This is a genomic window from Sporosarcina sp. AD_1 (genome assembly GCF_057373025.1).
The window spans coordinates 1-57,671 of sequence record NZ_JBPVIR010000010.1; the positions used below are offsets into that span (position 1 = coordinate 1).

Here is a 57,671-nt window from a genome sequence, read left to right on the forward strand (position 1 = left end):
CCCGGAAAGCGACGCCAGAAGCGTAAATCAACTTTACTAGGAATCTAAATGTAAGTAGCGGTGGTATATTATTTTTATACGCCACAACAAATTAATATGCTTTTGTCTACGCTCTGAACGCACAGTTTTTCGACTGTGCGTCCTTTCACTTGCTCCATTTCTTCATCTATAATCGCTCCGTTTGTTGTTCATGCTAAAGAATAATCCTTAGCCGTTCACAAATATCCCTGCGGGGAATTTCGGTCGTCTTCCAACGTGTAATTTACACTTACTTCTGGTTTTGCATCTATGTTTTCCCGATGAATATGACTATTTCTTTTATGTCTCCAATCAAACAACAGACCAAAAATGATAAGCGATAGAATAGGCATCAGGAATATCAACATTCTACAATACACCTCCTGCTTTATTTTTCCTTATAGTTATTAGTATGTTCTTAATGGATAATAATTTCATTTCCAGTCAATTAGTAATTTCAGCTCATGTGCAGCTATTACCGGTTTCCCTGTCACTTCATTCCTTAGCAAGATACATTTCCTCCGGTTTTTCAGAGAAATCGGAGATGATTCCGTCGACCCCGTATTTTTGGGCCTTCCAAATTAAGCGACGGTCCTTTTTCGACCAGACGAGCACTTTTCCACCATGCTCATGCACGAGATCGACCATCCGTTTGTTTGTAAAGGATACATTGAAATTAATATAGTTGGCAAAAGCAGTATATTCCTCAATTCTCTGCTGGGACATGAATGAATCGGTAGGACGAATCAGTATTGCTATTTCTACGTCAGGAAGAAGGTTATGTATTTTTTTCATTGAGTCCACATCAAAGGATTGAATAATAATTCCGCTTAAATCGTCATACCGCTCAAGTACCTGTGCTACTTTTTCTTCAATTCCCGGATAGGTGTCCGGGTTTTTGATTTCGATAACCAGTCCAACTTCACTGTAAAACTCATCGACCAGTTCTTGCAATGTCATAATTGGCTCTCCAGCAAAGTCTTCCCCGAATAACTTCCCCGCATTTAGCGTTCTCAGCTCAGCCAGTGTCATATCCCGGACATAGCCCTTGCCGTCCGTTGTGCGGTCGACTTTGTCGTCATGCATAACGATCAATTCATCGTCCTTTGAGAGGTGAACATCACACTCCAAATAATCGGCCTGCAGATCCACCCCTTTTTGAAAGGCGGCTCTTGTGTTTTCAGGCGCATACGCAGAAGCTCCTCTGTGCGCCACGCTAATCATCTCTTTTGGCGCAATCCTAATTTTCGTCTGGTTATTATATCCGACAAGCACGAATAGACAAGCGATGGCTAGTACCGTAACAAACAGGGCTCTCTCTTTTCCCATTCCCCTCAACCTCTTTTTCTTTTCGAAATATCCGAATTATCTTTTTATTAGTATATCATAATTCCTTAGTATTGGATACCCCTTGGATGAAAAGAACTACAAAAAAAGAACAAGTGAATAAGATTTTCACCTGTCCTTTTTTACTTTATGAAACGGCTCACTTTTCAAATGCCAATGTTTCTGATTCTGTTTCTGTCAGCAGGTTTCCTGACTGGCTTTGCAATACTTTTTTTAATCCTAATTGCAAGGTCCCGAACGTTTGGACATCTGAAAAATCGAGGCCTAATTGGATGGCAGTCTGTACAATTTCCGGCCGCATTCCTGAAATGGTCGATTGGATACCGAGCAATCTCAACACTTGCGTGATCTGGTGAATCTGCTGTGCCACAAGCGTGTCAATTGTTGTGACGCCAGACAAATCAATGAACAGATGGGCCACTCCTGTTTGAGCGCATCGTTGAGGAACAATATCAAATAAGGCTTGCGCACGCGGCGCATCGATTTCTCCAATCAATGGCAGTACACCGATTGTCGGGGTGATCGGGATGACAGGAGCGCTCAGTTCTACGATCAATAATTCCTGAGCAGACAATCGGCTATTGACAAGACGGTAATAGATTTCAGCAAAACGAGTAATTAATTCATCAAAAGCCTCATTGATTAACGAGCACCATTTGAGTGCGTGCTGAGGCTTCACTTCCTCTACATGTAAATCGATGAATTGCTCAACAAATCGCCAATAGATAATCTTTACTTTCCTCAATGCATCCATTACTTCGTAAATGGAGGTATTGGTGCTAGCGCGGCTTTCCGCAACTTCCCTCGCCCATTCTTCCTTTTTCTGCTCGAATTGCTCCGAGTCATCCAGCAACTTGCTTGCCACCGTCAAATTGGTTAAGCGGTTTTGTTTCCGCAATAACGTTTCGGCTGCTTCTCCTGCCTTCGCAGAATAAATTGAGCCTACTTGTGTTTCTCTTAACGCCAGCCATTGATCCGAAATGGCATTGCTTTGGTCCACTAAATAGTCGTGCAACTTTTTATCCAATTTGTCCATCCGTACGACACCCTCTATTTCTATGTAGTTTGTACTTGGAATTACTTTTCAGTATACCACTTACCTTTAGTATGGGCATGCTTCACCTCTCGCCGGTTTACTTTTCGCTTGCATGGGGAAAAGTAATATAAATAGTACCAAAGGAGCGGTTAAAATGAAAATCGGAAAACTAATCAAGACCGCCATCAAATGGGCACCCGTTGTTTACCCGGTCGTCAGGAAAATCATGAAAGAAAAAAAACAGGCGGATCGCCAAAGAAAGGGCTATGCGCCTAGATAAAAAATGCGGCTGATGAGATTTTTTTCATCAGCCGCTTACTATTTAATTCAACACTTTAACTTTCACTTTTTTGACGCCCCACTCCATTGCATTCTCATAAGATGGAATAAATACATCAATTTTATGGCCTTTGATTGCTCCGCCTGTATCCCCGGCAATCGCTTCTCCATACCCTTCTACCCAAACTTTTGTTCCCAGTGGAATAATACTTGGATCTACCGCGATAACTTTTTGGTCTGGATTGGATCGTAAATCGATACCGTAGGCTGTTGTTCCGGAACAGCCCGTGCAATAGGCTGTATACGCCGTTGCGGTCACGATCAATTCTGTTCCTCCACCTGCCGGCTCACTTCCCGCTGAAGTAACGGCTGCCGATTTTGCTTTGGCTGCCTGTCCACTATTCGATGGAGAAAATGAAGCAGCAACCGACTTAGGTTTGTTCGTTACAGCTTTCTCAGGTGTATCGTCATCTATATTGCCGCTATCAATGATAAGTTCCTCTCCCGGATGGATTACATCGCTTGTCAAATTGTTCGTACTGATCAAAACATCTAATGGAATATTGTGATTTAAGGCAATGCGGTATAAATTATCTCCTTGGACGACCGTGTAGGTTATCGGGCCTGTGTCTAGCACATAAGACGGGAAAAACAGTGCAAAGTCAGGCAGCAGTCCGTCATAAATTGGTATTGGAAAGTTACTTGTACTTAACTCTTCAGTACCTAATGGCACAAAGTCATCCTGTACCTCTGCCGCTTCTGCAGTGGCAGCTGCTGAAATAATTGCCACGCATGCAATCGCATTCATTATTAACCTTTTCAGATTCATAAAAATCCTCCTTTTTTACACTCCCTGATTCATTTCTAAATGAATCGAACTCCTTTATGGCGCCGTTTACCGGCTATCATGTAGAGTCGGGATGAGCAGCCGTATAACTAACCGGCTTTTATTTCCACCTAGTATTGCCCTTGAAATTTGTAAAATAAACATATAGTCGTAAAATATTGAAATCACACTCTAATTGATTCTCGTATTACGTACTATGGAAATTTCAAGGAAACTATATGGAAGACTTCATTTTCGACTCTTTTATCGAATGCATAGTTAGGTATTTCCTGAGTGACCCGCTTTTTATACATGCAAAAAGCACTTCAGCCTGTATAGGTGAAATGCTTAGGAGTTTCATACAAAAATATGTCCTGCTGGGGATGCATACGATGAGTGGAGAATCGGCTTTGCTTTCTTTGATTCTTTTACTGTTTATATTTCGAGAAAAGCTCGAGAATGATCCCTTGCAAAGTCTTTCCTTCTATAGAATTTCCTTTCGGCTTTCATTGCAGTTTATATGTTTATTCACAAAAAAATAAAGGTATCCTATTTATAAGCACGGACCATTTTCTAATGGGTAATTATTAACAACTTACAATTTTTGAAACGGTATTGACTAGGTAAAAATATCCTTTATAATTAAATAAATTTCATAATTTATCGTTCGGGACCCTCTGGAACACGAGGGTCCTCAATTATGAAATGTAGCAGTGATCTATAATAGAGAGGCGTGATGTTAGGGTTGGAAAATAAGCTGACGTTATACGGCTTTAACAACCTCACCAAAACACTTAGCTTCAACATCTATGATGTGAGCTATGCAAAAAGTGAGCGAGAGCAGAAAGATTATATCGCCTATATTGATGAACAGTATAATTCTGAACGGCTGACCAATATTTTGCGCAATGTCACAGACATTATCGGCGCCCATGTGTTGAATATCAGTAAGCAGGATTATGATCCACAAGGAGCCAGCGTAACGATCCTCATTTCAGAGGAGTCCATGCCAGTCGGGTTAATCGATAAATCATGCAATCAAGGACATGCCGATATCATTGCAACACGTGATTCGGTCGTTGGCCATCTTGATAAAAGCCATTTGACGGTGCATACGTATCCGGAATACCATCCGGATAATTCAATCGCGACATTCCGTGTTGATATTGAAGTATCCACTTGTGGCGAAATATCCCCGCTAACAGCCCTTGATTACTTAATCGGCAGTTTTGATTCAGATATCATCACTACTGATTACAGAGTTCGCGGGTTTACGCGGAATGAATATGGCAAGAAATTTTTCATCGATCACAAAATGACCTCAATACAAGATTACATTGATAAAGAGACGTTGCAAAAATATGACGCGATTGATGTGAATGTGTATCAATCCAACATTTTTCATACAAAGCTGCTTATTAAGGAGATCGAACTGCAAAACTACTTGTTCAATCGGGACGTATATGAAATTCCTCCAAAGGAACGTCTACAGATTACGAACAACCTGCGCAGGGAAATGATTGAAATCTTCAGTGGAACGAATATATATGATGAGTGAAGGGGTGGGACAAAAATGACACAGCTTTCTCAACATAATGCACCCATTGCCGAAGCATTGACAAAATATAAAGCGATGCGCGTCGTCCCTTTCGATGTTCCCGGGCACAAACGTGGACGCGGAAATGAAGAATTGGCGGCTTTCCTCGGCGAGCAATGCCTGAGTGTGGATGTTAATTCCATGAAACCACTCGACAATCTTATTCATCCCGTGTCCGTTATTCGGGAAGCAGAACAACTGGCAGCTGAAGCTTTCGGCTCAAAACATGCTTTCTTTATGGTGAACGGGACAACATCAGCGGTACAGGCAATGGTCATGACGGCCTGCAAAGCAGGGGAAAAGATCATTTTGCCGCGCAATGTGCATCGCAGTGCAATTAATGCGCTCATCTTAAGCGGGGCCATACCTGTCTATGTGAATCCAGGCGTTCAACAAGAACTTGGAATTCCATTAGGTATGGCTCTCGATGACGTTCGGCGGACAATGGAAGAAAACCCAGACGCCAAAGCGATTTTGATTAACAATCCTACCTATTACGGAATTTGTTCCAATCTACAAGCCATTACGGATTTGGCACATGAGTACGGTATGCTCGTCCTTGTCGACGAAGCACATGGCACCCATTTTTATTTCAATGAAGAACTTCCTGCATCAGCCATGTCAGTCGGTGCCGACATGGCTGCTGTCAGCATGCACAAATCAGGTGGTTCCCTTACGCAAAGCTCTTTCCTCTTGATCAATAATGATGTGAGCGAGGGCTATACACGCCAAATTATTAATTTGACTCAAACGACGAGCGGATCGTATCTGCTCCTATCCTCCTTGGATATCTCCAGGAAGAATCTAGCGCTGCACGGCAAGGAAATTTTCGATAAAGTGATTGGCATGGCTCAATACACTCGCGAGGAAATCAATCAAATTGGCGGTTATTACGCCTACTCCAAAGAGTTATTAAATGGAGATACGATTTTTGATTTTGATATTACAAAACTCTCCGTACATACGCGCGAAATCGGGCTGGAGGGCATTGAAATCTACGATATTCTCAGGGACGAATATGACATCCAGATCGAGTTCGGAGATATTGGGAATCTCCTAGCCTATATTTCTGTAGGAGACCGGCATCGTGACATTGAACGGCTCGTGGCGGCACTAGGGGAAATCAAACGCCGATACGGAAAAGAGAGCGGCCAGATGTTCCAGCATGAATATATCAATCCGATTGTCGAATTGACTCCACAGCAGGCGTTTTATTCGGAAAAGAGGAATTTGCCGCTAGCCGAAAGTGCCGGACATATTTCGAGTGAATTTGTCATGAGTTATCCTCCGGGTATCCCGATCCTCGCGCCAGGTGAACGCATCACGGAGGAAGTGCTCGGCTATATCGAGTACTGCCGTGAAAAGGGCTGCTTCTTATCAGGGACCGAGGACAGCCAAGTCAAGCGAATCAACGTTGTAAAGGAGTCGGAGCGATGAATTTATGGTATACGGAAAATCACTCACCAAATGTACTCTTTTCTATTCGGGTCGATGAACACCTTTATTCCGGAAAGAGCGAATTCCAGAAAATTGATATTTTGCAGACTCCAGAGTTTGGACGGATATTAACTCTCGATGGACTCGTCATGGTGACCGAGAAAGACGAATTTATTTATCACGATATGATCACTCACGTAGCGATGGCGACAAACCCGAAAATTAAAAAAGTGCTCGTCATCGGTGCGGGGGACGGCGGTACAGTCCGTGAACTGACAAAATATACATCTCTTGAACAGATTGATATGGTAGAGATCGATGAGATGGTCGTTGATGTGTGCAAAGAGTATTTGCCGCAGACCGCATCTAAATTGGACGATCCCCGGGTCAACCTTTATTTCGAAGACGGCCTGAAGTTCGTCCGCAACAAAGAAGATGAGTACGATCTGATCATTGTGGATTCAACCGATCCATTTGGACCAGGAGAAGGTTTGTTCACAAAGGAGTTTTACGGCAATTGCTATAAAGCGCTGAAAGAGGATGGCATCCTAGTTAATCAGCATGAAAGCCCCTTCTATGAGGAAGACCGACTAGGCATGCAGCGCGCCCATCAGCGGATCGTCGGATTCTTCCCTGTATGTAAAGTGTATCAAGTGCATATTCCAACCTATCCTTCTGGCCATTGGCTTTTCGGTTTTGCTTCCAAAAAGTATGACCCGGTCAAGGACTTGGATGCAGATGCATGGAACGCGCTCGGCTTGCAGACGAAGTATTACAACACGGACATTCATGTGGGCTCATTCGCGCTGCCAAACTATGTGAAGGAGCAATTAAAAGATGTTGAATAAAAATATAGAAACATTCATCGGCTGTGACAATGACTATCAGGAAGCGGACCTCGTCCTATTCGGAGCTCCATTCGATTCGACGACATCGTTCCGTCCTGGCACCCGGTTTGCCAGCAAAGCGATGCGCGGTGAATCGTTCGGCATTGAGACGTACAGCCCGTACCAGGACAAGGACCTTGAGGATATTTCCGTCTTTGACGGTGGCGATCTGGAATTGATCTTTGGCAATACGGAAAAAGTGCTCGGGCAGATCGAAGAATATACAAGCAAGATCGTAACGGACGGGAAAATTCCTGTCATGATCGGCGGAGAGCATTTAGTTACGCTTGGAGCAGTCCGCGCGGTCGCGAAGCAGTATCCTGATTTGCACGTCGTCCAGTTCGATGCGCATGCGGATTTGCGTGAAGACTATTTAGGCGAGCCTCTCTCCCATGCAACCGTGATCCATCGTGTATGGGACATACTCGGAGATAACCGGATCTTCCAATTCGGCATCCGCTCCGGGGACCGCAGTGAATTCGCTTGGGGCAAGGACCGGGTCTTCACGAATAAATTCAATCTAGACGGACTGGAAGAAGTCGTTGAGCAGCTGAAAGGGAAACCTGTCTACTTGACGATTGACCTGGATGTGCTGGATCCTTCTGTATTCCCTGGAACTGGCACGCCTGAAGCAGGCGGCATCAGCTTCATGGATCTATTGAATGGAATTTTGACAGCAAGCGGCCTGAATATCGTCGCTTGTGATGTCAATGAACTTTCACCAGTGTATGATCAAAGTGGTGTTTCAACTGCCGTGGCATGTAAAGTGCTTCGGGAGTTACTGTTAGCAATTAATACAAATCAATCTAATTAAAGGGGTGTTTTACATGGGTAAAGCGTTAATTATTGGTGCAGGTGGCGTAGCGAGCGTTGTGGCACATAAATGTTGTCAAGTTCCAGATGTATTCGAGGAAATTTGCATTGCAAGCCGGACAAAGTCGAAGTGTGATGCATTGAAAGAGAAATTGGACGGCGGACGTACAAAAATCCAAACGGCACAAGTCGATGCGGATAATGTTCCAGAATTGGTTGCATTGATCAATGAATTCAAGCCAGAAATCGTCATTAACGTAGCATTGCCATACCAAGATTTGACGATAATGGATGCATGTCTTGAAACTGGCGTCCACTATCTTGATACAGCAAACTATGAGCCGCTCGATACGGCAAAATTTGAATACAAATGGCAATGGGCGTACAAAGAAAAGTTCGAACAAGCCGGCTTGACTGCTATTCTTGGCTGTGGCTTTGACCCAGGCGTAACTGGCGTCTTCTCAGCATACGCTCAAAAACATTACTTCGATGAAATCCATACGATCGATATCGTGGACGCTAACGCAGGCGACCATGGCTATCCATTCGCAACAAACTTCAATCCGGAAATCAACATCCGTGAAATTACAGCGAACGGCCGTTATTATGAAGACGGTGAATTCAAAGAAACACCGCCTCTATCCGAGAAGCGCGTATATGATCTTCCAGAGATCGGTCCAAAGGATGTCTACCTTCTATATCATGAAGAACTTGAGTCTCTCGCGAAAAACATTAAAGGCATTAAGAAAATCCGTTTCTGGATGACGTTCTCAGAGAAATATTTAACACACTTGAAAGTGCTTGAAAATGTCGGTATGACATCGATCGAGCCAATTCAATTCGAAGGACAAGAAATCGTGCCGCTTCAATTCCTGAAAGCTGTTCTTCCGGATCCAGCTTCCCTTGGACCACGTACAAAAGGAAAAACGAACATCGGATGTATTTTCCAAGGAACAAAAGACGGAGAAGAAAAAACGTACTACGTTTACAACGTATCCGATCACCAAGAATGCTACCGTGAAGTCGGTTCACAGGCCATTTCATATACGACAGGCGTGCCTGCAATGATCGGTGCTATGTTATTGATGAAAAACGAATGGAAAAAACCTGGCGTTTATAACGTAGAAGAATTCAATCCAGATCCATTCATGGAAGCGTTGAACGAATACGGCCTTCCATGGCAGGAAGATTTCAAACCGGTACTAATCGACTGATTGGAGGATATGACGCAATGAAATTAAATTTCAACCCTGCTGACGTTCCCTCCCCTTCCTATGTTGTGGATGAGGCTTTGTTAATTAGAAATCTGGAAGTAATGAAGCGCGTCATCGACGAGACAGGCTGTAAAATTCTGCTTGCGCAAAAAGGCTTCTCGATGTTCTCCGTCTATCCGCTCATCGGCCAGTATTTGGACGGTGTGACGTCAAGCGGCGTTCTCGAAGCCAGACTCGGTTATGAGGAGATGGGGAAAGAGGTTCATACGTATGCCCCTGCGTTTTCGGACGCAGATTTCGATCAAATCTTACAATACTCCGATCACATCGTCTTTAATTCTTTCCGCCAATGGGAGAAATTCAAAGACCGGGTGCAAGAGTATCCGAAGAAAATCGAATGCGGCATCCGCATCAATCCGGAGTACTCTGAAATTGAAGTGGATATGTACAATCCTTGCTTTGCCTACTCCCGTTTCGGTGTAACAAAGCAGCACTTCAAGGAAGACCAGCTCGAAGGGATTGACGGATTGCATTTCCATACGATGTGTGAACAAAACTCCGACACACTGGAACGCACTGTCAAAGTCGTCGAGGAAAAATTCGGCGAATATTTGAAAGGGCTCAAGTGGCTGAACTTCGGAGGCGGCCATCATATTACGAGACCGGATTATGACGTGGATCGTTTGATTCGCACAATTAATTACGTCAAAGAGAAATACGGTGTGCAAGTGTACTTGGAGCCGGGAGAAGCGGTTGCATTGAATACCGGTTTCCTTGTCTCAACTGTTTTGGACACACTCGATAATGGCATGCCGATCGCTATTTTGGACACATCTGCTTCTACCCATATGCCGGATGTGCTGGAAATGCCATACCGTCCTGAAATAGCAGGTGCCGGCAAACCGAACGAAAAAGCACACACATACCGCCTTGGCGGGCCGACTTGCCTCGCAGGCGATGTGATTGGAGACTATTCCTTTGATGAACCTTTAAAGCCGGGAGATAAACTTGTCTTTGGCGACATGGCTCATTATACGATGGTCAAGAACAATACGTTCAACGGTATTAACCTGCCGTCCATCGTCTTACATTCGGTACAAGACGGCATCAAAGTCATCAAGCAGTTCGGCTACGAGGATTTCAAAAACCGTCTTTCTTGATGCAACCAGCTGGCTACAGTCTCGAGGATAATAAAAGTGCATGGCATCCACAACGGGCGCCATGCACTTTTTTCTTATTTCGCCTTTTCTTTTATCCGGACCTTCGCCACTTTCTCATCTCCCTCAGATTCGACCAGGCTTCCGGTCATCTTCTCCCCATTCTCTCCATAGATTTCAAGCGGAGTGGCAAATGATGTGTTGCCAATATTCGTTTCCACTGTGATTTCATATTCATCTAAATTCTTAACACGGGAGTCGCTTTCCGGATTTTCAAACACGATTCGGAAGGAACCGTCAGGGTTTACATCCGTCTCGGCAATAAAAGCCGACGTGATATACCCTGGCAGCAGTGCTCTTCCCCGCAGCCTCGTACCTTCCAGGAGGTTGCTAACCCCGTCAATATAAACATAGTGCTCATCTTTCTTTACGCTGGTCGGCTCGATTCGAATCTCTGTGGAACCATAGTCCTCAGGCTTTTCCCAAACTGGCGGGGCAATAGACGCTTCCACCTTTTCACCGTCATCCTGGAATAATTCAACTTGTGCGGAAGCTTTCTGATACTCCACCCTGTTTGCATCATCGTCATTCCAGTCATACAGGCGGATGAGTGGGCCTGTCATCTTTTCTCCTGTCTCGCCGTAGTGATCCATGATTTCCGTATTTTGAGTTGGCGGTTCAAAGCTCACTTCGACAGTAATAAGACCTGTCGTCTTCTCAGGCAGCTCTGTTTCGTATAAAAAGCTGCCATCCGCTTCTACAAGTGCCGTCCGATTGCCGCCAATTAAAATGCCTTCCAACCAATTCATATTTACATAGAGCTTAGAACCTTCCAATAGATTCGTTTGCCCCTTTACCGTCAGCTGGTTGCCATCCAGCACGACGTCACCGGTAAGCTCAATTTCCATATCTCCCACATTGTCAGGCTTCTGAATTAACTCGACACCGCTCTCCTCTGCATCTTGTTCTTCTCCATCATCCGTTTTTCCCTCTTCATGGGCAGCAGATGACGAATCTTGTTCCGTATCCGCTTTCCCGTCGGCGCCTCCTGTATCTCCCTTAGAACAGCCGGTTGCAATAAAGAAGACTGACATGAGAATCACTGCTGCTAATCTACCATTCACTATTCTCTCACCTTTCCCTTTCCGTTGTTTTCTATTTCCTCCACTATACGACAACTTCTAGGCTCAAGGTTCAAAAAGCAGCTAATGGCCGGTAAAAATGTGCCTTTTTTACCCAATTCCATTAGGGAAGTCCCATTAATCTGCGCCCTTCTTTTTTCATGCTTGAAACTGAGAGTAACTGAATAAATGCGCCTTCCCTCATTACTTCACCAGTATTGTCTCCAAACAAAAAAAGTGTCCGAAGACACTTTTTCTGTCATTTATTCTTTTCCCGCATAAGCCGTTATTTCTTTATAATACTTATTCATGGAAGACGGAGAGACACCGAACCATTCCGCCATTTCCTTAACCGTCATCTCGAGCGGGTCGAAGTAGCCGAAATCATTGCCAAAACGTACAGCACCGGCTGCAATCGCGACATCCTTCCGGGCATTCGGCTGTTGCTCGACCAAATAATCCTCTACCAGATCAAGCAGCTTTTCGGATTGGCGTTCATGCTCATCGAGGAAGTCCATGAAATGTGTGATGACACCCACTTCAAAATTGCTGAACTCCTCTCCTTCGTAGCCATTGGCAGCAAGCTTTTCCCAACAGTCGACAGCGTTGTCTTTAAAAAACTGTTCCGTTGTTTTAGAAGGGTCCTCTTTATATTGAGTTGCAATTTGATCAAACACTTGCCCGTGATCCGTCGGGAAGAAAATTAAACTCGATACCGCCAAGTATTGGTTCTCTACACCCGTTCCGTCCGGTAGGATAAAGCAGTACAAGTGGACACCCACAGGTACAGGTTTATCGCTTTCCCGGCGCAGCCTGATTCGCTCCCCATCTAAAATCATATCCACTGTCAAATAACTCTCATCTACTTCCGCGACCTGACCAATGAACACTCTTGGCTGCTGCCATTGCGATAGCACGCGCTGGACTGATGGACGCAGCTGTTTCTTCTGCTGCTTATGTAAATAGGATTGCCAAATATCTGGCCGATGATGGAAGAAAAATTCATCAAGTACAATGGCCTCGATCATCTCTTCCTGCAATTGGCCGTTTATTCTTGCCTTCCATGAGTTGGCCAGTTCCAAATAGGCCGGTACATCTTTGCGGTGCGGGTATTCGTCATAGAAATTTTGTAAAACCCGCTCTAATTCCTCTGCTTGTACCTCTTCCACCGAGATTGTTTCTTTTGATTCACAGCATTTTTTATATTTTTTCCCACTGCCGCATGGGCATGGTTCATTACGTCCTACCACTTTCTCACACATCCTTTGAAAAATACGAACTCTTTCAGTTTACCATTATAAAAAAAACTAGGCACTGAAACAATATGGAATTGTTTCAGTGCCTTTTCATTTTTATGTCGTCATATGTCAAAGTTCCGTTAAAACGGTCCCCAATTCATCATGACTCCGATTGCGAGGAAGATGATGCCGAGTACTGTCCAAATCAGAAGAAGCGGCAATACAAAGCGAATCCATTTAGTCCAAGCGATTCCGGCAATCGCTAAATTCGCCATCAATATGCCGGATGTCGGTGTGATAACGTTCGTGAATCCATCCCCCATCTTATATGCCTGCACCGCCACCTGCCGTGGTATTTCCATCAAATCGGCCAATGGGGTCATGATTGGCATGACGATGACGGCTTGTCCGCTTCCTGATGATACGAGAATATTAAATAATTCATTGGCAATAAACATCACAATGGCTCCGCTGACACTTGTAAACGGGGTCATTACACTGGCCATGCCTTGAACAATCGTGTCGAGAATTTTGCCATTCTCCAAAATAACGACAATGGAACGCGCCATTCCGATAATCATCGCGCCATAAACGAGCCCTTTTGCCCCTTCAAAGAATTCTTTGACAAGACGATTTGGCGTCAACTTGGCGATGACTGCAGTTCCGACCGCTATGATGATGAAAATAGCCGCCATTTGGTTCAAGCTCCATCCATATTTGAACACGCCAAATACGTAGAAGGCAATTCCTAACACAAGCCAGAGCAAGACCAACTTATGTACACCGGTAATTTGTACTTCCTTGTTCAGCTCTTCCCTTTCTTCCGTTTTCGGGAACGGGTTGCTGCCTAGTACACTCTTCATCGGGTCCTTTTTAATTTTCTTAACATACCACGCCACATAAAGTATGGTGGAAAGCAAGATAGCAATGTAGATGATGATTCGATAGCCGATTCCCGAGAATAGCGGAAGCTGTGCAATCTGCTGGGCGGTTCCAGTTGTCAGCGGATCTAAAAATGCCGTATTGAAGCCCGCATAGGCACCTAAATAGATAATCGAAACACCGACTACCGCATCCAGTTTCATCGACCGTGCCAATATAATTCCGATTGGAATAAAAGCGATAACCGCATTGACTATAATTCCAAGTGTTCCGAAGATCGAAAACAGCACCATGACGATAGTAATTAACACGATTTCCTTGTTCTTTGTCTTTTCAATCGTCTTTAAGATAAGCGCATCGATTGCCCCAGTCGATTCGATAACCGCAAATGATCCCCCAATAATGAGTACTAGGAAAATTAACGGTGCAGAGGCGATCATTCCATCTTGAATAGCTAGGAACACATCCATCGGACTTGCTGATGAGGATTCAATCTGCTCATAGCTATCCGACACAACGATCGTGACGCCATCTACCTCTTCCCTTTGGAATTCACCCGCCGGAATGATATACGTCAGGATCGCCATCAATACTAAAATCATAAATAAAATGACATATGCATCGGGTATTCCTAACTTCCATTTTTTCTTCTCCACTCTACCACTCCATTCTAAATTGTTCTACTATTCCGTTGACTAATCTAAGAATAAATCATATAATTTATTTTGACAACAATAAATTATATGATTTATTCTAAAGAAGGATTGGTATAGTCATGACGTACTACTCAAAAACAAAAAAAGAATATGAACAGCTGACCCCGGGACTTAAGAAAGTAGCTGAGGTTTTGCTTCACAATCCAATCCTCTTCGCAACCCATCCGGCCAAGAAGATTGCCCAAGTGCTGGATGTAAGTGAAACGATGGTTGTCCGTTTTTCTAAAGCCATTGGATACGACGGATTTGGTTCGCTACAGGCAGATGTTCAGCGCAGCCTCTTGACGATCGGGCCGCCGGAAGAAAAAAACGCAGATAAACATCCTTTTAGTGTAGTAATGGAAAGCGACAGCAAAAATATCGTTCAAATTGCGGATAGTCTGGAATGGGATGTCGCGGAGAACATTGTGGAATGTCTGGTCGGCGCAGAAACCATTAAAGTGATTGGATACTATCAATCCTTTGCCTACGCACATTGGTTTACCGTCCTGCTGAACACGCTTCTCGGAAATACATCCTTATATCGCCCTGAAACGGATATCGGCATCACCAAACAAGGAAGCGCTCACTGTGTCGTCATCTTCTCTTATTACCGTTATGCGCTCGGGACGATCCGTTTGGCGGAAGAGGCCCGGCAAAATGGGAATGAAGTAATTTTGATAACAGATTCGCTTTCATCTCCAGTTGTAGAATTTGCAGACCATACACTTGTCATCCCAATTGCGCAAAAATCCGTTTTGGAAAAAGGGCCCGCCACCTTTTCTGTGCTAAATAGCCTATTGCTACATATCGCAAATCGAATCGGCAAGCTGGATCTCATTAATCCGACAAACAATTATTATATAAAGTGATCTTAGGAGGTTATTCATTTGGTTAATCAATTCAAGGAACAAGTACTGGACACATTCAATCACTTGCACACGAATCCAGAACTGAGCTGGGAAGAAGTAAATACAACAGCCTACATCAAGAAACAGCTGAAGGAAGCTGGCTGTACTGTCACCGCTTTTGACGATTGCACCGGGGTTTTTGGGGATATCGGAAATTTCTCAGGAGATGTGCCGATTATTGCCGTACGCGCCGATATGGATGCATTATGGCAGGAAGTGGACGGTGAAATGAAAGCGAACCATTCTTGCGGCCATGATGCCCATATGACGATGGTGCTTGGTGTGTTATGGAATATCAAAGAACAGCCGGATATGCTAGAGCGGATCGGCATCCGTTTCATCTTCCAGCCGGCCGAAGAAGTTGGCAGCGGGGCGTTGAAGCTTGTCGAAAAAGGGGTTGTCGACAATGTCGATTTCTATTACGGCATCCATCTTCGTCCGTATCAAGAGACAGAGAACGGAAAAGCGGCTCCAGCAATCATTCATGGGGCGACAGGTTCCATCGAATTCGAAATTCGAGGAGATGATGCCCATGGCGCACGTCCTCATCTCACCCATAACGCAGTGGAAATCGGTACCTATATCGTCAATGCGATTCATACCATCCACCTCGATCCGAATGTGGCCCATTCTGCGAAAGTGACCCGCTTCCTTGCAGGCGGACGCAATACAAATATTATACCAGGGAACGCTTCGTTGGCAGTCGATCTTCGCGCACAGCAAAATGACGCCATGGAGCAGCTTGTCAAACGAGTACATGCCATTTTGGATTCCGCTCGCAGTTTATTCAATGTGACGATCAATATTACTGAAGATAGTGGAATTGCAGCGGCCGAAGTCCATCCCGAGGCTGAAGAGATGGCCAGAAAAGCGATCGTAGCGGTATTAGGTGAAGAAAACACAACACCGCCCATCATCACGCCAGGCGGAGACGACTTTCATTTTTACACAATTAAGAAACCGCATTTGAAAGCGACGATGGTCGGACTTGGCTGCGGCCTCCAGCCTGGGCTCCACCATCCGAACATGACATTCGATCGGGACGCCATGTTCAATGGCATTGAAGTACTTACAAAGATTCTTGAATTGCATGCGAAAGGGGAAAATGAAGAATGAAATCTGTAACAATCAAAGAAGTCATACTCCATCATATCAACGTATCACTGATCGCACCGTTTACGACGAGCTTTGGCACAATGCAACATAAGGATGTCTGCCTAGTGGAAGTTATCGATGAGTCGGGATTGTCCGGCTGGGGAGAAACTGTAACAAGCGACGAGCCGTATTACAATGAGGAAACAACTTTCACTACGGTTTATATGCTAAAGGAATTCTTGATTCCCCGCGTTATCCATAGGGAGATCAAACATGCTGAGGACGTTCACGATATGCTGCAATTCGTACGCCGCAACAATATTGCGAAAGCCGCAATCGAAACTGCTATTTGGGATGTCTTTGCCAAAAAGAACGGCCAATCGATCGCAGAACTGTTAGGTGGTCGGAAGCACGAAATCGAAGTCGGAAAAAGCATTGGCATCCAAAAGGATCCTGCGACGCTTGTCGAAAAGGTTCGGGAATATGTCGAAGAAGGCTTCAGGAAAATAAAAGTTAAGATCAAACCCGGTGCTGACATTGATTATATTGCCGCGGTACGAGAAGCATTTCCCGATATCCCGTTAATGGCGGACGCAAATTCCGCTTACACATTGGCAGATATCGAACATTTAAAACAGCTTGACCGTTTCCAGCTCATGATGATCGAACAGCCGCTGGCGCACGACGATATTATCGACCATGCCACTCTACAAAAAGAAATGCAAACGCCGATCTGCCTGGATGAAAGCATCCATACATTGGAGGATGCTAGAAAAGCAATCGAACTGGGCAGCTGCAAAATCATTAACATTAAGATCGGCCGGGTCGGCGGGCTGACTGAATCGAAACGGATCCATGATCTCTGTGAGGCGAATCAAATTCCTGTTTGGTGCGGCGGCATGCTTGAAACCGGCGTTGGCCGGGCACACAACATCCAGATGACGACATTGGCTAACTTTACGATACCAGGCGATACTGCCCCTTCCTCCCACTACTGGGAAGAAGATATCGTAACACCGGAAATCACAATGGACCACGGAATCATAAATGTCCCTTCCGGCACCGGCATCGGTTATGAGATTGATCGGGAGAAACTTGCCAACGTTTTATTGCGGACTGAGAAGGTAACTTCTGCCGATAGCTCCCACCCTATTCCTTCTTAATGTATCACCTGTATCGGACATCCATTTTCCGGTACAGGTGTTTTTAGTAGCACACGCCCTCTTTCTAACTAGTCTTTTCTTCTCCTTCCACCTTTACTTTCCAAGGAATTAAAACCCATTTTAATCAATAAAAATCGTTTTTTCCTCTATTGCCTCTTTCTCTAACAGGTATTAGTATTCATTTAAAAATGAAATGTTCAAAATAGTCTAAAGTCCCGGTTTTAATATATATATTAAGTTTCCTTATTTATCAACGTTTTGTCACACTTGCGCAACAATCCACATTTGCCTGACATAGAGTAAAACTACTGTAATTTATTTATGAACTTAGTAATATACTATCAATTTGGATTTTTTAGATAATAATATATAGATTACGACCTTTTTTTCATGTACTGTAAGAGTAGACAACGAGATAAACAGACGTCGACACCAAAGAGGACCTGCAATGAAAATGGAGGGGGGAAATGGTGTTTTTCTTTTTGTTCTTTTGCGGGTTCTAAAAAAATCAAGGGAGGAATGAAATTGAGGAAACGGGGTCAAATACGGTTTTTCAGCATCGTCGCAACTGTCATTATGGTCTTCTCGCTACTTACGCCTAGTTTTGCGAACGCCGAGCTGAATAAATTGAGTGAATCACTTCGCGGATCTAGCGGGCTCTCTAAAGAAAAAGTGAGTCAACACTTGCTAGATGACTTCAAGAAAGATGAAATGGTCACGTTCTTAATTAAGTTCAAGGAAAAGGCGGATACAGAGAAAGTGGCTGCCGAAGCAAAAGCGCAAGCCAAACAATCTAATCTATCCGCAAAGCAAACGGTTATGATGGCGCGTTCAGCGGTCGTATCCGAATTGCGTGCAACTTCTCTCGAATCCCAGCAAAACGTCCAGCAGTATCTTGAACAGCAAGCGAAAGAAGGAAAGGCAAAGGATATCACTTCGTATTACATCGTCAACGGCATGGCCGTAACAGCGACGAAAGAAGTGGCAGAAGCGCTAGCCACATTCGAAGAAGTTGAGAAAGTTCTTCCGAATGAAATGCGCCAGCTCCATACGACAAAAGTCGAAGATGCAGCTGCACCTACAGCTGAAATTGCAAACGTCGAATGGAATATCGAAAGAGTCAACGCTCCTCAAGTATGGAATATGGGCATTGACGGAACTGGAACAGTTGTAGCAAGCATCGACACAGGCGTCCAGTGGGATCACCCTGCATTGAAATCAAAATATCGCGGATACAATGCAGCTACTGGAGCAGTAGACCATAATTACAACTGGTTTGATGCGACAGCTGGCAGGACAACACCGTACGATGACATTGAACACGGGACGCACGTAACCGGCACAATGGTCGGCAGCGAGCCGAACGGCAGCAACCAAATCGGCGTAGCACCTGGAGCAAAATGGATTGCTGTTAAAGCATTCACTCCAGCTGGTGGTTCAGACCGTGATCTTTTGGCTGCAGCTCAATGGATTCTAGCACCAACTGATGCGAACGGCAATCCTCGTGTCGATTTAGCTCCTGATGTTGTTAACAACTCTTGGGGCGGCGGCCGAGGTCTAGACGAGTGGTATCGTGACGTTGTTATTAACTGGCGTGCAGCTCAGATCTTCCCTGAATTCTCTGCCGGCAATACGACACTTTCAAACCCTGGGGGCCCTGGCTCAGTCGCAGCGCCATCCAACTACCCAGAATCATTTGCAACTGGCGCAACAGATATTAACGACAAAGTGGCGTCATTCTCACTACGTGGCCCATCGCCATATAATCACATTAAGCCGGACATCTCTGCACCTGGCGTAAATATCCGTTCCTCCATCCCTGGCGGCGGCTATGAAGGCGGATGGAATGGCACATCGATGGCAGGTCCTGCCGTTTCAGGTGTAGCAGCATTGCTCCGTTCAGCAAATGCCAATATTACAGTTGATGAAATGGAACAAATTTTACTTTCTACTGCAAGACCATTAACAGACAGCACATATCCGACGACACCAAACCATGGTTATGGATATGGACTCGTGGATGCCTACGCGGCAGTTTCCTCCATTGCCAGCGGTCTTGGCAAATTGGAAGGACAAGTAACAAAACAAGGGGAAGATTCGCAACCACCTACTTTCGAACACACTGCCCCTGCAGAGACTTACGAAGGAATGGATTTAGATCTTACCATCTCTGTTAAAGATAACATCAGCGTCTCTTCTGTTACTTTGAATTACAAAGATACAAATGGCCAATGGCAATCGATGGAAGCTACACGTAAGTCAGGAGATTATTTAGATGGAACTTACGGAGTCAAGATTACAGGTGACAAGATTTCCGGCCAGTCGTTCACGTATAAGTGGACAGTTAACGACTTCGGCAATAATGTCGTCACAAGCCCTGAATATACAGTCCTTGTAAAACCGGGCATCACAGTCGGCTATTTCGAAAACTTCGAACAAACACCTATCGGCTGGACGTCATTCGGAAACAATAACAGCTGGCAGTGGGGTGTTCCGACATCCGGTCCTGGACGTGCGTCCTCCGGAGAGAAAGTATATGCGACAAATCTTGCTGGCAACTATGACAGCAATATGAACGCAACACTCGTAATGCCGCCGGTTGATTTGCCAGAGGGCAATTCATTCTTGCAATTCAAGCACTGGCATAATTTCGAACAGTCCTCCTCAGGAAGAGCGTGGGATTATGGACATGTATTCATCTCCACAGACAGAGAAAATTGGACACAGCTTTTGATGGTGCAAGGAGCATCCAATGGCTGGATCGACGCGGAAGTAAACCTATCTGAGTATAGCGGGCAACGCGTATATCTTGGTTTCAATGCATTCTCTGACGGCAGTGTCGTACGTGAAGGTTGGTATATCGATGATGTAGCGCTTAGCAGCACATCTGCAGCTGGCAAAGGTACATTGCAGCCAATCAAAAACAAACTGGGCTCCAATGATGCTTCCGGATTGGAAAACATCAAAAACAGCGGCCTGAAGAAGCCGGACGGATTGATTGAAAAAGGCAAGGATGCAATGGAAACACCTGTTGATCCTAAGACAATCAAACCAGCAATGCCAAAAGAAGAAGCAGCTCCTCCAGTTGAAGGAGGAAACATCGGGCCGGTACTTCTGCCTCTTGGCGCTCAAGTGAGCATCCTTGAGACAGACAGATCTGTCTATACAAACCCTGCAAATGGATCGTACTCGATAACTTTAGGAGCCGGCACATTCACTGCTAAAGCAGAAGCGTACGGCTATCAGTCCAAAGTACAATCCGTCACGATCAATGCAGATGAAACGACTACTGCAAACTTCACTTTGGAAGAAATGCCACAAGCTACTATTACTGGTACAGTGACAGATTCTTCTTCTGGTGAACCGATTGCAGGGGCAACGATGTTGCTAGTAGAAGATGCAAACATTTCACCAGTTGAAACGGATGCATCCGGTCAGTATTCGATCACAGCCTATGAAGGCGATTACACATTAAAAATAATCGCACGCGGCTATCACCCGCAAGAAGCATCCGTTACGATTGGCGGCCAATCGACGTATGATTTTGCATTGGAGCCTTTCTTCACATATCCGGGCGACGTAATCGGATATGATGATGGAACTGCGGAAAATGCACGTGCATTCTATGATGCCGGCAATGGTTGGGGTGTTAAAATGTCACTCCCTGAAGGCAGTGATTCCGGTATCGTTTCAGAAGGTCATTTCAGATTCTGGACGACAGACTGGCCATCTCCAGGCGGAACTGGCTTTGCCGTGGAAGTTTGGGATGCATCAGGCGCGGATGGAACGCCTGGCAAGAAGCTTGCCGGCCCATTTGATGCTCAGGCGAAACGGAATGGCGAATGGACGGTAGTAGACCTCTCCGAACACAATATTGTCGTCAATGGAGATTTCTACATGGTGTACATCCAAACAGCCGCTAACCCGTATGCACCTGGTCTGGCTACGGATGAAGATGGCCCGAATGCAGGAAGAAGCTACCAATTTGTGAACGCTTGGACACCTGCACCAAAGGATGAAGGAAACTATATGATTCGGGCGCGTGTCAATTATGAAGTATTCGCACCCGTCATTACGTCTCCGGAATCCGGCTCAGTGACGAATGAAAAGAATGTGAATGTTGAAGGTAAAGCAACACCAACAACGTCCATCACACTGACGAACAACGGTGAAGAAGTGGATACGGTCGTTGTCGGAGAGAACGGCACATTCTCGATTCCTACTGTTCTGACAGAAGGAGAAAACACTTTTAAAGCAGTATCCAAGCTGGACGGACGCACAACAGGCGAATCAGAAACGGTTACTGTTATCCTTGATACAGTCAAACCGGAATTGACGATTACTAATCCGAAAGACGGAGATACGACAAATCGTGAGACAGTAACAGTTGAGGGTACTGTAGCAGATGACAACCTGAAGTCTGTGACGGTCAATGGCCAAGCGGCTACTGTTTCCGAAAACGGAACGTTCTCTAAACGTCTCCTGCTTGATGCGGGTATGAATGAAATCGTAGTAGTCGCAACAGATGCAGCTGGTAACCAAGAAACAAAATCAGTCCGCATCAAAGCGAAATATGATGGACCTCAAATTACAAACCTCGTTCCGACTGAGGATGTTTACTTGACGACAGGTAAAACAGTCAAATTCGAATTTGACAGCGAACCTGGTCTAGCAGCGACATTTATGATTCATATGCCGCTGACTGATGTAGGCAGCGACATCTCCAATGCCACTGAATTGCCAATGCGCGAAGTAACGCCAGGCCACTATGTCGGCTACTGGACAGCACCACTTGGCGTCGTTGCGAAAGGTGGACAAATTGAGGTGAAGGTTATCGACTCCTTCGGAAACGAAACACGGCAAACAGCAAAAGGCAAAATCTTCGTCAATGCCGGACAAACGAACGGAGCAACTGACGAAGAAGCAACTGAAGAACCAGCAGAAGCAGCTGGAGAAGTGACACCTGAATCATAAAAGAATACCGCCAAACCGAACATTCGGTTTGGCGGTAGTTTGTTTTGCTGGTTGTTTCTAATTCAGGGGGTTTTCAACAAGTCCCTGACATACTTGGCAGCTTCCGATTCTTCATCCACGAACTCTGTATACCAGCCATTTTCTGAACGCCCGGCAATTGTGATCAATTGACCAGCGATGGAACGGGCTTGAAGAACAGCATTTTGTAAATCTTCTCTCTGCATCTTATTGAGCTTCCCATTTTCCTTCAGTTCCTCAAGCAAGTAAATAACCGTTTCGAGCGTTCCTGACAGAAGTGAAATGTCACTTCGGTAGAGACCATGAAAATACTGATTGGATCGGCGTAAACCATCAATATATGCATCCAATAATGCCTCACCGCTTTTTTCCTGCAACCGTTTTTCCCATTGGTCGATGTCGACATCGTAAAAAGGTTTGAGAGAATCGATTGTCTCCTCCACCGATTCCCGATTCAAACCGCCAATCCGGTCTTTGTAAGCCCTGTTTTCACGGTGAAGATCGACATTCCAATTAAGTAGAAGAATGATGGCCACACTAAAGACCAGCACGATATTCTTTTTATTCACTTCCTGCGTTCACCTCGCTATTTTGGACACTATTATAAAAAGACCGTAGCCAATCATGACACCGACTGTATTCAAAATAACATCATCAATATCGGAACTGCGGCCAATGAAGAATTGGAATCCTTCAATTAAACAAGTCACACCGAAACCGACAAGGAAAACCTTCCACCAAGCGTGAAACTTCCGCCAAAGCATGGGTACAAACAATCCGATCGGTGAAAAAATGAGCATATTCCCTACTATATTCACTAAAGAAACGCTTTCCCAATCACTGACGTGCTCATTCGATTGAATAAACATGGAAACCGTCCGAAACGGAACGAGATTGACTCTGGCTATTTCACTTGTTGTGATGAAATGGAAATACCATGTATCTGTACTAGAATCAAATCCCCCATCCCATTTTGGTATGACTGTCTGGGATGCCAGCCCCACTATGTATAAACAAAAGAGGGCAACCGCTAACTCCCTTAGAACAGTAGTATGCTTTTTCCCTCTTTTTAAAAATAAAATCCTGGCAAGCACATAAAACGGCAATGCTGCGGCCATATAAAGAGCCATATTTTCAACATACATTCGAATAAGCCCCATGTCTCTACCTCCCTGCCCTGCACGTCATATGGACATAAGTATTACAGCCATCCCTTATCTCTGCAAATGGCAATGGCTTCCACTTTATTCTTAGCTTCCACCTTCTGCAAAATTTCGGACATATAGTTCCGGACAGTACCTGCTGAAAGGTATAATTCAGCTCCGATTTCCTTTGCTGTTTTCCCGTTTGCCGCCAATTGCAACACTTCTCTTTCCCGCTCACTCAACGGATTATCTTCGTGATAGGAGTTCATTATCAACTCAGCAGCAAATTCCCGTTTACCATCCATTACATTTCGAATGGCAGACGCCAGATCATGAATCGAACCATCTTTCAGCAAATAGCCGTGGACTTTCGCCTTTACAGCACGTTCAAAATAACCGGGGCGGGCAAATGTCGTCAATATGATGACTTTTGTCGAAGCACCCATTTCATTTAACCGGGCAGCCACTTCGAGACCACTCATGATTGGCATCTCAATATCGAGAAGGCAGACGTCCGGTTGCAGGCGATTAATCATTTCCAACGCCTTTTCCCCATTCTCCGCTTCTCCAACCACCTTAAAATCTACCTCAAAATCGAGAAGGGTACCAAGTGCGCCTCGCAATATTCGCTGGTCTTCCGCAATAATAATTTGAATCATTATACAATGGCCTCCTCAGACTTCACTACGAGTGGTATATCAATTAATAAACATGTGCCATTTTCGGATTCAATGGCCAGATTCCCTTCAATTAAGGAAAGGCGCTCCTCCATCCCTTTTAGCCCATTGCCGCGTTCTGCCGGAACCATTCCAATTCCATCATCGCAAATACGCATTGCACATACACCTTGGCCCATAGATAATTGAACCGTGCAATTGGCCGCATTGCTATGCTTAACGATATTAGTCGAGGCTTCACGTAAACAAAGCCCGGCAATATGATGTTGAAGCGGTGAAAGTTCGGACAATCCCTTATCCATTTGAACCTGCAACTTAACGCCACCTGCTGTTAATATTTGCTCGGCATGCGCAAGTTCTTCTTCAACCGTACTATAACGCATGTCGGATACGAGCTCTCTTACTTGCGACAAGGCAGATCGGGATGCTGTTTCGATCTCTTGTGCAGCAACCCCTACTTTGTCTGGATGAGATGCAACCCGCTGAATTACCTGGCTTTGCAATGTGATCAACGATAATGTATGGCCTAGTGTATCATGCAAGTCTCTCGCAATCCGGACCCGCTCCTCTTGTTTGATCAGTGTTTTGATTTGTTCATTCGCGACGTCCAGCCGTTGCTCTAAATCCATCCGTTCATTCATATGGCGGATGCCGAAAGGAGACATAATCATAACGACGAGAAACGGAAGAAGAAACAGGATATTGGATAATCCATTTTGGTAATAAATCCAGCCGAGGCACAGGACAAGTACGACAATGAAAAGATTTACGGCCGACTTAAAATGTATATTGTTCGTAAACCAGCCTATAAAATTCGATGTGAAAAATCCAAGCAATAGATTATAAGGACTGTAGAATACAGTCAACGCTACGATAACCGCCATCTGAACAACAAGCCACCAGGCGACATTAGTGTCTTCCTTTGAATTATAAATAGACCAGTAAGAAACGAGGAAAAGCAGCAATAAGCCGTAGCCCATTACTGCCATTGACTGCTTTTCACTGTGGATGACATGAAAAAGCGGCATGAACAAATATACTAAAAAAATATAAGGCGTCACGCCAAAACGTTTAGGGAATAATTCGAAACTCTTCATCTCATACCACTTCCTGTTTCTTTCTGCTATATACTGATAATACCATGAATAGCAGAAGGTACATAACTAATATCAGAACATTCTTTACCTCAGGGACATCTCCACGGATGATAGCCCATGCTCCATTGCCATAATGAAAAGCCGGCAGCCACATGCCGATGGATTGTACCATTTTCGGCAAGATCTCCATGGGCATCCACAGCCCACCTGTTATCGCTAACAATAGGTAGAAAATATTGCTGACACCAGAGGCGGTATCTACTTTTTTCATGGTCCCGACAAGCAATCCCATCGCTAAAAACGGAGCCGATCCAAGTAAAATCCACAAACCGCATAAAACCCATTCGCCCATTGGCATTGTGACACCATTGATTAGAAAGCCTGAAAGAAATATAATGCCTATGGAGAAAATATGGACTGCCGATTGCCCGACCATTTTTGCTATAAAATAACTCGATGCAGGTAATGGTGTAACGCGCAACATTGTCGTCCAGCCTTCGCTTTTTTCTTGTACCATCCGGATGCCAAGCGTCATGATCGCACTGCCCATCACACTAAATGCAGCGATGGACATAAGAAAAAGGGCGTTCCACTCCGCTTGATTTTCCATCCCTTGATTGACCACTTTCGTAAAAATAACATAAAAGACAATCGGCATAAGAAGCGACCAAAAGATGAAGTAAGGATTACGGAAAATTCGTATCACTTCTATTTTACATTCTCTTAGCAGCATGCTCATTTCAAGACACCTCCTGTTCGACTGTCAGCTGCTCGAACGCGTCTTCCAGTCTTCCTTTTTCAATTTCGATATCTTCCAATCTCAAATTCAGCTCAAACAGATCGCGCAACACTATATCTGGGTTCTCCGTCATTACAGTAAAACGACCTTTATCCTCCATTACAGCCAACACATCTTGCAGACTCATCAACATTTCTTTTTTCGTCGTTTCATTCACTTTAAAGGAGATCGATTGACGCAGCAGGCTCTGTTTCAGCTCCATCGGCGAGCCGTCTGCAATGACTTTCCCATGATTGAACAAAATGATACGCGTTGCGATATCGTCCGCTTCCTGCAAATAATGTGTTGAGAAGAGAATCGTCTTGCCCTGCGCCGCCAATTCCTTTACAGTTAACCAAAACTGCTTACGCGCCGTACTATCCATCCCGACAGTCGGTTCGTCAAAAAAGAGGAGATCAGGATTGCCGGCCAATGCCAAGGCAAATCCGACACGGCGCTTTTGGCCGCCGGATAGCTTTTCTGTCCGCTTATTCAATTCTTCAGATGTCATTCCAGTCAGTTCAACTAGCTTTTCCATAGATAGCGGGTTCGGATAATAACTTTGGAATAAAGCGAGCAATTCTTTCACCTTCAATGCATCCATCAGACTCACTTGCTGCAGCATGACACCAATCCGTTCATGTACGGCGCGTGAATCTGGATCTGCTTGAAATAGTTTTGCTTCTCCTGATGTTGGCTTCAGCAGGCCAAGCATCATTAGCATTGTCGTGCTCTTTCCGGCACCATTTGGGCCGAGAATCGCAACAATCTCCCCCCGCTGAACAGTAAATGAAACATTATCAACAGCCTTTCTTCCTTTAAACTCCTTAGTCAAATATTCAATTTGGATAACCGGTTGCATTTTTACAACAACTCCTTTATTTATAGAATAGAAAATTTACTGCCTGCTGGTTAGTACACTCTGTCACCGTTTCAGATGACATTTGTCACCCCTTTCCATTGCCACCCGCGCGGAAGTGTGTATAATCAGTAGTAATTGCATATCTAAAATGTTTTCTAGGGTTCCGCAACGATAGTTGGCCTGGACCGAGAGTAAACTCACAGCAGCCGCTGTGCCACGGAAGGATAAAAGCCTGGGAGATACTGTTTATATTCAGTCATCTCCCAGGCTTTTTATTATTTTTTGAGGAGGAATAAAATATGAATTCGAATTGGCTGCAAGTGATCCTAGCCGCTATTTTCGAGGTGGGCTGGGTCATCGGATTAAAGCATGCGGACAGTCTGTTGGCTTGGACTGGGACGATTATTGCGATTGTGGTTAGTTTTTATATCTTGATAAAATCGAGCGAAAAGCTGCCAGTAGGAACGGTGTATGCCGTTTTTGTCGGGCTAGGCACGGCTGGAACTGTATTGGCCGATACCCTCTTATTTGGAGAAGCAATGTCAATTGGCAAAGCGTTGCTTATCGGTCTATTGCTGGCCGGTGTAATCGGCTTGAAATTGGTGACTAATGAAACAGAAAAGGAAGGAGAGGAATTATGATGGCTTGGATTTCCCTTGTCTTCGCAGGTTTGTTTGAAACGGTTGGCGTCCTGATGATTAATAAATTCCATAAAGATCGCAGTGCTATGTCCCTCCTATATATGATGGCAGGCTTCGCAAGCAGTTTTCTGTTACTCGCATATGCGATGACTGCACTTCCAATGGGAACTGCATACGCTATCTGGACTGGGATCGGCGCGTCAGGAGGCGCTCTGCTTGGAATGGTTTTTTATGACGAGCCAAAAGATTGGAAGAGGATTCTATGCATTGCACTCATTTTAAGCTCGGCAGTCGGGTTAAAATTTATTTCCTAGCAGTTAAAGGTCGTCTACAAAATTCGACATTTTCATGAAATAGGGCTAAAATTACCAAACAATTTATGCTATTCTAAACTTGTGAGTATTCGGAGATTGCTAACGTAGTATTTTAAAAATCTCTTCGGAACACTCTACATATAGAGAATAAGGGGGAAGATTGAATGAGAAAGAATAGGATTTTCGCACTTGTTGCTGCTTTTGCACTCGTTTTTGCACTAGCAGGCTGCGGAAAAAAAGACGAGAAAACGGAAGCAGCTGAGGGTGGTTCGAACGCCAAAGTGGATATTGGCATGTTAAAATTGACGAGCTCCGCTCCCCTTTTTATTGCGATTGAAAAAGGGTTCTTTGAAGAAGAGGGAATTACACCAAATGTAAAATGGTTCGAAGCAGCTCAGCCGATTGCCGTTGCGACAGCTAGCGGAGATATTCAAGTCGGTGCTACAGGCATTACAGCCGGTTTATATAATATGGTGGCTGGTGGAGAAAAACTACAAATCGTGGCGGATAAAGGAAGAGAGCACGAAGGCTATAGCTCGACCGCTCTGTTGGTTCCTGCTGATTCATCTATAGCCTCCGTCGAAGAGCTGAAAGGCAAAAAGATTGGAATTACCCAAACGGGTTCCACTTATCATTATATGGCTGGAAAACTTCTTGAAGAGCATGGCCTTTCGACAGTTGACGTCGAACTTGTTCCTTTGAATAGCATTCCTGGTCTTATGGAAACATTGCAAAGCAAAAATGTAGATGCTGTTTTACTGAACGAACCAAATGTTTCTCGTGTTGTGAAAGAAGGCTACGGCAGAGTAGTTGCGCAAATCGGGGATGAGTTCGATTATCAAACATCGGGGATCTTCTTCTCTCAAAAGTTCGCTGATAACGAAGACGTCGCCGTCCGTTTCATGAAGGCGTATGCTAAAGCGACTCAATACTATTTTGATGCTGCCTTGCAAAAAGAAAACGGCGAGGTTGTGCCGGGCGAGAACTATGATGAAGTCATTGACATTATCGCAAAATATACGGATCAAGAACCTGATTTGATTAAACAAGGGCTTCCTTACATGGATCGGGATGGCAAATTGTTGTCGTCTGATATCCAGACTCAAGTCGATTGGTATGTTAAAGAGAAATTGATTGATAGTTCAATTGATACTTCTTCCATCGTCAATACGGAATTGCTTGAAAAAGCGTTACAACAGCTAGGGAAGTGAGACTTGCATGAGAATCGTCATTGACAATGTCGGGAAAAAGTTCAAGAAATCCAAGAAGGAAGAGACAACGGCACTCGAAGATATTAATTTCACTATCCATGAAAAGGAGTTTGTCGTTCTCGTCGGCCCAAGCGGCTGTGGCAAATCGACGTTGCTGAATATTGTCGGCGGGTTACTTTCACCAAGTTCCGGCAGCATTTACTTCGAAGACATGGAAGATGAAAAGCGGGAGCCGACCGTCTCGATCGTATTCCAGGAAATTGCCCTCTTCCCTTGGCGCACTGTGTACCAAAACGTCATCTATGGACTCGAAGAAAAAAAGATGAATAAACAGGAACAGTTGGAAAAAGGCAATTACTATATCGATATGGTCGGTTTGTCCGAGTTCAAAGATGCGTATCCAAAGCAGCTGTCCGGCGGGATGAAGCAACGGGTCGGCATAGGACGGGCTCTCGCCGTGGAACCCGACCTGCTTTTGATGGACGAGCCGTTTTCTGCATTGGATGCGCAAACCAGAACATTAATGCAGGAAGAATTGTTGACCATCTGGAACCGAACGCAGCTTAGCACATTGTATGTGACGCATAATATCGAAGAAGCGGTTTACTTGGCTGACCGGGTCATTGTCCTCTCCCGTCATCCCGGGCGCATCAAAGAGATCATCCCGATCGACTTGCCAAAGATGGGCAGAGGGGATGCAAAGTACCGGGCCCAGTTTGACGAATACGCAGAACAGATTTGGCAATTAATCCGCCAAGATGCAGTCGATGCGTTGAAGGAGTGATAATGGAATGACAAAGAAAATGATTACAAACCGGGTGGCCTTTCTGGATAAGAAAGTTCCATTGTACGCTTCGATTTTAGGAATTGCCGGCGTTCTCATCGTATGGGAGATCATTTGCAGCCTGCAGATCGTTTCTCCCCTCTTCCTTCCGGCCCCGTCATCGATTGTGACAACCGGGTGGGATATGCTACTAAGCGGCGAAATAGTGAAGAATCTTATACCGAGCCTCTATCGAATTGGAGTCGGGTACCTGATCGGATCAGTCGTTGGCATTATTGTCGGTTTGCTCCTTGGCTTCTCTAAATGGGCGGATGCCATCGGAACACCAATTGTCTATTCCATCTATCCGATACCGAAAATCGCTCTTCTTCCATTGTTTGTCCTATGGCTCGGCATCGGGGAATTATCAAAAGTGACCATCATTTCACTGGGCGTCTTTTTCCCTGTCGTTATTAATACATATTCCGGCGTGAAAAATGTTGACCCCATTCTAATCAAAGCGGCCGTCACCTTCGGGTCCAATCACTTGAACGTTATCCGAAAAGTGATTTTGCCCGGCTCCCTGCCCATGATTTTTGCGGGCTTGAAATTGGCTGCCGGAACATCGCTCCTATTGCTCGTTGCTGCGGAAATGATTGCCGCCCAAAGCGGGATTGGATCCATGGTGTTACATTATGGGAACTTGATGATCACGACGAAACTGATGGTCGGCGTTCTTGTCCTGTCATTGCTCGGCCTCGCCTTCAACCGTTTTCTGCAATGGGTGGAAAACCGCCTGTTGCCCTGGAAATGAGTGAAGTTTTGTCTCCTGATAAAATAGATGTCCAATAGAGTATGAAACTGCCGGCTTATGGCCAGCATAAGAAGACTATCTTATTTCTATGTTTCGGAGGTTGCGATGAGCAGATTAATTCATTTTGAAATTCATGTAGACAATATGGAAAGAGCTAAAACATTTTACGAGAACGTATTTGGATGGACGTTTCAGGATTGGAGCGACTATGCAGGCATGCCGTACTTCGGTGCAGTTACAGGCGATGAAAGTGAACTCGGGATCAACGGCGCTTTAATGCAGCGAAAAGGGCCAGCCCCAACAGCAAACCAACCGCTAAACGGCTTCGCCTGCACAATGGGCGTGGAGGATTACGATACAACAGAAGCAAAAATCCTGCAGAATGGCGGAACGGTCGCCATGCCTAAATACGCGCTGCCGCAAATGGCTTGGCAAGGATATTATTTAGACACAGAAGGTAATCTATTTGGCATTCATCAGCCAGATGTAAATGCTCGTTAAGCAGAGATGAAATTAAAAGTAGTGGAGATAATCTCCGCTGCTTTTTTATTTTTTTCCTGATAAGCAAGTTATTTATACTGCCAGAATAATGGGACAACCTGTTTCAGAATTTGGTAAAGCTATGTTACACTAAAAATATATGAAACTGGTATTCAAATCCAAATCATAAGGAGTTCTGCATGTATATTGTCAATTCAACCTTTATCGTACCAGAGGAGAAAGCAGAGGAAGTCATCGGCATTTATCAAAATCGATCTAAAGTAGTCGATCAGACGGATGGATTCCTCTCTTTTCAATTGTTGCAAAACCAGAAGCGTGCTGGTGAACTGGTAGTGCATATGGAGTGGGCAACCAGAGAGCAATATTTGAATTGGGTTCGCAGTGAGCAATTTAAACAAATACACGAACTTGAGAGGAAATATCCTGATCAGGAACTTGCCTCCATCATCCCAAAAGTGAACCAGTATAAGGTGGTGGCTGAATAATGGAACTGCATGTGAAAGAACCGATCGTGGAAGCGGTTGTTAAGGAAATATACGAAGCGTACCCTTCTCTTTGGAATAGATTTGGAGAAAACGGCCATCAACGGACAATTGAAGATAATCATCATCATCTGGATCATTTGGAAACCGCGTTTCAAATGGATGACAGCCGTTTTTTCATTGATTACACAGTATGGCTAAATGAAATATTGACAAGCCGAAATGTGGGGACAGAATTGATTATCGATAATTTCCAGAGGCTGCAGAAGCATATACCTGGAAAGCTGGACTCCATTAGAGAACGATCCTATTTACAGTACTTAGAGCTCGCGCTCAACTCGTTACAGAACCCAAAGTAAAAGGAGAGGATCGAATGAGCGATCATTCCATCAAATTGGCAAATCTGCTTCTTAGTGGAGAAGAACAGTTGGCCATAACACATATCCACACTGTTCTGACAGAAAATGATCGGCTCACTCTATACGAAGACCTTTTGACGCCCGCCATGACATACATCGGAAAGTTGTGGGAGCGCAATGAAATCACGGTTGCCGATGAACATCTGGCAACCGCCATTTGTGATTTTATTATCTCGGATTTCGAATTCAGGTCGTCCTCAAAAGAACAAGAAAACAGAAAAAAAGTGATGCTTTTCGGAGTGGAAGGAGAAGAGCATTATATTGGTCTCAAAATGGCTTCCGCCGTCTTTCAGGAGTTCGGTTGGAGTGTGCGATATTTAGGTCCCAATCTTCCCCTTCGGCATGCAGAAACCGCAGCGAACGCCTGGCAGCCCGATGTCATTGCCATGTCTGCGGCACTTTCCTATCGGCTGCCGACGTTGAAAAAATCCGTTCAAGTGCTTTCCCAAACAGCCGGCCAGCCGACCGTACTGATTGGTGGCCGGATGGCTCCCCATGTCCATTTCGAAGAGGAAGCAGCCTCAGGGCAAGTAATTATCATGTCGAATCTAAGGGAGCTTCATCGGTGGCTCGCATTCGCACAAAAAGGAGTGGGAACCATCAATGCCTTTTCTTAAGACCGGCTTAGCCATCCCCATCTATGCCATTAACGCAGAATTGGAGATCATCAAAGCGAACGAAACAGCAAGGCTAGTTTTAGCAAGCGCCCAAACCATTCTCGATGTTATTGAAGAAGAGAGCCGTCCAAAGGCGGTCATGAACCTCCTTCGCTTCGAACCCATTAAAGCGTTAGAAATCAATGTCCTCTCCAGTTCGGGCAGCATTGTTCTGGCAGACCTGTATGTAGCCTGGTCTGAAGGAGAAATTGGAGAGGTACTCATTATTGAGAAAGACAAAGCTGTTGAAAAAGTAAGCGAACAGCTGATCAGCCTACGAACCCGCCTGAACGATACCAATTTTGAACTTCTTGAAGCCAAGGAAAATGCGGAAGAGCTGTTGCATGAGAATATTAAGCTGTCCTCTCCATTTATTGAAGTGACCGATTCTATCGCCTTAATTCCCATTTACGGCGGGCTTGACCAGACAAAAACCGAATTGATCGCCGCCAAGTTATCCCAGCGTGCCTATCTTTCCGAGGTGGAGACACTGATTTTGGATTTCACGGCGGTCGGGCATATTGATCAAAGTGGCTTGCAGGGGCTTGAATCCTTGTTGAAGGTATTGCAGTTGTTAGGCTTTAACATAGTAATCGCTGGACTTCATCCACAGCATGTAAAAGAGTGGAACGATATGGAGTTCACTTTGGAAATTCGTTTTATGAAATCGTTAAAGTCGGCGATGGATAAACTTCTGGCTGTTCAGCACCCATGAATACATATCAAGGTTCATTTTTCTTGATGACTGCCCTCTGCTGCTTTGATTCGCAGATCATGACTTGCATTCAAAAAGACGACTAAGAATGATGTTCTCTTAGTCGCCTTTCTTTTCTAATGCAGTTGTCTCAATTAGGAATCAAGCTGGCAGAACCATCTTGCAATTGAATGTGTTACAGTGCCATTCTCTTCTCAATAAAATCCTTCAAAACATGAACAGCTCTTACACAATCGTTTAAATCAGTCCATTCCTCAGGATTATGGCTAATCCCTTTTTTGCTGCGCACAAAAATCATCGCTGCCGGAACTTCCCGTCCTACCACCATGGCATCATGCCCCGCGCCGCTCACCAATTCCATCGGCTCCACATCAAAACTGGCAATCGACTCTTCGATGCATGATGTAAGCTGTGGATCAATTAACAGCGGATCGACTGCCAGCATTTCTTCATAAGACACGCTGACATTGAATTGCTTCCCTGCCAACTTGGCCGTTTCGATGATCGCCTCCACAAGCTGCTTCCGTTCTTCCAGCAAAATATCACGAACATCTACCGTCAACTCGACTTTCTGCGCAATAACATTAATGCCATTTGGATAGACATTTAGTTTACCTACCGTGGCGACAGCGGTTTCACTAAAACGCCGCGGCAAGTCTGCCAGTTGATGAACAAATGCTCCAGCTGCCACAACGGGATCCCTCCGGTCATCCATTGGTGTATTCCCCGCGTGTCCTGCTTCACCGTCAAAGGTGAAGTTCATCCATACCGGCCCAGCAATCCCCTTGACGATACCGACAGGCAAATGGTTCTGTTCCAATCTCTTTCCTTGTTCAATATGTACTTCCACAAACAACTCGATTTCACGAATATCACGTTTCGCTTGCCATACTTGTTCCAATGAGCTGCCGTATTCCTCCATCACTGTTTCAAAGGATTTGCCCTCGGCATCCTTTAAACGAGCAGTATCCTCCGGAATTAATTTCCCCACCATAGCGTGGCTTCCTGTCAAGCCCGTACCAAATCTCGATCCTTCTTCATCCGAGAAAATGACTACCTCAAATGACTTAGCTGGACGGTACCCCGATGACTTCCATGCCTCCACTACCTCTAATGCAGCAATAACGCCAAGCGGCCCGTCAAAATTCCCTCCGTTCGGCACACTGTCGACGTGAGAACCGGATACTATGACCCGCTGATCATCGTTTCCTTTTAAGCGTCCGAAAATATTACCGACTCCGTCTTCCCTGACATCCAAGCCAGCCTCTTTCATCCACCCCATCACGAGATGTTTCGCGTCCTTCTCCGCTTTGGAAAATCCGGGCCGGTCCACTCCTTTGTCTTTTGTCTGGCCAATCTTTGATAGCTCGTTTAAACGGTGTGCGAGCCGTTTTCCATCTATTCCACCAGACGATAAAGTTTCATCATAATCCACCATCAAACGGTCATAAAGAAATTCATTCATTGTCTCAGCCTCACTTTTCTTTTTTGTCATGATCTGTTCCTCAAAGGAGGAGCGTTTCCACTTATCAAACGCATAATAAATGAACATCGGCAATACGGATAGAATGGCAAAAAGAATGGCCAGCTCCAAAAAGAGAGAATTGACCTGATAAACAGGTGTTTTCAGCTCCATCAAATCTTTAATCGGGTCAGCTCCCAACGAAAGGAGAATAAGAGCAAACACGAGTTCAAATCCCCATGTCCGGAGCACGATGATTTTTTCTGGAAACTCCACTTGCAGCCAATTCTCAAACGGAAGTTTTTTCGCCGAATAGGACGACATCCACTTATGCAAGCCAAACCCCACGATACTGATGACTCCGAGTGGCAGTAATTTCAGAAATGGATAACTGAGCACTTGGCTAACGAGGAGAATCATTGCTCCAACCAGTACAAGCCCCCAAATGAGGACGCTCCCTTTGCGTTTCCATTCTAGGTTTCGCCCCGCGGCTGGCTTTCCCGCAGTTTGCTTTATCGTCATACTTTCCGATCCAGCTTCACTTCAAATTCAGGATGCGTGACATAATCCATATATCTGACATTCCCGTCAAACGCCAGATACGTCTGGAACCGGGTTCGATAAGCCGGCCCCGTAATATAGTCGAGGACGTTCTCCTTTCGCACCCATCGGCAATCGGAAGTCTCTTCGGAAGTGCATAGCTCGCCGCCAAGCGGATTGCATGCAAAATCCATCATTACCTTCGTTGGCACATCTGTCACGCCGTCATACCATTTATGTATGCCCGTATTCGAATAAACCCCAATAAGCTTCGCTACTTCAATATCGATGCCGCTCTCTTCCTTCACTTCCCGGCGGACGGCATCCATCACATTTTCCCCCACTTCAACTTGTCCTCCGGGGAAAACCCAGCCTCCATGTTGCGTTTTGACGAGCAAGATATTGCCCTCTTTGTCTTCTACAATTCCTCCAGCAGCTACGATATGAGTCGGCATTGCCATATCCCCATCCCCTTTCTTTTCATCTTTCAAGGCATTCTTTTGGTATCCAACCGACGCTCCCGTCTTTCTTTTTAACGAGAGTAAAGCCATCACATGTTTCATTCACAATCGAAACGCGTTCCCCCTGTCCCACGCTGAGGAATGTCGTGCTTACATCGCTTTTGCACATGCCATTTACGATGTATTCATTTTTTACCCATTGTTGGATGCCTGACTTTTTATTTACACACAAGGTAAAATACGATTCTCTTTGGAGTTCTTGCACTTCATAATTCGGATAGGTGACAGTTCCACAGTTACCCGCACGATCTTGATGGTCTTGCATAATCTCCGCAGTTGGAAGATCATCCACAAAGACATGAGAAACATCGTCGCCCTTCCAAATTAGCGCATTCAACTGTCCATCCCGCTTAATGCCATTCCCTCCATCAAGCGCAATCACTTTCTTGGAGACATCGATGACTGGAGAATTGGAACTGATCGTATTCGCCCTATAATTAACGACCGGCCAATGCCCGACAATGACAGTCTTATCCGCCATATGTCCCTTTTCATAGAAAGATGGCATGTATAAGGCATTCGCCAAGCTCGTATTTTGCCAATCGGGCCGATTTTCCACTCCCGCATGGATGAGTATGAACTCATCTGTCTCAAACGCAACCGGCAAGTTTTCCAGCCAATCGAGCGTTTCGCCGAAGTTGTCCTGATAGAACTCCCCGAGCTCTTCCAATGTGGAAAAGTGGTCCAGTTGTTTACCATGCTTTACAAGCATTTCATTCAAAATGGAATAGGGCTGTTTGGCCATATAGTTTCTAATGCCCTCTACCTTGTCGAATACATAGCGGTGAACGATGTCGCAATTTCCTTTCGTAATGAAGACATGCTCCGATGCTGCAGACAGCTCTCGCGCGTAGGCGACAGTGTCGAGACTGTCAGGCCCCTTCTCGCAAAGATCGCCGTTGATGAACAAGTAATCCTCCGGTGTATAGTTCACTTTCTCAAGCAGTCTTTTGAATAAAGGCAAGTTTGCGTGGATGTCTGAAATAATGATGATCCTTCTGTTTTTATCCAATTCTAATGTTCTTATATCAATCAATATGTTCTTTCCCCTTTTTTTCTATTTACCAACAATTCTACCACATCTAAATGTTCATTTTCTTGCCTAAAAAAACAAGAGGAAGTATAGATCTTCCCCTTGTTCCATACCTATTTTGACTTCAAAATAAAAAGATGGCATTACTATCAACATAATAATCATCCCATGTTTAAAAAGGTAAAGGTATTTCGTAAGTTTTCTCCTCTTCGTCATTTATCAGACCGCGGGCGAAGGCTTCTTCCCATGTGACACCATATGGAACTCCTTCTCCTGTAAAGCCTGCAATAAAGAAGAAATTTTCGTCTTGCCCAAACTCTTCTCCATAGTTCATAAATCCACTTTCTTCTCTTTTCACTATTCTTTTTTTTCTCATACTAAAATCACCTATTAATTATTGATTTCAAATAATTCCACTCGGCTACTCAATGTGCGATGTTCAAACCATTTCCTCTTATTTTATCACATCCATAATTTAGGATGACTACTACACTGCAGTAAGGTACACTTAAACCAAGAGGAGCGATCACATATGGGCATCCGGAATTTGAAGCACCTTCTGTAATTCGAACCAACTTACAGGAGGAATGAAAATGACAACAAACACATGGGTACTCCCCTTTTATCAAAAACAGTTTGAATGGCTCAACTCTAGTTTAGAGGATCAAATGAAGGAAGATATTGAACGGCAAGTCGACGAATTGCAAGAGCAGGTTGGAAAGCCGTTTGATACAATGCTCGAAATCGGAGCGGGAAACGGCATCTTCGCAAAGGGACTTGCCCGGCGAGGAGTGAAAATGACAACGCTGGAGCTTGTGCCGGAATTGGTTGCATTTGCAAAAAGCCGCTCTCCCGAAACAATTGCTATCCACCAAGGTGACTTTTACACATATGAATTTGAGGAACGATTTGATGTCACTGGCTACTTGGATGGATTCGGGGTTGGGACTGACGAGGAACAGCTCTTCCTCCTGAAACGAATGGCAGGCTGGATGAAAGAGGATGGTTGTGCTTTGATTGATATTTACCAGCCTACGCATTGGCAAAAGGCGGCCGGCCAGGAAATGAAGTTGGATCGCGCCAACCGAAGATACGAGTATGATGAGGAAAACCGTCGCATGCTCGATACGTGGTGGTCTATCGACAATCCGTCTGAGCCTGTCACTCAGTCTTTGCGATGCTATACGATTGAAGAGATCAGCAGCTTGTGCAGTGAAGCCGGCCTGCACATCACGGGTATTTTCCCTGGCGGCAGGATGGATTACGATGAGTGGGTCTACCATCCGGTAGCGCCTCTTTCTGAATGTTTAGCGTATCGGATTAAAGTGAAGAAAGCTTAACTGGAATTGTTGACTTGATTTCATAATTAAACAATAGGGGTGAGGATGTGAATAAAACACTGATAAAACAGATTCCTATTATAAGTAATTGCAAAGAAGTTTTTGAAATTAAAAAGGGGTTTTCCTCAGATAAAAAATTTCTTGCACACATGGAAGATGGTAAAAATAAACTACTACTTCGAATGTTTGATTTAGAAGAGTTGGAACTAAAGAAGACCGAATACTCTATTTTGGAAAGGTTGCAGGAGTATAACGTTACTTGTTCAAAACCGATTTCAATAGGTGTGGTTGGTAATCGAGGGTATTTGATTACAACTTACTTAGAGGGAAAGGATGCTGAGGATGAAATCGTAAAATACTCAGATCAAGAACAATATACCATTGGCCTCGAGGCGGGAAAAGAATTAAGAAAAATGCACCAGTTGTCTGCCCCAAGTCGTATTCCTTCATGGTATGCAAGGAAAGTTGAGAAGCATAAGAAATATTTAGCTGCTTACTTGGCAGGTGAGGTAAAGGTTAATCATGACCGTAACATAATGAGTTTTATTGATGAGAATATCCATCTTATGAAACATCGTCCGAACTTTTTTCAACATGATGATTTCCACCTTGGAAACATCATTGTGAGTAATAAGAAATTCGCTGGAATTATCGACTTTGGCAGCTATGATTGGGGCGATCCTATTCACGAATTTCTAAAGATAGGAATTTTCAGCCGAGGAGTAAGCATTCCTTTTTCAATAGGACAAATCAGAGGCTATTTTAATAATAAAGAACCAGATGAAGATTTCTGGAGGTTGTATTCACTTTACCTGGCAATGTGCGTTTTCTCAACTGTTGTATGGACTACAAATACAATTCCAAACCAGATGAATGAGATGTTAGATAAAGTTTATTTGTATTTAGAAGATCATGATTACTTTAGCAGAATAAAACCTAAGTGGTATCAATAAAAAGGATGAGGGACTAAGCATTGCGCTTTTCCCTCATCCTTTTTTTATCATTTATCCCGGCTTTTCGGCGCTACGTAAAATGCAGCTGCAATTGATAAGGCGACTACAATGAACGGCGCATAGAAAATAATGAATTGATTCATATCCGCTTCACCTCACACATGTTCATCCTGCTTCCCTGCTACATAGTCCTTATCAAATAAGAACAGCTTCATGACAAGATAGAGAGATGGAACTAATAAGCAAAGGCCTGCAATGAATGCAACGACGAGTGAAATGGCCATTGCTTGGTTTGTAATGCTGTCGTAGATAGTCAGATGTGGATACAGCAAATATGGGTAATGTGAAATACCATAGGCAAAGAACGCCAGCGCAAATTGCAAGATCAGCAGCCAGACCGCGAGCCCGTATTTACGCTTTCTCCACAACAGCCAGACCGTTACGAGGAAAAGCCCTGCCGATATGGCAAACAGCCACCAAAAATCTACCATCCGTTCATAGTGCTGCGTTGTATTCCGCTTTAATTCCACGATGATGCCCACCGCACTGATCATGAGCGGACCCCCCCAAATCAAGGCGTATTTCCGCATAAGGTCGGATGCTCGGGAATCGTTCGCTTTCCTTGCATACCAAGTTAGAAACACGGCGGAAATATAGAGGACCGCCATGACGCTCAAAACGACAATCGCCCAAGTGAGCGGACTCTTGAACAATGCGTCATAATCCAACACTGGCTGTCCTTCCATCATCGAGACGAAACCGCCTTCGGAAATGGTGAAGACGACCGACAAGGAAGCTGGAATCAACAAGCCGGCGATGCCATACGCAAGAGCATACCCTTTGTGATATCCCTTTTTCGATCCGTACGATTCAAAGGCATAGTAGCTGCCTCTGATCGACAAGAGGATCAACGAAATGCTTACCGGAATGAGCAGCACTGTCCCGTAATAAAACGCTGTTTTCGGAAAAAACCCGACGACTCCGACAAAGAAGAACACTAGAAACACATTGGTAATTTCCCAAACAGGTGAAAGGTATCGCTTGATAACATTGGTCAAAATATGATTCTTGCCTGTCAACAAGCTATATGCATTGAAGAAACCAGCTCCAAAATCGATCGAAGCGACAATGACATAGCCGAACAAGAACAGCCATAGCACCGTAATGCCCAATATCTCTAATGTCATGAACGTCCACCTTCTTCTGTCACATGTCTTTCCGCGATCTCACGTTCAATCGGATTATGGCGGAACATCCGAATTAATACGACGACGCTGCCAATTGCCAGGACGATGTACAGTGCTGCGAATGCAATGAGCATCAAATCCACACTTCCGCTCGTTGTCGCCCCTTCCGCTGTTTTCATATAGCCGCGTAAAATCCAAGGCTGTCTTCCAACTTCCGCAAGCCACCAGCCGGCTTCAATGGCAAGCAATGCGAGCGGGCCGCCTGCTACGATCGTTCTTGTAAACCATTTGCTCGAAATCCATTTCCAGCCCCGCCACTTTCCGATCACATAGACGAGCGCAACGAACAGCAGGAACATGCCGATCGCCACCATCAGGTCAAACAGATAGTGAATATAAAGAGGCGGCACTTCATCCGCAGGAAATTGGTCGAGTCCAATCACTTCAGCTGTTGGATTGTTATGTGCCAGGATGCTCAGTGCATATGGGATTTTAAATGCATACTTCACTTCTTCCCCATCTGTCACACCGAACAAAATGAGCGGCGCACCTTTTTCTGTTTCAAAATGCCACTCCGCAGCTGCGAGTTTTTCCGGTTGGTACTCCGCAAGATATTTACCTGAGAAATCACCTACGACTGCTGCAGCAACGGCAAAGATAAGCCCTAGTTTCATGAGCATATGAAGCGCTTTTTTATGGTACACATGCTTGGAACCACGCAGCATGCGGTATGCCGCGATGGAAGCGAGTGCGAATGCGGATGTCATATATGCAGTGACCAGAACATGCGCTACTTTCGTAGGCATCGCAGGATTCAACATGGCAAGGAACGGCTGGATATTAACCAGCTCTCCATTCACCACTTCAAAGCCTTGCGGAGCATTCATGAATGCATTGACAATCGTTATAAACACGGCGGACATGGACGCGCCAATCGCCACAGGCACAAGCAACAGCATATGGCGTTTTTGATTCTTGAAACGGTCCCATGTATACAAATAAATGCCCAGGAAAATCGCCTCGAAGAAGAACGCGAACGTTTCCATGAACAACGGCAAAGCGATTACTTGTCCCGCCAGTTCCATGAAATTCGGCCAGAGCAAGGACAGCTGTAAGCCGATCGCTGTTCCCGTAACTACCCCGACCGCTACCGTGATCACAAATCCGCGCGCCCAGCGCCGTGCTAATAAAATATAATGTTCATCATTCTTTTTATAGCCGACCCATTGGGCAATCATGATCATCAGGGGCACCCCGACGCCTATCGTTGCGTAGAGGATATGAAAAGATAATGTTAACTCGGTTAATACCCGACTCCAGAAAACAGCAGAATCGTTGACCATCTTTCCTTCATCTCCTTAGCTTCCAAATATCCTGCCGATGATAGATACCAGCATAATGACGGCAACCGTAAAGCTGAGAATCATGAGCCGTCTTTCTTGTTTTCGATACATGGTGATTCCCCTCCCGGACTTACAAAATATCAAGCCAGATTTTGACCGCAGTCGCTAAGATTAGCACAGCTAGAATTCCTTGCAGAACCTTCGTGTTCACTTTCCCGCCCGCCTTCGCTCCAAGCGGGGCTGCAAGAAGACTTGCGATAATCATAATGATGGCAGGGAAATAATCCACTTGACCGGTAGCCAGCTTTCCTGCCGTCGCACCGATTGAGGATATAAAGGTGATCGCGAGGCTTGTCGCAATGGTCATCCGTGTTGGAATGCCGAGGACAACGAGCATGATTGGCACAAGCAGAAATCCTCCTGCCGCTCCCACAATGCCAGAACCGATCCCGACAATGAATGCTAAGACCGCAGCCAGTGTTTTATTGAACGTCACCTGATCCATCGGAATATCATCAATTTTCTTCTTCGGCACGAACATCATGACCGCGGCAATCAAAGCGAGAACACCGTAGACGATATTAACGCCGCTTTCCGAAAGAAATTGGGAGCCATAGCTTCCGACTAGGGAGCCGAGTAAAATGGAGCCCCCCATGTAGATGATTAGAGATTTATTCAAATAACCGCCTTTGCGATACGCCCACACACCCGCAATGGATGCGAAGAATACTTGAACCGCGCTAATTCCGGATACTTCATGTGCCGTAAAGGCGGCTAACCCAAACAACGGCGGAATATACAGCAGCATAGGGTATTTAATAATCGATCCACCGATCCCGAGCATGCCCGAAACAAACGATCCGATGAATCCGATCAAGAAAATGACAATAATAAATGTGAAATCCATGGCTTTCAGCTCCTTACCAGTTCTAACTTTCTATCTCTATCCTTAGTATAGAACGGGTATGGACTGCCCCATATAGGGGTTTTCCACTAAAGAAACGGTCGCTGGGCAAAAAAAACCAACCGTATCCTCTGCGAGGAATGGTTGGTTCTTGTGGTTAGACATATTTATTCGCGAGTCCGTATTGGATCAGCTCCGACTTGTCTTTCAGTTCCAGTTTCTGCATGATGTTCGCTTTGTGATTTTCGACTGTTTTGCTGCTGATGAACAGCTTTTTGCCGATCTGGACATTTGTAAAACCAAGGATGGTCAAGCGGACAATCTCCTGCTCCCGGACAGTTAAGAGCTCCCCTTTTTCCTTGCCTTTCTGTTTAAAGAGCTTCTCGAGCTGCTCCTCCGGCAAGCCGACGCTGTAATACCGTTGGCCGTTATGGACCGACTTGATGGCATCATAGAGCTCGTTTCCTTGGCTATTTTTCAGCAGATAGCCGTGCGCATTCACTTCAATCCCTTTTTGGATATAGACGATCTCATTATGCATCGTCAGCAGGATGACTTTGACGTGGCTGACTTGCTTCATGATTTCCTGTGTGGCGGTGAATCCATCGAGTCCGTTTGGGATGGAGATGTCCATGAGCACCACATCCGGCTGTGTCTGGACAGCCAATTGGATCGCTTCCTCGCCATCACCAGCTTCACCGACGACTTGTATGTCCCGGTAGTTTTCCAATAGCAGGATGATTCCTTTGCGGATTAGCACATGATCATCTACGACGAGCACTTTAATCATAGAGGAACCCCTCCTTCCATTTCGGAATTTGAATATCGATGCGTGTCCCTTCGCCCGGGGCGGAAATGATGGAATATGTGCCGTCTAATTGATCGACTCGCTCCTGCATATGCTTTAAGCCAAGGCCTTCCTTTTTCATTGATTCCATATCAAAACCAATTCCGTCGTCTTTAATGTGCAAGACTAGGTTGTCATCCAATTTGTCCAATTGAATGATGACATGGCTGGCTGACGCGTACTTGATGACGTTATGCAATGCCTCTTGCACAACACGGTAAAGATTGATTTCAACAGAAGGATGGCAACGCTCCGTGAAATTTGTTTTAAACCGAATGTCGAGTTCCGGATGAAGCTTCTGAACGGAATCAATGAGCGTTTTCAATGTTGGCCCAATGCCAAGCTGGTCGATGCTATGCGGCCTTAATTGATAGGAATACATCTTAATGTCGTTCATCACCTTCTGCAGTTCCATTCGCACTTCCTCTATATACGTATTGAGCTTAGGATTATTGACATAGGACTCGATCGCTTGCAGAGCAACAGAAATGGAATAGAGGGATTGCCCTACCCCGTCATGCAACTCCTGAGCGAGCCGCTTATGTTCCGATTCCTTCGCTTCAATTAATTTCTTAATCATCATTTTGGAGAAGCGGGCTTCCTCCTCTTTCAATTGCAGTGTTTGGTCCCGCAGCACAAGCAAATATTCCTTTCGGTCGTTTTTTGGATCTGTGTACATAAGGGCTGTACTCATTTCAACATCAATTTTCTTACCGTGATAAGTCGGCATTTTAGAAAGGAAATACGGTACTTCATTATTCTCAATTAAATAGCATCGATTTTCCCCATGGCCCGTTGTGCGATGCTCGCAAAAAGAGCAGAACGGAACAGAGTCCGTCAGATCCCAGCCCGTCAATCGCTTCGCCGAAGGATTCATCATGAGAATTTGCCGGCGATCATCCATAATGATGATCCCATCCTGTATATTTCTGAATATCTGTTCTAAGTATTCGCTTCCTAAGTTCATATGATCCATCATGACCGTCCGGCCCCTTCCTCCGTATGCTTGTCTTCCTTCATCTTAGCATATCCATCTGCAATGGTTGTAGGATGGATACCTGTAAGAAGCGACTCGGATGCAGTCAAAAACGTGGAGCCGAGTAAGATTTACATGGGCATTCAGTCAGCGAATAACTTGTAACTCCATAGCCTTTTCTGCGCAAATAACGGATGCTCAAATTTCGATTCAGCGAATTGTCCGCAATAATATGGACCTGTTTGCCGGGAATCATTTTAAGATTTCGCTTCAAATAGGCAAATGGGATATTCACAGCTCGTTCAAAAGGCTCGTGATCCGCTAGCTGATAATCCCGCACGTCAATAATGGCTGTCTGTTCCGGCGGCTCATCAACACACGAAGCACCCGATATAGGGGCAATCCGTTCATATAGTCTCCATGCGAAAATACTCGCGAGCACGGCAACTACAAATCCCATTCACAGTTCCTCCTCTCTGTGCTGAAAAGCCGCCAAGGCAATGAGTGACCTTGGCGGCTATAATTTATCATGTTGATTAGTTAACTTCCCTGCACCATCTTGCGTAACCGCCAGCCATATTGACGACATTTTTTATGCCATTCGCCTGAAGAACGCTCGCTGCAATCGCAGACCGGCCTCCTGCTTGGCAATGGACAATAATTTTTTTGTCATCTTTCACTTCATCCAACCGCTTGCGAAGAGTTCCGAGCATGAGATGCTGCGCCTGCTCAATATTCCCGGCGTCAAATTCTGTTTTATTCCGGACATCGATCACATACACATCTTCGTTCTCCATCATCTCTTTTGCTTCAAGCGGAGAAATGTTTTCATATGACTCAAGCTCAGAAGCTTCTTTCAATACTTCTACATCCGCATACCCAACCACATTGTCGATACCGACGGAACGGAGTGCAATCAACATCTCTTCCAAATTAGCAGGGTCCACGAGCAAGTAAAGCGGCTGTTCATAATTCACCAGCCAACCGGACCAGTTTGCGAATGAATTATTGAATGGAATATTGATGGAACCTTCAACATGGCCAGCCGCAAATTCGTCCGCTTTCCGCGTGTCTAACACTTGATGGCCGGCTGCGATGACAGTTTTCACGTCTGCCAGCGAATTCAATTGCTTCACTTCCGGCAGATTTTTAATCAATTCGATGCCCACTTTGTTTACATGCTTCATGACTGCGAAATAGTAAGGTGGCTCGGGCTGGCCGTCCAGCAAGGCAGCAATAAAATCTGCTTCGTTATCGAATTTCATGGCCCAGTTAAATTGTTTTTCATAACCGACTGTTGACGATGGCACCGCGCCCAGCGCTTTACCACATGCACTACCTGCACCATGGGCCGGCCATACTTGCAAATAATCTGGGAGCGCTTTGAATTTTTTTAGGGACTGATACATCGCTTTCGCTCCAGACTCCGACGTTCCTTGAATGCCAGCAGCTTTCTCGAGCAAGTCCGGACGGCCGATATCACCGACAAACACGAAATCGCCTGAGAAAATACCCATCGGCTCATCTGCAACTCCGCCACGGTCCGTGAGCAAGAATGAAATGCTTTCCGGCGTATGGCCTGGTGTATGCATCGTTTTGAAAACGAGATTACCTATTTTGAATTCATCGCCATCCTTCAAAAGCTGATGCGGAACATGCTCGATGTTCTGGTACTTCCAATCTGCATCGCCTTCGTCCGAAATATAAAGCGTCGTTCCGAAACGATCGGCAAGTTCGCGGGATCCTGAAACGAAGTCCGCATGGATGTGTGTTTCCAACGCGCCGACAATTTTCATGTTTTCTTTCTCGGCCAATTCAATATACGGTGCAATGTTCCGCATTGGATCCACGACAACCGCTTCACCTTTGGCTTGGCAGCCGACGAAATAAGATGCATGAGCTAATTTCTCATCATAAAAGTAACGTAGTAACATATGTTCAATCCCCTATCCATTATTTTTTTGTGTACGTTCATTCAAAACTTCCATTGTTGCTTGCACATAGCAAAGACCCTTTTGCACCATCGGGTCCTTCAACCATTTAACAAGCGAGAATAACTTGACGTTCTGTGGGTTGCATTCCATTCGATTTTGCACTTCCTCGAAGAGGGTAAGGCCATCTTTCCCTTTTCGCACCCAAGGCTCCGCATGCTCTTTCACATTGGAAATCAAATACTCGACAGATTGCTTATCCTGAATGACAGCTGTCACAAATTCCATGATGTCTTCGAGCTGTTCCATCAGCTTGACGAGCTTTGGCAATTTTTCTAGCAAAGCGACCATTGCAATGATCGTTTCCATATCTAAATTGTAGGTCGATAACAGCTGATCATATTTTTGAATCGCGGTTTGATCCTCGAAAACTGCTTTGCCAAACTGGACGGCATTCCCGATGGAGTCGATGCTTTTTTCGAATTCCGGCAGCTTATTCAAAAGTGATGTGAGCGATTGCTGGACCTCTGGCCGTTCCAATTCCGTCATCAATTGAAGCAAGTCTCCGCCTTCCTGCGCATGTTCATTCTTCATCTTCGTCCTCCTCCTTCCTCGATGAATCGTTTACATCGTCCCTTTCAGCATGCCGTCCCAGTACATAATTGGCAGTAAATCCTTTTTCATTACATACATGCTTGTCCGTTCCACGGCCTGGTTGAACGGCATGGATTCCACTGGCTGTTTATCATAATTGAATTCTGCCAAAATCAGCTTGTTATAGCCTGTGACAATTGGACAGGAGGAATAGCCGTCATACGTTGCTGGCATAGGTTGCTGGCGCATGAGTGCGATCAAATTCTCGGCAACGACCGGTGCCTGCTTGCGGATGGCCGCGCCTGTTTTTGATGTCGGCAAATTCGCATTGTCTCCTAGGGCAAATACATTGGCAAAGCGAACATGCTGCAGCGTATAAGGATGAACATCGACCCAGCCATTGGCATCCGCCAACGCGCTCGTACGGATGAAGGCAGGCGCCTGCATATATGGTGTTACATGTATCATGTCATAAGGAATCTCTTCCATTTCATGTGTATCGAGATGCTCAAATACCGCGATTTTTTCATCCGCTTTGATTTCAATCAGGTTTCGGCGGAAACGGGCATCGATCTGCTTGCGTTCCACGACCTTCTCCAAAGCGAGACGATATTTTTCCACGTCAAAGATAGCAGGATTGGCTGAGCCAAAAATCACTTTCGTTTTGTCACGCATGCCCGAACGCTGGAAATGATCCTCTGCCAAGTACATGATTTTTTGTGGCGCACCACCGCATTTCACTGGAGAAGCCGGATGCGTGAACAGAGCAGTACCACCCTTGAACGATCGGATCGTTTCCCATGTATAGTCGACATGCTCGAAGGAATAGTTGCTGCACACATTCTTCGTGCCAAGTGCCTCCGACAATCCTTTGATCGCATTCCAGTTAATTTCAATGCCGCTCGCCACAACGAGGTAGTCATACGTTAAGGTAGTCCCCTCTGCCGTCATTAACGCATTGTCCACCGGGCTGAAGGATGCGACAGCATCTTGGATCCATACGGCTCCTTGCGGAATCAAGCTTCCCATTGACCTCTCCGAATCCTCTTTCTTCGCTGCGCCTCCGCCGACCAATGTCCAAAGCGGTTGATAATAATGTTTCTCTGCCGGATCGATGATTGCCACTTCGCCCATCAATGCTTGCGATTGACGCAGTAACCGGGCAGCAACCGAAATCCCTGCGGATCCTCCACCTACGATGACGACTCTGTATGAAGTCTTCATGTGAACGCCTCCTTGTTTCATGGTTGTTACTTTATCTATGTACATTGTAGAGTAGCCGGAAAAATCAAAGTATAGGGGTTTCCCCCTAAAAGGGAATGCAGCACAAAAAGCGTGCAGACAAAGTAATCAACACTTTATCTGCACGCTGAGTGCGTAATATGATAGGGATTTACCTTAATCCTACTGCACATCCTGCAGCTAGAATGAAAAGGAAGAGCGCACTCATGACAACATCATTTTTGCCAACCTGGACGACTCTATAAAACGCCAGACGCTTCTCTCCCGTAAAACCTCTCGCTTCCATCGCAAACGCCGAACGCTCCGCTTTCCGGACGGCGCCCGCCAGCATTGGCAACAGGATGCGTCTCAAATTCCAAAGGCGGACTATAGCATTCTTATCTCGGACAGCTCCACGCAACCGATGAGCCTGTTGAATATAGACGAATTCGTCTTTCATAACAGGTAGGAATTGATAGCCGACTAATATACTATAAGCGATTTTAGGAGACAGCTTTAATTGCTGCATGAGACTTAAAATGAACTTTGTTGGATCCGTTGTGAATGCAAAAAGCAGGGATAAACCGGCAAATGCCAACACCCGGAAGCTAAGCGATAACGCATGGTCCAGCTGTGTTCTCGTGATGTCGTACTGAAACACCGACCAGACGACATCGCCAGTCCGGTCCTCTGCAAAAACAATCGTTGTCCAAAAGTATCCAAATGACATGATTAAAAAGGGAATCATGAACAACAGCCATTTCTTCCAATCGATCGAACTGAAGCAAAGCTGCAACAGGATGACCCCGCCCCAGCAAATCAACGGAGTCCACGGATTAAAGAAAAACGCCAATGTCAGCATGCAAACAGTGATGACAAGGAATTTCACAGAAGGATTCATCTTATGCAAAGCTTGCTTCATATTCTGCCACTCCCTTCGGAGCCATCAAACGGTGGTCTTTCAGCAATTCCGGTTTTCTCCAAACATCTTCTGCATGAAACGCACCTGTCAATCTCCCATCTCTCATTAACAGAATACGGTCCGCAATCGCATAAGCAAACTTCATATCATGAGTGACAATGAGAAACGCCGTGCCTTCCTTGGCTCTTTCGTCAATCAAGCGTGACAGCTCCTGCAACGAAACGGCATCTTGGCCGGAGGTAGGTTCGTCCATTAAAATGACATCCCGCCCGTCGCTAAGCATAGCCGCAATGGCAACACGCCGTTTCTGCCCGTGGCTCACAGCGAACGGGTGGGAACCGGCAACCTGCTCCAGTTGCATCGCCTCCATTATTTCACGTGACCTCTCTCCTCCTCCGTAAGCGATCTCCTCTTCCACTGTTGTAGTAATGAAAAGAAACTCCGGAGATTGTGGAACATATCCTAATGCCTTCGGAGCGACCGTCCCTTTCGCTGGAATCAAACCGGCGAGCGCTTTCAGCATCGTTGACTTCCCGCTCCCATTAGCACCTGCCAGTACAGCTATTTCTCCCTTTTGAAGTGTAAAAGAAGCTTGCTGGAGAAAGGTAGACGTGCACAGTTTCTCTACCCGCAAAGCACATTCCTTTCGAATAGAAGGTGTACGCTTTTTTATTTCGCTTAGTTGCTGCTGTCCTTGCAGCACGATTTCCCGATTAAAAAATCGTTCCCATAAATCCAAGCGATGCTCAATTGCCACAACAGTAAATCCGCGTTCCTGCTGCAATCGGTCAAGCAAACAGACAAAGGACTGGGCAGAGATCGGATCCAAATGAGAGAGTGGTTCATCGAGCAACAGGATTTCAGGTTCCATGATCAAAGCACAAGCGAGCGCAATCTGTTGCTTTTCCCCGCCTGATAATTGCTGGATAACCGCATGACGAAAATCAGTCAGCCCGGTTAATCGCAAAACGTCTTCTATTTTCCCATCCATTTCAGATCGCGGCGTCCGCAAGTTTTCGAGAGTGAACGCCAGCTCCTCTTCGACTGTGCGCATGCAAAATTGGGAGTCAGGGTCTTGGAAGACCGTCGCAATTCGGCGATTTACCTCGCCCGGGACATATTCATGGGCGTCCTTTCCGAATATCAAGACACGGCCTTTCAATTTCCCATCGCAGTTTTCCGGATACAGCCGGTTGATTACATAGAGGATCGTTGATTTACCGCAACCGCTCGGTCCCGTGAGGACAACCCGCTCCCCTGCCTGAATGGAAAACGAAAGGTCTTCGACTAACCACGCCGTTTCATCCGGATACCGAAAAGAGACCGATTGAAACGCAATGACATCATGCACGCGCGTCACCCTTCACAGCCCGTGCAATCGGATAGCCCCGAAGCGACCCAGTCGCCAGCAAACCATCCACGACAAACTTCCCGCCGACACCGGCAATGAGCGCCCCACTCGCAATTCGGATACCGAGCATTAAAAGAATATAACCCGGTTGGAATACTGAAAACCCGCCGAGCAGATAGCCATAAGCGAAACTGAAAATGGAGGAACCAACCCCCGCCAACATAAGAACAGGCAGCGTAAAACGTTTATAGCCAGTTGCCGCAAAAGCAGCTTCCGCCCCTAGCCCTTGAATGAGTCCGGATAAAATTAAACGCGGCCCGACTGCATTCCCAAGGAGCACCTCGATTGCAGCTGCAATGGTTTCCGAAATGACAGCGGCTCCAGGTTTCCGGATAATATACATACAAATGATCGACACGATGAACCAAATACCGAAAATCCATTCATACGCAATCGGCCCGATAAAGCCAGACCAAATATTACCGACATGCAAAAACAATAAATAGACGATACCAAACACGACAGAAAACAAAGCCATCAAAACGACTTCTTTCAGCTTCCACTTCGCAAGCATATTAGCGTCCTCCTTCATGGGAAGGACTGTTGATGCTCATGGACACCGTCATGACAAGATGGCGATGCTGGTCAGATCGCGCATTTGTAAAGGCTTCTTCATAGAACGCGAACACCTCATGAATATCGCCATGGATGCCGCTTGCGTAATGCATCGACTCATTAAAGACACCCTGCTCCTTCGCACGGTCCACTTCGCGATAAATTATATCCATATAAGAAGGATTATTCATCGGATACAAAGCAAACTGGGAGGACACATACTGTTTCGTGTCATCCGTATTCAATAATTCATCGTCAACCTCTAAATAGGCATCTCCCGCACTATCGCCCGGACAGCCTGCAGAAAACGTGCCGGATAGGGCAACGTGCTTTCCACTCTTTGCCGCGAGCAGTGTCAGTGCCTTCGCCACATTGAAAACATGCGCCTGCTTCCCGCGGATCACCGTGGACACATCATCCGTATGCATCCAAACAGCCGACGTATCCGTCTCCTCCAGCGCCCCCTTAATAATCGAAACAAAATCATCTGCCATCGGATACAGCGAAAACCGGAATCCGACAATTGGACTCGTACCACATAGCATGGTCAAAACCCCCTCTGAATTTTTCATAAAAAAAGAGACTACATCCGAGGAGATGTAGCCACTTGTCCATTTGCAAACAAAGGGAAAGTCACTACACTTCCCCACGCAGGCATTATCCTGATCGGGTCATAAGGGATCGGAGCCACGCTCACATCTCAGCCAAAAACGGCACCCCTAGTGCAGAAACGGTATGTAGTTCAATTTTATGATTGCCATCAGTATAGTACATGGGGGAGTGATTGTAAACAGGGCGGATTGTTGAGGTGCTCGTTGTTGAATTAATGGAGAGCGCCTGGAAAATGACAATTTGGGTCGGCTAGTTGTTGATATTTAGAGAGGTGAGACTGGACGCCGGCAGTTGGGCTTGATAGATAGGAAGGGTCTTAGGATTTGTTTTAGTTTACTGGCGTTCATTTTGATTTTCTGGCGTTCAGCCGGGTTATCTGGCGTTCATTTTGATTTTCTGGCGTTCAGCCGGATTATCTGGCGTTCATTTTGATTTTCTGGCGTTCAGACGGAGTTATTGGCGTTCATTTTGATTTATTGGCGTTCAGCTGGAGTTATTGGCGTTCATTTTGATTTTCTGGCGTTCAGCTGGAGTTATTGGCGTTCATTTTGATTTATTGGCGTTCATCTGGAGTTATTGGCGTTCATTTTGATTTATTGGCGTTCAGCCGGAGTTATTGGCGTTCATTTTGATTTTCTGGCGTTCAGACGGAGATATTGGCGTTCATTTTGATTTATTGGCGTTCAGACGGAGTTATTGGCGTTCAGCTGGAATTATTGGCGTTCGTTTTGATTTATTAGCGTTAAGCCGGATTATCTGGCGTCAGCCCGGTACCCCGCCCAATAAAATTAAAAAACACCAGCCATCCTCCCGGCCGGTGCTTCTTAACTTGCATTCTTTTGTAAATCCTCATATATCGCACGCGCTTTTTCTTCTGCATGCTCTTTATCTTTGGCATATACTGTAATTAGTTTGTTTTCAAAGATAAAATTCCATTGTTTTGACATATCTATCACCTGCCTTCATGTAAACCACCTATTATCTATTCCACGTTTGCAGGTGCGTTAAACATTATTCTCTTAATACTATTCTAGAACACTTTTTAAGCCGACGGATTTCCATATAAAATAATCCTGGCGATTCCGACAAAATATTCGGATTCTCGAATAATGTGATTGAGGAGTGTCTTTGCGAACGGGTTATCCTTCGCTGCGGCGCTGTTTACTTCAATTTCTCGGCATAGGTCAATAAACTTTAAGCTCTCGTCCAGGCAGTATTTTATCAGTTCTGTTACTTGCTCTTGGAGTTCCTCAAATGTATACCCCATCCGATTGACCGTTTCCACGTAACTCACGACTTGCTGATGAGTTTCCGTCAACGCTTGTTCCCACTCTTTTAGGGCTTGCACATATTCCGGCTCCAGTCCATCCAGTGCCTCCCGAATAACTTCGGTGTGCTCCGCCTCCTGGTGTTTCCAGAACTCCGCCTCGTCCAGCAAACGCAAAGGCATTTGATTTCCATAATAATATTGCATGCACGATCCCCTTCCTCCACAGTACATGTTACTGTATGAACTGCAGAGGAATGATATGCCAGGAATCACCCGACATATTTTATATACGATTTGTCTTAGCTAGTTTTACTGTCTGTCTTTACAGAAACCTATTCGTATTCCCTTTAGCCGCCAGAAACTAATTTGTACTCTCCTAATTCATTAATGTAGCTCTTACTCGTGTTTGGATATTTATATAGTAGTAACTACACAGTATGAGAACTATACTGAATCCGCTCCATGGATCCGTGCATCCCAATTACAGAAATACCAGCTGTACCCATAGAAATAACAAAGTCAAAGTTATGACCGTTGTAAGTGGTATGACAATTACGGAGACGCTTAAATAATCTCTCCACGTAATTTTTATTTTACTTTTACGTAGAAGATGCATCCAAATTAATGAGGCAAGCGTTCCAATTGGCAATAGCAAGGATCCCATATCACTTCCAATGATATTTGCCAGATAAATAGTTTTTAAAGTTATGGGATCTAATCCCATCTCGGTTAATGTAATGGTCCCTATCATCAGGGCCGGGTGGTTGTTAAATAAATTCGATAGGAAAGATACTAAAACACCCATAACGATGCTTGCTTGAAATAAACCCTGTTCGACAATCGGTCTACAAAAATTGACGAGCATGGATGTCAGTCCGACATTATGCATACCATAAATGATCACATACATTGAAAAAGCAAAAATTAAGATATGCCATGGTGTCTTTTTCAGGATATCGCTTGGACTAATGCGGAGATAAAACCATCTCCATAACAAAAGTACAGTGGAACCAAAAACAGCAACGATCTCAATTGGAATTTGTACATAAGATGCGATGAAAAGCAGACTTCTTATTACGAGTACAAACAGCAATATCTTTAACATGAACTTCGTCCGTTTTCGAGCTGTTTCAATCGGTGTTTTTGCCTTCAATGGGTGAAACTTTTTTGTGAAAAAGGATTCTTCAATATCTAAAAACCCTTTAGGTAATTCAGTCGGAATTTTTTTCTTAACGACAATAAACATGAAACAAGACATAAATAACAATCCTGCCGTCGCAGGTACAAACATTAATGCGGTATGCTGCCATAACGACATCTCAACAATATTTAGCGCAATTAAATTAACTATATTACTGACCCCGATGGGAGCACTTGACGCTGTGGCAATAAGTGCGCCGCTTAATAGATAGGGCACCTGTTGATGGAGTTTCAGTCTTAGATTTCGTAACAGTAATATTAAAATCGGTGTCGTAATTAGAATGCTGCCATCATTGTTAAATAATAAAGTCATCAAAAAACAAAGCAATTGGATATACCAATATAATCGATACCCTGATCCCTTCGATAGTTTTGCAAGCTTTGCTGCTGCCCAGTGAAAAAATCCAAAACTTTCGAGCGTTACTGCCATCACGATAGTAGCTATAATTGTAATAGAAGCTCCACCTATTTTGCTGAAAATATCAAGTATATCTATATAGGATACTATCCCAGTCGATAAGATGATGACGGCACCAACCGTAGCTGGCCATGCTTCATTCAGGTCTTTGGGTCGCCAAAATATTACCAGCATTGTCATTAGAAACACCCAACCGGTGATTACTATTTGAAAGCTCATCTCTGTAGATTTCCCTTCTTGAACAATAGAATCTCTCCATTTGTCGGTCCGTTTCGTTTTATGTATATTCGATGAAACCATACAGGAACGAGATGTATGTCCAACAGAAAAAGACATTTTTCAATCTGGTCATCGGTTGTTTATATGTAAAAAAAAAGATATCCTGGATTGAAGAGCGGCGACTTCACCTTCGATCCAGGATACCATGCTTAAGTATCGATTATTTAATTCGACAAGGTCAGATATCTAAACGGTACACTATCGGTTACATATATTGTTATTAAGACAGTTAATAAGCTCGATGAATTGTTCTTATATGTTCCATGTTCAGATATTCAGATTGCATTTTTGCTGTTTGTATTTCGACAAAGTGATCCGAAACATCGTTAAGTTTTCCTATTTGTTTTTTACTCTCACCGCCATTAATCATAACAACACTATTTTTCAATTCCTGAACTTTTTCTTTAAAAGTTCTAGAGTTATTATTTTTTTTCACTTGCAGCAAGCTCGTTTCGTCTACAATCCCATAAAACTTATGGGTTGGAGGATATGGAATTAGCCATTTTAGGTGGCTGAACTTAACATAAATGTTTTGGTGAATAGGTGACCAAAAAACAAAATAATCATCTAAGATTTCTGTTATATATCCAAAAAGCGAATGCCTGCCTGTCACATAGATTTCAATACCTTTATCTAAAGACTGTTGTAACACATTCAGCAAAGTAAAATCTTCCCCATCTTCTGGGACTACTACATGTTTGGGATCAGTTGGCACCTCAATCACATTGTCCCCACTATTATCTATTCTACTATTTTGAATATGAGCTAATGGAATATATAAAAAGTCCATCCCGTTACATAGGACGACTAGGTCTTTCCCTACTTCAATAACAGTACCTGTTAGTTGCTTTCTTCCAGAGATTTCAACCGTAACAACTACGTTACTGGTCGTATCAATTCGATTCATCACATCATCCCTGATAACATATTTTCAGACGACCCATGCTCTTTCATCAATCACGGATCCTGTTATTCATTACGCCTGTTTGCTCTAATTTGAAGGTACATCCTTTCTGCTTGCTTCATTAGGGCGTAGTATTGACTTTCTAACGTTTCTTCATTATTCGTCTGAACCATCAAGTCAGGCGCTCGATTTTGATCCACAGCTTGCTTTATGAGTTTTACGTCGTCGTTCTTAACGCTTTCCTTCCTTATGCGGTTGAAATGATATTCAAACATTTCGTCATAAACAGGTTGAGATCTGTCAAATTCATGAACCTGATAAGAAGAACTTTCCTCAGAATAGCTTAGAACTGTAGATTGATCGCGATCCGTTTCGGGCGTAACATTCACTGAATCTGTCAGTTTTCTTTTAAAAGCAGGACTATATCGAGGTTCAGATAGAATAAAACGTTCTTCCTCAAACTCTTCGTGGTAAAATCGTTCCATATCACCTGACGAGACGGTAGAGCTAGATTCTTTCGTTTGTTCAAATAAATCGTGGTTATTGAAAGGGGAAAGAGTTGGAATTCCAATGTTCCCCACCTTTGAAACTAAAGGAAAGGAAACTAGAACATTTTCCACTGCCGAATAGTGACTGCTCTCCTTTTCTGCACCTGATGAGGCATCTATCTTTTCCTCAACAAAAGATAATTCTTTATCCTTCACATCTTCGGTGACTGGCTCCCTACTATCAGCACTCGTTTCATTCCCCATTATTTCATGAGGATCTAAATTCGTATCCGGGTACTCATTAAGTGTTTCATCTTTTAGGTCTGTAAGTTGCTCACCAATCCCCATACTTTCTTTGCTTGTTTCCATCTGGGATTGTTGCTCTATAGGTTCCTCATTCTTAGATGTCAACTTATTTGAGGTATTTACTTCATTGAGCACTTCGCTTAATTGATTCTCCATCTCCTGAACCGAATGGACAACGTCATTTGTATTAATTTCTACTTCTACCTGCTGCTCATTGAATTGATCTTGTTCAAATTCATTCGGGCTCTCTTCAAGAAGCTCGGCTGATTGTAAACCTATCTCTTCAGTAGATATCGCTTTGCTATTTGCTGAATCAGCCCCCACTTCAGCTTCTAAAGAAACGTTATCTCCTGCTGTTGAAATTTCTCCCGATGCAGATTCCTCAGTTTGGTTCTCCTCAGAAAGGCGATATTCGCCTTTGAATATATTTGTAATAAATGCTTTCTGTATATACAGTTGTTCCTCATTATTTATGAGCAAAATATGGTCATCCGCGATTTCACTAAGCATTCCGAAAAAAGTTTGTCTACTCAAACTATTAATGGTCACCCAGTTGTATTTCAGTTCCTTTAACAGTTCATGTAGATCAGAACTGCTTAGATGAACTGTGCTTTCGGATGCAATTCGAAAGTCTTTCGCATTTTTAGAAACTGCATGGATTTGACTAAGTG

General features: G+C 44.7%; 59 protein-coding genes and 2 riboswitches (1 of these 61 running past the window's edge). Of the genes, 25 read left to right on the forward strand and 34 right to left on the reverse strand.

Annotated elements, in window-relative coordinates; all coding sequences use genetic code 11:
- Positions 1 to 513: 513 nt before the first annotated feature.
- Positions 514 to 1,347 (reverse strand): glycerophosphodiester phosphodiesterase, encoded by an 834-nt coding sequence (locus ACSW3C_RS17315; RefSeq protein WP_486564048.1) that lies wholly within the window; start codon positions 1,345 to 1,347, stop codon positions 514 to 516.
- A gap of 157 nt (positions 1,348 to 1,504) precedes the next feature.
- Positions 1,505 to 2,401 carry an STAS domain-containing protein gene (locus ACSW3C_RS17320; protein WP_486564049.1) on the reverse strand — a complete coding sequence of 299 codons (897 nt, stop codon included), beginning with the start codon at positions 2,399 to 2,401 and terminating at the stop codon, positions 1,505 to 1,507.
- A 154-nt stretch (positions 2,402 to 2,555) separates the two neighbouring features.
- Here ACSW3C_RS17320 and ACSW3C_RS17325 point away from each other — a divergent pair, with 154 nt between their 5' ends.
- Positions 2,556 to 2,681 carry a hypothetical protein gene (locus ACSW3C_RS17325; RefSeq protein ID WP_248513359.1) on the forward strand — a complete coding sequence of 42 codons (126 nt, stop codon included), beginning with the start codon at positions 2,556 to 2,558 and terminating at the stop codon, positions 2,679 to 2,681.
- Between the two features lie 42 nt (positions 2,682 to 2,723).
- Here the strand turns inward: ACSW3C_RS17325 and ACSW3C_RS17330 are convergent, their stop codons facing one another.
- Positions 2,724 to 3,509: a 3D domain-containing protein gene (locus ACSW3C_RS17330; protein WP_486564050.1), complete on the reverse strand. Its 786-nt coding sequence runs from the start codon at positions 3,507 to 3,509 to the stop codon at positions 2,724 to 2,726.
- A 733-nt stretch (positions 3,510 to 4,242) separates the two neighbouring features.
- Here ACSW3C_RS17330 and speD point away from each other — a divergent pair.
- Genes speD through nspC form a run of 6 tightly spaced genes read left to right on the forward strand, consistent with a single transcriptional unit; the run spans position 4,243 to position 10,614 of the window.
- On the forward strand, positions 4,243 to 5,064 hold the full coding sequence (speD, locus tag ACSW3C_RS17335; RefSeq protein ID WP_238079423.1) for an adenosylmethionine decarboxylase: 822 nt from the start codon (positions 4,243 to 4,245) through the stop codon (positions 5,062 to 5,064).
- 15 nt (positions 5,065 to 5,079) lie between these two features.
- Positions 5,080 to 6,540 carry an aminotransferase class I/II-fold pyridoxal phosphate-dependent enzyme gene (locus ACSW3C_RS17340; RefSeq protein WP_486564051.1) on the forward strand — a complete coding sequence of 487 codons (1,461 nt, stop codon included), beginning with the start codon at positions 5,080 to 5,082 and terminating at the stop codon, positions 6,538 to 6,540.
- The gene (gene speE / locus ACSW3C_RS17345) at positions 6,537 to 7,388 is read left to right on the forward strand and encodes a polyamine aminopropyltransferase (RefSeq protein ID WP_486564052.1); all 852 of its coding nucleotides are present in this window, start codon (positions 6,537 to 6,539) and stop codon (positions 7,386 to 7,388) included. Before ACSW3C_RS17340 ends, speE begins: the two co-directional genes overlap by 4 nt.
- Positions 7,378 to 8,241 (forward strand): agmatinase, encoded by an 864-nt coding sequence (speB, locus tag ACSW3C_RS17350; protein ID WP_486564053.1) that lies wholly within the window; start codon positions 7,378 to 7,380, stop codon positions 8,239 to 8,241. Before speE ends, speB begins: the two co-directional genes overlap by 11 nt.
- Before the next feature lie 13 nt (positions 8,242 to 8,254).
- Complete coding sequence (locus ACSW3C_RS17355) at positions 8,255 to 9,454, forward strand: saccharopine dehydrogenase family protein (RefSeq protein WP_184209569.1); 1,200 nt, start codon at positions 8,255 to 8,257, stop codon at positions 9,452 to 9,454.
- Between the two features lie 17 nt (positions 9,455 to 9,471).
- A complete protein-coding gene (nspC, locus tag ACSW3C_RS17360) occupies positions 9,472 to 10,614 on the forward strand; it encodes a carboxynorspermidine decarboxylase (protein ID WP_486564054.1) in 1,143 nt (380 codons plus the stop codon).
- A 74-nt stretch (positions 10,615 to 10,688) separates the two neighbouring features.
- On the opposite strand, the gene ACSW3C_RS17365 is transcribed toward nspC, so the two are convergent.
- The 3 genes from ACSW3C_RS17365 to ACSW3C_RS17375 form a co-directional block, all read right to left on the reverse strand.
- On the reverse strand, positions 10,689 to 11,735 hold the full coding sequence (locus tag ACSW3C_RS17365) for a hypothetical protein (protein WP_486564055.1): 1,047 nt from the start codon (positions 11,733 to 11,735) through the stop codon (positions 10,689 to 10,691).
- 260 nt (positions 11,736 to 11,995) lie between these two features.
- Positions 11,996 to 12,982 (reverse strand): YecA family protein, encoded by a 987-nt coding sequence (locus tag ACSW3C_RS17370; RefSeq protein ID WP_486564056.1) that lies wholly within the window; start codon positions 12,980 to 12,982, stop codon positions 11,996 to 11,998.
- 128 nt (positions 12,983 to 13,110) lie between these two features.
- Complete coding sequence (locus ACSW3C_RS17375; protein ID WP_486564057.1) at positions 13,111 to 14,508, reverse strand: YfcC family protein; 1,398 nt, start codon at positions 14,506 to 14,508, stop codon at positions 13,111 to 13,113.
- Between the two features lie 119 nt (positions 14,509 to 14,627).
- On the opposite strand from ACSW3C_RS17375, the gene ACSW3C_RS17380 reads away from it, so the two are divergent.
- The 4 genes from ACSW3C_RS17380 to ACSW3C_RS17395 all read left to right on the forward strand — a co-directional run bounded on the left by ACSW3C_RS17380 (position 14,628) and on the right by ACSW3C_RS17395 (position 22,690).
- Entirely contained in the window at positions 14,628 to 15,419 is a 792-nt protein-coding gene (locus ACSW3C_RS17380; RefSeq protein ID WP_486564058.1) for a MurR/RpiR family transcriptional regulator, read from the forward strand.
- 18 nt (positions 15,420 to 15,437) lie between these two features.
- Complete coding sequence (locus tag ACSW3C_RS17385) at positions 15,438 to 16,574, forward strand: M20 peptidase aminoacylase family protein (protein ID WP_486564059.1); 1,137 nt, start codon at positions 15,438 to 15,440, stop codon at positions 16,572 to 16,574.
- Entirely contained in the window at positions 16,571 to 17,716 is a 1,146-nt protein-coding gene (menC, locus tag ACSW3C_RS17390; RefSeq protein ID WP_486564060.1) for an o-succinylbenzoate synthase, read from the forward strand. Before ACSW3C_RS17385 ends, menC begins: the two co-directional genes overlap by 4 nt.
- A 519-nt stretch (positions 17,717 to 18,235) precedes the next feature.
- Entirely contained in the window at positions 18,236 to 22,690 is a 4,455-nt protein-coding gene (locus tag ACSW3C_RS17395; protein ID WP_486564061.1) for a S8 family serine peptidase, read from the forward strand.
- Positions 22,691 to 22,752: 62 nt separating this feature from the next.
- On the opposite strand, the gene ACSW3C_RS17400 is transcribed toward ACSW3C_RS17395, so the two are convergent.
- The 6 genes from ACSW3C_RS17400 to ACSW3C_RS17425 are packed head-to-tail and all read right to left on the reverse strand — an operon-like array spanning position 22,753 to position 27,267.
- Positions 22,753 to 23,277 carry a hypothetical protein gene (locus ACSW3C_RS17400; protein ID WP_486564062.1) on the reverse strand — a complete coding sequence of 175 codons (525 nt, stop codon included), beginning with the start codon at positions 23,275 to 23,277 and terminating at the stop codon, positions 22,753 to 22,755.
- Positions 23,278 to 23,286: 9 nt separating this feature from the next.
- Positions 23,287 to 23,868, reverse strand: a complete 582-nt coding sequence (locus ACSW3C_RS17405; protein WP_486564063.1) for a VanZ family protein — start codon at positions 23,866 to 23,868, stop codon at positions 23,287 to 23,289.
- Between the two features lie 41 nt (positions 23,869 to 23,909).
- Positions 23,910 to 24,512 (reverse strand): response regulator, encoded by a 603-nt coding sequence (locus ACSW3C_RS17410; protein WP_486564064.1) that lies wholly within the window; start codon positions 24,510 to 24,512, stop codon positions 23,910 to 23,912.
- Positions 24,512 to 25,627, reverse strand: coding sequence for a sensor histidine kinase (locus tag ACSW3C_RS17415; RefSeq protein WP_486564065.1), 1,116 nt, complete (start codon positions 25,625 to 25,627; stop codon positions 24,512 to 24,514). The genes ACSW3C_RS17410 and ACSW3C_RS17415 overlap by 1 nt, the downstream gene beginning before the upstream one ends.
- A 1-nt stretch (position 25,628) precedes the next feature.
- On the reverse strand, positions 25,629 to 26,366 hold the full coding sequence (locus tag ACSW3C_RS17420) for an ABC transporter permease (RefSeq protein ID WP_486564066.1): 738 nt from the start codon (positions 26,364 to 26,366) through the stop codon (positions 25,629 to 25,631).
- 1 nt (position 26,367) lies between these two features.
- Positions 26,368 to 27,267, reverse strand: a complete 900-nt coding sequence (locus ACSW3C_RS17425; RefSeq protein WP_486564067.1) for an ABC transporter ATP-binding protein — start codon at positions 27,265 to 27,267, stop codon at positions 26,368 to 26,370.
- Between the two features lie 144 nt (positions 27,268 to 27,411).
- A riboswitch (guanidine-I (ykkC/yxkD leader) is annotated at positions 27,412 to 27,508 on the forward strand.
- 58 nt (positions 27,509 to 27,566) lie between these two features.
- On the opposite strand from ACSW3C_RS17425, the gene ACSW3C_RS17430 reads away from it, so the two are divergent.
- The 10 genes from ACSW3C_RS17430 (at position 27,567) to ACSW3C_RS17475 (ending at position 33,783) form a co-directional block, all read left to right on the forward strand.
- Entirely contained in the window at positions 27,567 to 27,908 is a 342-nt protein-coding gene (locus ACSW3C_RS17430) for a DMT family transporter (protein ID WP_486564068.1), read from the forward strand.
- Positions 27,908 to 28,222 (forward strand): DMT family transporter, encoded by a 315-nt coding sequence (locus ACSW3C_RS17435; RefSeq protein WP_486564205.1) that lies wholly within the window; start codon positions 27,908 to 27,910, stop codon positions 28,220 to 28,222. Before ACSW3C_RS17430 ends, ACSW3C_RS17435 begins: the two co-directional genes overlap by 1 nt.
- 164 nt (positions 28,223 to 28,386) lie before the next feature.
- Positions 28,387 to 29,433 carry an ABC transporter substrate-binding protein gene (locus ACSW3C_RS17440; RefSeq protein WP_486564069.1) on the forward strand — a complete coding sequence of 349 codons (1,047 nt, stop codon included), beginning with the start codon at positions 28,387 to 28,389 and terminating at the stop codon, positions 29,431 to 29,433.
- Positions 29,434 to 29,440: 7 nt separating this feature from the next.
- On the forward strand, positions 29,441 to 30,217 hold the full coding sequence (locus tag ACSW3C_RS17445) for an ABC transporter ATP-binding protein (protein WP_486564070.1): 777 nt from the start codon (positions 29,441 to 29,443) through the stop codon (positions 30,215 to 30,217).
- A gap of 7 nt (positions 30,218 to 30,224) precedes the next feature.
- Positions 30,225 to 31,010, forward strand: coding sequence for an ABC transporter permease (locus ACSW3C_RS17450; protein WP_486564071.1), 786 nt, complete (start codon positions 30,225 to 30,227; stop codon positions 31,008 to 31,010).
- 105 nt (positions 31,011 to 31,115) lie between these two features.
- Positions 31,116 to 31,511: a VOC family protein gene (locus ACSW3C_RS17455; protein WP_486564072.1), complete on the forward strand. Its 396-nt coding sequence runs from the start codon at positions 31,116 to 31,118 to the stop codon at positions 31,509 to 31,511.
- 179 nt (positions 31,512 to 31,690) lie between these two features.
- Positions 31,691 to 31,996, forward strand: a complete 306-nt coding sequence (locus ACSW3C_RS17460) for an antibiotic biosynthesis monooxygenase family protein (RefSeq protein ID WP_486564073.1) — start codon at positions 31,691 to 31,693, stop codon at positions 31,994 to 31,996.
- A complete protein-coding gene (locus ACSW3C_RS17465) occupies positions 31,996 to 32,352 on the forward strand; it encodes a hypothetical protein (RefSeq protein WP_486564074.1) in 357 nt (118 codons plus the stop codon). Before ACSW3C_RS17460 ends, ACSW3C_RS17465 begins: the two co-directional genes overlap by 1 nt.
- Positions 32,353 to 32,366: 14 nt before the next feature.
- The gene (locus tag ACSW3C_RS17470; protein WP_486564075.1) at positions 32,367 to 33,029 is read left to right on the forward strand and encodes a cobalamin B12-binding domain-containing protein; all 663 of its coding nucleotides are present in this window, start codon (positions 32,367 to 32,369) and stop codon (positions 33,027 to 33,029) included.
- Positions 33,016 to 33,783: an STAS domain-containing protein gene (locus ACSW3C_RS17475; protein ID WP_486564076.1), complete on the forward strand. Its 768-nt coding sequence runs from the start codon at positions 33,016 to 33,018 to the stop codon at positions 33,781 to 33,783. The genes ACSW3C_RS17470 and ACSW3C_RS17475 overlap by 14 nt, the downstream gene beginning before the upstream one ends.
- Positions 33,784 to 33,958: 175 nt before the next feature.
- On the opposite strand, the gene ACSW3C_RS17480 is transcribed toward ACSW3C_RS17475, so the two are convergent.
- The 4 genes from ACSW3C_RS17480 to ACSW3C_RS17495 all read right to left on the reverse strand — a co-directional run bounded on the left by ACSW3C_RS17480 (position 33,959) and on the right by ACSW3C_RS17495 (position 37,715).
- Entirely contained in the window at positions 33,959 to 35,767 is a 1,809-nt protein-coding gene (locus tag ACSW3C_RS17480; protein ID WP_486564077.1) for an allantoate amidohydrolase, read from the reverse strand.
- On the reverse strand, positions 35,764 to 36,246 hold the full coding sequence (locus ACSW3C_RS17485; protein WP_486564078.1) for an NUDIX hydrolase: 483 nt from the start codon (positions 36,244 to 36,246) through the stop codon (positions 35,764 to 35,766). Before ACSW3C_RS17485 ends, ACSW3C_RS17480 begins: the two co-directional genes overlap by 4 nt.
- 19 nt (positions 36,247 to 36,265) lie before the next feature.
- Complete coding sequence (locus tag ACSW3C_RS17490) at positions 36,266 to 37,342, reverse strand: metallophosphoesterase (protein WP_486564079.1); 1,077 nt, start codon at positions 37,340 to 37,342, stop codon at positions 36,266 to 36,268.
- A gap of 169 nt (positions 37,343 to 37,511) precedes the next feature.
- Entirely contained in the window at positions 37,512 to 37,715 is a 204-nt protein-coding gene (locus ACSW3C_RS17495) for a hypothetical protein (protein WP_486564080.1), read from the reverse strand.
- Positions 37,716 to 37,932: 217 nt separating this feature from the next.
- Here ACSW3C_RS17495 and ACSW3C_RS17500 point away from each other — a divergent pair, with 217 nt between their 5' ends.
- On the forward strand, positions 37,933 to 38,679 hold the full coding sequence (locus tag ACSW3C_RS17500) for a class I SAM-dependent methyltransferase (protein WP_486564081.1): 747 nt from the start codon (positions 37,933 to 37,935) through the stop codon (positions 38,677 to 38,679).
- Positions 38,680 to 38,726: 47 nt separating this feature from the next.
- Positions 38,727 to 39,632: an aminoglycoside phosphotransferase family protein gene (locus tag ACSW3C_RS17505; RefSeq protein ID WP_486564082.1), complete on the forward strand. Its 906-nt coding sequence runs from the start codon at positions 38,727 to 38,729 to the stop codon at positions 39,630 to 39,632.
- A gap of 47 nt (positions 39,633 to 39,679) precedes the next feature.
- On the opposite strand, the gene cydS is transcribed toward ACSW3C_RS17505, so the two are convergent.
- The 14 genes from cydS to ACSW3C_RS17575 form a co-directional block, all read right to left on the reverse strand.
- Positions 39,680 to 39,775: a cytochrome bd oxidase small subunit CydS family protein gene (gene cydS, locus ACSW3C_RS17510; protein WP_486564083.1), complete on the reverse strand. Its 96-nt coding sequence runs from the start codon at positions 39,773 to 39,775 to the stop codon at positions 39,680 to 39,682.
- A gap of 12 nt (positions 39,776 to 39,787) precedes the next feature.
- Positions 39,788 to 40,819, reverse strand: a complete 1,032-nt coding sequence (locus ACSW3C_RS17515) for a cytochrome d ubiquinol oxidase subunit II (protein WP_486564084.1) — start codon at positions 40,817 to 40,819, stop codon at positions 39,788 to 39,790.
- A complete protein-coding gene (locus tag ACSW3C_RS17520; protein ID WP_486564085.1) occupies positions 40,816 to 42,162 on the reverse strand; it encodes a cytochrome ubiquinol oxidase subunit I in 1,347 nt (448 codons plus the stop codon). The genes ACSW3C_RS17515 and ACSW3C_RS17520 overlap by 4 nt, the downstream gene beginning before the upstream one ends.
- Positions 42,163 to 42,292: 130 nt before the next feature.
- Positions 42,293 to 43,069, reverse strand: coding sequence for a sulfite exporter TauE/SafE family protein (locus tag ACSW3C_RS17525; protein WP_486564086.1), 777 nt, complete (start codon positions 43,067 to 43,069; stop codon positions 42,293 to 42,295).
- A 154-nt stretch (positions 43,070 to 43,223) separates the two neighbouring features.
- The gene (locus ACSW3C_RS17530; protein ID WP_486564087.1) at positions 43,224 to 43,856 is read right to left on the reverse strand and encodes a response regulator transcription factor; all 633 of its coding nucleotides are present in this window, start codon (positions 43,854 to 43,856) and stop codon (positions 43,224 to 43,226) included.
- A complete protein-coding gene (locus tag ACSW3C_RS17535) occupies positions 43,849 to 44,892 on the reverse strand; it encodes an ATP-binding protein (RefSeq protein ID WP_486564088.1) in 1,044 nt (347 codons plus the stop codon). The genes ACSW3C_RS17530 and ACSW3C_RS17535 overlap by 8 nt, the downstream gene beginning before the upstream one ends.
- 103 nt (positions 44,893 to 44,995) lie before the next feature.
- Positions 44,996 to 45,349, reverse strand: a complete 354-nt coding sequence (locus ACSW3C_RS17540; protein WP_486564089.1) for a hypothetical protein — start codon at positions 45,347 to 45,349, stop codon at positions 44,996 to 44,998.
- A 76-nt stretch (positions 45,350 to 45,425) separates the two neighbouring features.
- The gene (locus ACSW3C_RS17545; protein ID WP_486564090.1) at positions 45,426 to 46,823 is read right to left on the reverse strand and encodes an MBL fold metallo-hydrolase; all 1,398 of its coding nucleotides are present in this window, start codon (positions 46,821 to 46,823) and stop codon (positions 45,426 to 45,428) included.
- 12 nt (positions 46,824 to 46,835) lie between these two features.
- The gene (locus tag ACSW3C_RS17550; protein WP_486564091.1) at positions 46,836 to 47,414 is read right to left on the reverse strand and encodes a helical membrane plugin domain-containing protein; all 579 of its coding nucleotides are present in this window, start codon (positions 47,412 to 47,414) and stop codon (positions 46,836 to 46,838) included.
- Between the two features lie 30 nt (positions 47,415 to 47,444).
- Complete coding sequence (locus tag ACSW3C_RS17555; protein ID WP_486564092.1) at positions 47,445 to 48,638, reverse strand: NAD(P)/FAD-dependent oxidoreductase; 1,194 nt, start codon at positions 48,636 to 48,638, stop codon at positions 47,445 to 47,447.
- Positions 48,639 to 48,807: 169 nt separating this feature from the next.
- Complete coding sequence (locus ACSW3C_RS17560; protein WP_486564093.1) at positions 48,808 to 49,557, reverse strand: energy-coupling factor transporter transmembrane component T family protein; 750 nt, start codon at positions 49,555 to 49,557, stop codon at positions 48,808 to 48,810.
- Positions 49,538 to 50,908, reverse strand: coding sequence for an ABC transporter ATP-binding protein (locus ACSW3C_RS17565; protein WP_486564094.1), 1,371 nt, complete (start codon positions 50,906 to 50,908; stop codon positions 49,538 to 49,540). The genes ACSW3C_RS17560 and ACSW3C_RS17565 overlap by 20 nt, the downstream gene beginning before the upstream one ends.
- Positions 50,901 to 51,482, reverse strand: a complete 582-nt coding sequence (locus ACSW3C_RS17570; protein ID WP_486564095.1) for an ECF transporter S component — start codon at positions 51,480 to 51,482, stop codon at positions 50,901 to 50,903. Before ACSW3C_RS17570 ends, ACSW3C_RS17565 begins: the two co-directional genes overlap by 8 nt.
- Position 51,483: 1 nt before the next feature.
- Positions 51,484 to 52,068 (reverse strand): YkoF family thiamine/hydroxymethylpyrimidine-binding protein, encoded by a 585-nt coding sequence (locus tag ACSW3C_RS17575; protein WP_486564096.1) that lies wholly within the window; start codon positions 52,066 to 52,068, stop codon positions 51,484 to 51,486.
- Between the two features lie 81 nt (positions 52,069 to 52,149).
- Positions 52,150 to 52,254: riboswitch (TPP riboswitch) on the reverse strand.
- Between the two features lie 172 nt (positions 52,255 to 52,426).
- Between ACSW3C_RS17575 and ACSW3C_RS17580 the strand changes: the two genes are divergently transcribed.
- Both ACSW3C_RS17580 and ACSW3C_RS17585 read left to right on the forward strand, forming a co-directional pair.
- Entirely contained in the window at positions 52,427 to 52,567 is a 141-nt protein-coding gene (locus tag ACSW3C_RS17580; protein ID WP_486564097.1) for a hypothetical protein, read from the forward strand.
- 184 nt (positions 52,568 to 52,751) lie between these two features.
- A complete protein-coding gene (locus ACSW3C_RS17585) occupies positions 52,752 to 53,042 on the forward strand; it encodes a hypothetical protein (protein ID WP_486564098.1) in 291 nt (96 codons plus the stop codon).
- A gap of 135 nt (positions 53,043 to 53,177) precedes the next feature.
- Here ACSW3C_RS17585 and ACSW3C_RS17590 read toward each other — a convergent pair whose 3' ends face one another.
- The 4 genes from ACSW3C_RS17590 to ACSW3C_RS17605 all read right to left on the reverse strand — a co-directional run.
- The gene (locus tag ACSW3C_RS17590) at positions 53,178 to 53,609 is read right to left on the reverse strand and encodes a DUF2935 domain-containing protein (protein ID WP_486564099.1); all 432 of its coding nucleotides are present in this window, start codon (positions 53,607 to 53,609) and stop codon (positions 53,178 to 53,180) included.
- 277 nt (positions 53,610 to 53,886) lie between these two features.
- Entirely contained in the window at positions 53,887 to 55,242 is a 1,356-nt protein-coding gene (locus ACSW3C_RS17595; protein WP_486564100.1) for an arsenic transporter, read from the reverse strand.
- Positions 55,243 to 55,531: 289 nt separating this feature from the next.
- The gene (locus ACSW3C_RS17600) at positions 55,532 to 56,209 is read right to left on the reverse strand and encodes a hypothetical protein (protein WP_486564101.1); all 678 of its coding nucleotides are present in this window, start codon (positions 56,207 to 56,209) and stop codon (positions 55,532 to 55,534) included.
- A 62-nt stretch (positions 56,210 to 56,271) separates the two neighbouring features.
- Positions 56,272 to 57,671, reverse strand: partial view of a hypothetical protein gene (locus ACSW3C_RS17605; protein WP_486564102.1) — the 3' portion only. It continues 154 nt past the right edge of the window; the window shows 1,400 of its 1,554 coding nt (coding positions 155-1,554); the start codon falls outside the window, past its right edge; its stop codon occupies positions 56,272 to 56,274.

Excerpts from the sequence above, each read along its gene's own strand:
- ACSW3C_RS17355 (WP_184209569.1), top strand. The coding sequence starts at position 8,255 with ATGGGTAAAGCGTTAATTATTGGTGCAGGTGGCGTAGCGAGCGTTGTG.
- ACSW3C_RS17525 (WP_486564086.1), bottom strand. The coding sequence starts at position 43,069 with ATGGATTTCACATTTATTATTGTCATTTTCTTGATCGGATTCATCGGA.
- ACSW3C_RS17595 (WP_486564100.1), bottom strand. The coding sequence starts at position 55,242 with ATGAGCTTTCAAATAGTAATCACCGGTTGGGTGTTTCTAATGACAATG.
- ACSW3C_RS17320 (WP_486564049.1), bottom strand. The coding sequence starts at position 2,401 with ATGGACAAATTGGATAAAAAGTTGCACGACTATTTAGTGGACCAAAGC.
- ACSW3C_RS17475 (WP_486564076.1), top strand. The coding sequence starts at position 33,016 with ATGCCTTTTCTTAAGACCGGCTTAGCCATCCCCATCTATGCCATTAAC.
- speB (WP_486564053.1), top strand. The coding sequence starts at position 7,378 with ATGTTGAATAAAAATATAGAAACATTCATCGGCTGTGACAATGACTAT.
- ACSW3C_RS17405 (WP_486564063.1), bottom strand. The coding sequence starts at position 23,868 with ATGGGGCTTATTCGAATGTATGTTGAAAATATGGCTCTTTATATGGCC.
- ACSW3C_RS17425 (WP_486564067.1), bottom strand. The coding sequence starts at position 27,267 with ATGCAACCGGTTATCCAAATTGAATATTTGACTAAGGAGTTTAAAGGA.
- ACSW3C_RS17440 (WP_486564069.1), top strand. The coding sequence starts at position 28,387 with ATGAGAAAGAATAGGATTTTCGCACTTGTTGCTGCTTTTGCACTCGTT.
- ACSW3C_RS17455 (WP_486564072.1), top strand. The coding sequence starts at position 31,116 with ATGAGCAGATTAATTCATTTTGAAATTCATGTAGACAATATGGAAAGA.
- ACSW3C_RS17530 (WP_486564087.1), bottom strand. The coding sequence starts at position 43,856 with ATGATTAAAGTGCTCGTCGTAGATGATCATGTGCTAATCCGCAAAGGA.
- ACSW3C_RS17535 (WP_486564088.1), bottom strand. The coding sequence starts at position 44,892 with ATGATGGATCATATGAACTTAGGAAGCGAATACTTAGAACAGATATTC.
- ACSW3C_RS17545 (WP_486564090.1), bottom strand. The coding sequence starts at position 46,823 with ATGTTACTACGTTACTTTTATGATGAGAAATTAGCTCATGCATCTTAT.
- ACSW3C_RS17445 (WP_486564070.1), top strand. The coding sequence starts at position 29,441 with ATGAGAATCGTCATTGACAATGTCGGGAAAAAGTTCAAGAAATCCAAG.
- ACSW3C_RS17570 (WP_486564095.1), bottom strand. The coding sequence starts at position 51,482 with ATGCTTGCGAAGTGGAAGCTGAAAGAAGTCGTTTTGATGGCTTTGTTT.
- ACSW3C_RS17380 (WP_486564058.1), top strand. The coding sequence starts at position 14,628 with ATGACGTACTACTCAAAAACAAAAAAAGAATATGAACAGCTGACCCCG.
- ACSW3C_RS17415 (WP_486564065.1), bottom strand. The coding sequence starts at position 25,627 with ATGAAGAGTTTCGAATTATTCCCTAAACGTTTTGGCGTGACGCCTTAT.
- ACSW3C_RS17330 (WP_486564050.1), bottom strand. The coding sequence starts at position 3,509 with ATGAATCTGAAAAGGTTAATAATGAATGCGATTGCATGCGTGGCAATT.
- cydS (WP_486564083.1), bottom strand. The coding sequence starts at position 39,775 with ATGAATCAATTCATTATTTTCTATGCGCCGTTCATTGTAGTCGCCTTA.
- ACSW3C_RS17515 (WP_486564084.1), bottom strand. The coding sequence starts at position 40,819 with ATGACATTAGAGATATTGGGCATTACGGTGCTATGGCTGTTCTTGTTC.
- nspC (WP_486564054.1), top strand. The coding sequence starts at position 9,472 with ATGAAATTAAATTTCAACCCTGCTGACGTTCCCTCCCCTTCCTATGTT.
- ACSW3C_RS17460 (WP_486564073.1), top strand. The coding sequence starts at position 31,691 with ATGTATATTGTCAATTCAACCTTTATCGTACCAGAGGAGAAAGCAGAG.
- ACSW3C_RS17315 (WP_486564048.1), bottom strand. The coding sequence starts at position 1,347 with ATGGGAAAAGAGAGAGCCCTGTTTGTTACGGTACTAGCCATCGCTTGT.
- ACSW3C_RS17555 (WP_486564092.1), bottom strand. The coding sequence starts at position 48,638 with ATGAAGACTTCATACAGAGTCGTCATCGTAGGTGGAGGATCCGCAGGG.
- ACSW3C_RS17520 (WP_486564085.1), bottom strand. The coding sequence starts at position 42,162 with ATGGTCAACGATTCTGCTGTTTTCTGGAGTCGGGTATTAACCGAGTTA.
- ACSW3C_RS17600 (WP_486564101.1), bottom strand. The coding sequence starts at position 56,209 with ATGAATCGAATTGATACGACCAGTAACGTAGTTGTTACGGTTGAAATC.
- ACSW3C_RS17435 (WP_486564205.1), top strand. The coding sequence starts at position 27,908 with ATGGCTTGGATTTCCCTTGTCTTCGCAGGTTTGTTTGAAACGGTTGGC.
- ACSW3C_RS17465 (WP_486564074.1), top strand. The coding sequence starts at position 31,996 with ATGGAACTGCATGTGAAAGAACCGATCGTGGAAGCGGTTGTTAAGGAA.
- ACSW3C_RS17590 (WP_486564099.1), bottom strand. The coding sequence starts at position 53,609 with ATGCAATATTATTATGGAAATCAAATGCCTTTGCGTTTGCTGGACGAG.
- ACSW3C_RS17540 (WP_486564089.1), bottom strand. The coding sequence starts at position 45,349 with ATGGGATTTGTAGTTGCCGTGCTCGCGAGTATTTTCGCATGGAGACTA.
- ACSW3C_RS17325 (WP_248513359.1), top strand. The coding sequence starts at position 2,556 with ATGAAAATCGGAAAACTAATCAAGACCGCCATCAAATGGGCACCCGTT.
- ACSW3C_RS17395 (WP_486564061.1), top strand. The coding sequence starts at position 18,236 with ATGAAATTGAGGAAACGGGGTCAAATACGGTTTTTCAGCATCGTCGCA.
- ACSW3C_RS17470 (WP_486564075.1), top strand. The coding sequence starts at position 32,367 with ATGAGCGATCATTCCATCAAATTGGCAAATCTGCTTCTTAGTGGAGAA.
- ACSW3C_RS17420 (WP_486564066.1), bottom strand. The coding sequence starts at position 26,366 with ATGAGCATGCTGCTAAGAGAATGTAAAATAGAAGTGATACGAATTTTC.
- ACSW3C_RS17495 (WP_486564080.1), bottom strand. The coding sequence starts at position 37,715 with ATGAGAAAAAAAAGAATAGTGAAAAGAGAAGAAAGTGGATTTATGAAC.
- ACSW3C_RS17550 (WP_486564091.1), bottom strand. The coding sequence starts at position 47,414 with ATGAAGAATGAACATGCGCAGGAAGGCGGAGACTTGCTTCAATTGATG.
- menC (WP_486564060.1), top strand. The coding sequence starts at position 16,571 with ATGAAATCTGTAACAATCAAAGAAGTCATACTCCATCATATCAACGTA.
- ACSW3C_RS17485 (WP_486564078.1), bottom strand. The coding sequence starts at position 36,246 with ATGGCAATGCCGACTCATATCGTAGCTGCTGGAGGAATTGTAGAAGAC.
- ACSW3C_RS17560 (WP_486564093.1), bottom strand. The coding sequence starts at position 49,557 with ATGAAGCAAGCTTTGCATAAGATGAATCCTTCTGTGAAATTCCTTGTC.
- ACSW3C_RS17430 (WP_486564068.1), top strand. The coding sequence starts at position 27,567 with ATGAATTCGAATTGGCTGCAAGTGATCCTAGCCGCTATTTTCGAGGTG.
- ACSW3C_RS17500 (WP_486564081.1), top strand. The coding sequence starts at position 37,933 with ATGACAACAAACACATGGGTACTCCCCTTTTATCAAAAACAGTTTGAA.
- ACSW3C_RS17575 (WP_486564096.1), bottom strand. The coding sequence starts at position 52,068 with ATGCTATGTGGTACGAGTCCAATTGTCGGATTCCGGTTTTCGCTGTAT.
- ACSW3C_RS17410 (WP_486564064.1), bottom strand. The coding sequence starts at position 24,512 with ATGATTCAAATTATTATTGCGGAAGACCAGCGAATATTGCGAGGCGCA.
- ACSW3C_RS17450 (WP_486564071.1), top strand. The coding sequence starts at position 30,225 with ATGACAAAGAAAATGATTACAAACCGGGTGGCCTTTCTGGATAAGAAA.
- speD (WP_238079423.1), top strand. The coding sequence starts at position 4,243 with ATGTTAGGGTTGGAAAATAAGCTGACGTTATACGGCTTTAACAACCTC.
- ACSW3C_RS17340 (WP_486564051.1), top strand. The coding sequence starts at position 5,080 with ATGACACAGCTTTCTCAACATAATGCACCCATTGCCGAAGCATTGACA.
- ACSW3C_RS17480 (WP_486564077.1), bottom strand. The coding sequence starts at position 35,767 with ATGACGATAAAGCAAACTGCGGGAAAGCCAGCCGCGGGGCGAAACCTA.
- speE (WP_486564052.1), top strand. The coding sequence starts at position 6,537 with ATGAATTTATGGTATACGGAAAATCACTCACCAAATGTACTCTTTTCT.